54 protein-coding genes (1 of these 54 running past the window's edge) are annotated in these 55,814 nt (G+C 59.6%); 16 read left to right on the top strand and 38 right to left on the bottom strand.

Going from position 1 to position 55,814, the window contains the following annotated elements; translation table 11 throughout:
* Window positions 1-565, bottom strand: the 5' portion of a protein-coding gene (gene efeU, locus AC07VR_RS27560) for an iron uptake transporter permease EfeU (protein WP_495013129.1). Its footprint begins 281 nt before the window's first position; the window shows 565 of its 846 coding nt (coding positions 1-565); its start codon is at window positions 563-565; the stop codon falls past the left edge of the window.
* Window positions 566-766: 201 nt separating this feature from the next.
* Between efeU and AC07VR_RS27555 the strand changes: the two genes are divergently transcribed.
* From AC07VR_RS27555 to AC07VR_RS27530, 6 genes are all read left to right on the top strand, one after another.
* Window positions 767-1,783, top strand: coding sequence for an AraC family transcriptional regulator (locus tag AC07VR_RS27555; RefSeq protein ID WP_494991358.1), 1,017 nt, complete (start codon window positions 767-769; stop codon window positions 1,781-1,783).
* Window positions 1,784-2,125: 342 nt separating this feature from the next.
* Window positions 2,126-3,784 (top strand): AMP-binding protein, encoded by a 1,659-nt coding sequence (locus AC07VR_RS27550; protein ID WP_494991359.1) that lies wholly within the window; start codon window positions 2,126-2,128, stop codon window positions 3,782-3,784.
* Between the two features lie 16 nt (window positions 3,785-3,800).
* Window positions 3,801-4,568, top strand: coding sequence for an SDR family NAD(P)-dependent oxidoreductase (locus AC07VR_RS27545; RefSeq protein WP_494991360.1), 768 nt, complete (start codon window positions 3,801-3,803; stop codon window positions 4,566-4,568).
* A 12-nt stretch (window positions 4,569-4,580) separates the two neighbouring features.
* Window positions 4,581-5,774, top strand: a complete 1,194-nt coding sequence (locus tag AC07VR_RS27540; protein WP_494991361.1) for an acetyl-CoA C-acyltransferase — start codon at window positions 4,581-4,583, stop codon at window positions 5,772-5,774.
* A 9-nt stretch (window positions 5,775-5,783) separates the two neighbouring features.
* On the top strand, window positions 5,784-6,911 hold the full coding sequence (locus tag AC07VR_RS27535; RefSeq protein ID WP_495013128.1) for an acyl-CoA dehydrogenase: 1,128 nt from the start codon (window positions 5,784-5,786) through the stop codon (window positions 6,909-6,911).
* Between the two features lie 38 nt (window positions 6,912-6,949).
* The gene (locus tag AC07VR_RS27530; RefSeq protein WP_494991363.1) at window positions 6,950-7,723 is read left to right on the top strand and encodes an enoyl-CoA hydratase; all 774 of its coding nucleotides are present in this window, start codon (window positions 6,950-6,952) and stop codon (window positions 7,721-7,723) included.
* Window positions 7,724-7,786: 63 nt separating this feature from the next.
* On the opposite strand, the gene AC07VR_RS27525 is transcribed toward AC07VR_RS27530, so the two are convergent.
* Window positions 7,787-8,938, bottom strand: coding sequence for an acyl-CoA dehydrogenase family protein (locus AC07VR_RS27525; protein WP_494991364.1), 1,152 nt, complete (start codon window positions 8,936-8,938; stop codon window positions 7,787-7,789).
* 3 nt (window positions 8,939-8,941) lie between these two features.
* Window positions 8,942-10,048, bottom strand: a complete 1,107-nt coding sequence (locus tag AC07VR_RS27520) for an enoyl-CoA hydratase/isomerase family protein (protein ID WP_495013127.1) — start codon at window positions 10,046-10,048, stop codon at window positions 8,942-8,944.
* A gap of 458 nt (window positions 10,049-10,506) precedes the next feature.
* Between AC07VR_RS27520 and AC07VR_RS27515 the strand changes: the two genes are divergently transcribed.
* From AC07VR_RS27515 to astA, 7 genes are all read left to right on the top strand, one after another.
* Entirely contained in the window at window positions 10,507-11,286 is a 780-nt protein-coding gene (locus tag AC07VR_RS27515) for a transporter substrate-binding domain-containing protein (RefSeq protein ID WP_494991366.1), read from the top strand.
* 108 nt (window positions 11,287-11,394) lie between these two features.
* On the top strand, window positions 11,395-12,087 hold the full coding sequence (locus AC07VR_RS27510) for an ABC transporter permease (protein WP_494991721.1): 693 nt from the start codon (window positions 11,395-11,397) through the stop codon (window positions 12,085-12,087).
* Complete coding sequence (locus AC07VR_RS27505; protein WP_494991367.1) at window positions 12,084-12,794, top strand: ABC transporter permease; 711 nt, start codon at window positions 12,084-12,086, stop codon at window positions 12,792-12,794. The genes AC07VR_RS27510 and AC07VR_RS27505 overlap by 4 nt, the downstream gene beginning before the upstream one ends.
* Window positions 12,795-12,872: 78 nt before the next feature.
* Complete coding sequence (locus AC07VR_RS27500; RefSeq protein WP_494991368.1) at window positions 12,873-13,634, top strand: ABC transporter ATP-binding protein; 762 nt, start codon at window positions 12,873-12,875, stop codon at window positions 13,632-13,634.
* A gap of 12 nt (window positions 13,635-13,646) precedes the next feature.
* Window positions 13,647-14,126 (top strand): Lrp/AsnC family transcriptional regulator, encoded by a 480-nt coding sequence (locus tag AC07VR_RS27495; protein ID WP_090322115.1) that lies wholly within the window; start codon window positions 13,647-13,649, stop codon window positions 14,124-14,126.
* A 468-nt stretch (window positions 14,127-14,594) separates the two neighbouring features.
* Complete coding sequence (gene ctlX, locus AC07VR_RS27490; RefSeq protein ID WP_494991369.1) at window positions 14,595-15,557, top strand: citrulline utilization hydrolase CtlX; 963 nt, start codon at window positions 14,595-14,597, stop codon at window positions 15,555-15,557.
* Window positions 15,554-16,588: an arginine N-succinyltransferase gene (gene astA / locus AC07VR_RS27485; protein WP_494991370.1), complete on the top strand. Its 1,035-nt coding sequence runs from the start codon at window positions 15,554-15,556 to the stop codon at window positions 16,586-16,588. Before ctlX ends, astA begins: the two co-directional genes overlap by 4 nt.
* Before the next feature lie 48 nt (window positions 16,589-16,636).
* Here the strand turns inward: astA and AC07VR_RS27480 are convergent, their stop codons facing one another.
* The 9 genes from AC07VR_RS27480 to argH form a co-directional block, all read right to left on the bottom strand.
* A complete protein-coding gene (locus tag AC07VR_RS27480) occupies window positions 16,637-17,344 on the bottom strand; it encodes an HPP family protein (RefSeq protein WP_495013126.1) in 708 nt (235 codons plus the stop codon).
* Window positions 17,345-17,492: 148 nt separating this feature from the next.
* Window positions 17,493-18,665, bottom strand: a complete 1,173-nt coding sequence (locus AC07VR_RS27475; RefSeq protein ID WP_495013156.1) for an MFS transporter — start codon at window positions 18,663-18,665, stop codon at window positions 17,493-17,495.
* Between the two features lie 272 nt (window positions 18,666-18,937).
* A complete protein-coding gene (locus AC07VR_RS27470) occupies window positions 18,938-20,305 on the bottom strand; it encodes an MmgE/PrpD family protein (RefSeq protein WP_495013125.1) in 1,368 nt (455 codons plus the stop codon).
* Window positions 20,302-21,189 carry a polysaccharide deacetylase family protein gene (locus AC07VR_RS27465; protein ID WP_495013124.1) on the bottom strand — a complete coding sequence of 296 codons (888 nt, stop codon included), beginning with the start codon at window positions 21,187-21,189 and terminating at the stop codon, window positions 20,302-20,304. The genes AC07VR_RS27470 and AC07VR_RS27465 overlap by 4 nt, the downstream gene beginning before the upstream one ends.
* A complete protein-coding gene (locus AC07VR_RS27460) occupies window positions 21,182-22,030 on the bottom strand; it encodes a polysaccharide deacetylase family protein (RefSeq protein ID WP_495013123.1) in 849 nt (282 codons plus the stop codon). Before AC07VR_RS27460 ends, AC07VR_RS27465 begins: the two co-directional genes overlap by 8 nt.
* A gap of 206 nt (window positions 22,031-22,236) precedes the next feature.
* Window positions 22,237-23,061, bottom strand: a complete 825-nt coding sequence (locus AC07VR_RS27455) for an ABC transporter substrate-binding protein (protein ID WP_494991375.1) — start codon at window positions 23,059-23,061, stop codon at window positions 22,237-22,239.
* 42 nt (window positions 23,062-23,103) lie between these two features.
* Window positions 23,104-23,868: an amino acid ABC transporter ATP-binding protein gene (locus AC07VR_RS27450; protein WP_494991376.1), complete on the bottom strand. Its 765-nt coding sequence runs from the start codon at window positions 23,866-23,868 to the stop codon at window positions 23,104-23,106.
* Window positions 23,869-23,888: 20 nt separating this feature from the next.
* Window positions 23,889-24,767 carry an amino acid ABC transporter permease gene (locus tag AC07VR_RS27445; RefSeq protein WP_494991377.1) on the bottom strand — a complete coding sequence of 293 codons (879 nt, stop codon included), beginning with the start codon at window positions 24,765-24,767 and terminating at the stop codon, window positions 23,889-23,891.
* A 198-nt stretch (window positions 24,768-24,965) separates the two neighbouring features.
* Window positions 24,966-26,393, bottom strand: a complete 1,428-nt coding sequence (gene argH, locus AC07VR_RS27440; protein WP_495013122.1) for an argininosuccinate lyase — start codon at window positions 26,391-26,393, stop codon at window positions 24,966-24,968.
* 303 nt (window positions 26,394-26,696) lie between these two features.
* Here argH and AC07VR_RS27435 point away from each other — a divergent pair, with 303 nt between their 5' ends.
* Window positions 26,697-27,662, top strand: a complete 966-nt coding sequence (locus tag AC07VR_RS27435) for a LysR family transcriptional regulator (RefSeq protein WP_494991379.1) — start codon at window positions 26,697-26,699, stop codon at window positions 27,660-27,662.
* A 312-nt stretch (window positions 27,663-27,974) separates the two neighbouring features.
* On the opposite strand, the gene AC07VR_RS27430 is transcribed toward AC07VR_RS27435, so the two are convergent.
* Genes AC07VR_RS27430 through arnB form a run of 9 tightly spaced genes read right to left on the bottom strand, consistent with a single transcriptional unit; the run spans window position 27,975 to window position 38,394 of the window.
* Window positions 27,975-29,582, bottom strand: coding sequence for an ArnT family glycosyltransferase (locus tag AC07VR_RS27430; RefSeq protein WP_494991380.1), 1,608 nt, complete (start codon window positions 29,580-29,582; stop codon window positions 27,975-27,977).
* An 8-nt stretch (window positions 29,583-29,590) separates the two neighbouring features.
* Entirely contained in the window at window positions 29,591-30,970 is a 1,380-nt protein-coding gene (locus AC07VR_RS27425) for a UDP-glucose dehydrogenase family protein (RefSeq protein ID WP_494991381.1), read from the bottom strand.
* A complete protein-coding gene (arnF, locus tag AC07VR_RS27420) occupies window positions 30,967-31,374 on the bottom strand; it encodes a 4-amino-4-deoxy-L-arabinose-phosphoundecaprenol flippase subunit ArnF (protein ID WP_494991382.1) in 408 nt (135 codons plus the stop codon). The genes AC07VR_RS27425 and arnF overlap by 4 nt, the downstream gene beginning before the upstream one ends.
* Window positions 31,371-31,715, bottom strand: a complete 345-nt coding sequence (arnE, locus tag AC07VR_RS27415; RefSeq protein ID WP_494991383.1) for a 4-amino-4-deoxy-L-arabinose-phosphoundecaprenol flippase subunit ArnE — start codon at window positions 31,713-31,715, stop codon at window positions 31,371-31,373. Before arnE ends, arnF begins: the two co-directional genes overlap by 4 nt.
* A complete protein-coding gene (gene arnT / locus AC07VR_RS27410; protein ID WP_494991384.1) occupies window positions 31,712-33,361 on the bottom strand; it encodes a lipid IV(A) 4-amino-4-deoxy-L-arabinosyltransferase in 1,650 nt (549 codons plus the stop codon). The genes arnE and arnT overlap by 4 nt, the downstream gene beginning before the upstream one ends.
* Window positions 33,358-34,242, bottom strand: coding sequence for a 4-deoxy-4-formamido-L-arabinose-phosphoundecaprenol deformylase (arnD, locus tag AC07VR_RS27405; protein ID WP_494991385.1), 885 nt, complete (start codon window positions 34,240-34,242; stop codon window positions 33,358-33,360). Before arnD ends, arnT begins: the two co-directional genes overlap by 4 nt.
* Window positions 34,242-36,233 carry a bifunctional UDP-4-amino-4-deoxy-L-arabinose formyltransferase/UDP-glucuronic acid oxidase ArnA gene (gene arnA, locus AC07VR_RS27400; RefSeq protein ID WP_495013121.1) on the bottom strand — a complete coding sequence of 664 codons (1,992 nt, stop codon included), beginning with the start codon at window positions 36,231-36,233 and terminating at the stop codon, window positions 34,242-34,244. The genes arnD and arnA overlap by 1 nt, the downstream gene beginning before the upstream one ends.
* Window positions 36,230-37,249, bottom strand: a complete 1,020-nt coding sequence (gene arnC, locus AC07VR_RS27395; protein WP_494991387.1) for an undecaprenyl-phosphate 4-deoxy-4-formamido-L-arabinose transferase — start codon at window positions 37,247-37,249, stop codon at window positions 36,230-36,232. The genes arnA and arnC overlap by 4 nt, the downstream gene beginning before the upstream one ends.
* Before the next feature lie 5 nt (window positions 37,250-37,254).
* The gene (gene arnB / locus AC07VR_RS27390; protein WP_494991388.1) at window positions 37,255-38,394 is read right to left on the bottom strand and encodes a UDP-4-amino-4-deoxy-L-arabinose aminotransferase; all 1,140 of its coding nucleotides are present in this window, start codon (window positions 38,392-38,394) and stop codon (window positions 37,255-37,257) included.
* A gap of 590 nt (window positions 38,395-38,984) precedes the next feature.
* On the opposite strand from arnB, the gene AC07VR_RS27385 reads away from it, so the two are divergent.
* On the top strand, window positions 38,985-39,905 hold the full coding sequence (locus AC07VR_RS27385; RefSeq protein WP_495013155.1) for a site-specific integrase: 921 nt from the start codon (window positions 38,985-38,987) through the stop codon (window positions 39,903-39,905).
* 192 nt (window positions 39,906-40,097) lie between these two features.
* Here the strand turns inward: AC07VR_RS27385 and AC07VR_RS27380 are convergent, their stop codons facing one another.
* The 10 genes from AC07VR_RS27380 to ribBA form a co-directional block, all read right to left on the bottom strand.
* Window positions 40,098-41,459: a purine-cytosine permease family protein gene (locus tag AC07VR_RS27380; RefSeq protein WP_495013120.1), complete on the bottom strand. Its 1,362-nt coding sequence runs from the start codon at window positions 41,457-41,459 to the stop codon at window positions 40,098-40,100.
* A complete protein-coding gene (locus AC07VR_RS27375) occupies window positions 41,456-42,139 on the bottom strand; it encodes a cysteine hydrolase family protein (RefSeq protein WP_495013119.1) in 684 nt (227 codons plus the stop codon). Before AC07VR_RS27375 ends, AC07VR_RS27380 begins: the two co-directional genes overlap by 4 nt.
* A gap of 130 nt (window positions 42,140-42,269) precedes the next feature.
* The gene (locus AC07VR_RS27370) at window positions 42,270-42,428 is read right to left on the bottom strand and encodes a hypothetical protein (RefSeq protein WP_494991392.1); all 159 of its coding nucleotides are present in this window, start codon (window positions 42,426-42,428) and stop codon (window positions 42,270-42,272) included.
* Between the two features lie 78 nt (window positions 42,429-42,506).
* Entirely contained in the window at window positions 42,507-43,550 is a 1,044-nt protein-coding gene (locus tag AC07VR_RS27365; protein WP_494991393.1) for an LLM class flavin-dependent oxidoreductase, read from the bottom strand.
* A 58-nt stretch (window positions 43,551-43,608) separates the two neighbouring features.
* The gene (locus tag AC07VR_RS27360; protein ID WP_489074574.1) at window positions 43,609-44,094 is read right to left on the bottom strand and encodes a flavin reductase family protein; all 486 of its coding nucleotides are present in this window, start codon (window positions 44,092-44,094) and stop codon (window positions 43,609-43,611) included.
* A gap of 268 nt (window positions 44,095-44,362) precedes the next feature.
* A complete protein-coding gene (locus AC07VR_RS27355) occupies window positions 44,363-45,517 on the bottom strand; it encodes an ABC transporter ATP-binding protein (protein WP_495013118.1) in 1,155 nt (384 codons plus the stop codon).
* Window positions 45,518-45,534: 17 nt separating this feature from the next.
* Window positions 45,535-46,344: an ABC transporter permease gene (locus AC07VR_RS27350; RefSeq protein ID WP_494991395.1), complete on the bottom strand. Its 810-nt coding sequence runs from the start codon at window positions 46,342-46,344 to the stop codon at window positions 45,535-45,537.
* Between the two features lie 6 nt (window positions 46,345-46,350).
* Window positions 46,351-47,295: an ABC transporter permease gene (locus AC07VR_RS27345; protein ID WP_495013154.1), complete on the bottom strand. Its 945-nt coding sequence runs from the start codon at window positions 47,293-47,295 to the stop codon at window positions 46,351-46,353.
* Complete coding sequence (locus AC07VR_RS27340; protein WP_494991396.1) at window positions 47,292-48,317, bottom strand: ABC transporter substrate-binding protein; 1,026 nt, start codon at window positions 48,315-48,317, stop codon at window positions 47,292-47,294. The genes AC07VR_RS27345 and AC07VR_RS27340 overlap by 4 nt, the downstream gene beginning before the upstream one ends.
* A gap of 364 nt (window positions 48,318-48,681) precedes the next feature.
* On the bottom strand, window positions 48,682-49,791 hold the full coding sequence (gene ribBA / locus AC07VR_RS27335; protein WP_495013117.1) for a bifunctional 3,4-dihydroxy-2-butanone-4-phosphate synthase/GTP cyclohydrolase II: 1,110 nt from the start codon (window positions 49,789-49,791) through the stop codon (window positions 48,682-48,684).
* 86 nt (window positions 49,792-49,877) lie between these two features.
* On the opposite strand from ribBA, the gene AC07VR_RS27330 reads away from it, so the two are divergent.
* On the top strand, window positions 49,878-50,171 hold the full coding sequence (locus tag AC07VR_RS27330) for a DUF1330 domain-containing protein (protein WP_494991398.1): 294 nt from the start codon (window positions 49,878-49,880) through the stop codon (window positions 50,169-50,171).
* A 15-nt stretch (window positions 50,172-50,186) separates the two neighbouring features.
* Here AC07VR_RS27330 and AC07VR_RS27325 read toward each other — a convergent pair whose 3' ends face one another.
* The 7 genes from AC07VR_RS27325 to AC07VR_RS27295 form a co-directional block, all read right to left on the bottom strand.
* On the bottom strand, window positions 50,187-50,750 hold the full coding sequence (locus AC07VR_RS27325; protein ID WP_494991399.1) for an NUDIX hydrolase: 564 nt from the start codon (window positions 50,748-50,750) through the stop codon (window positions 50,187-50,189).
* A 2-nt stretch (window positions 50,751-50,752) separates the two neighbouring features.
* Entirely contained in the window at window positions 50,753-51,505 is a 753-nt protein-coding gene (locus tag AC07VR_RS27320; RefSeq protein WP_494991400.1) for a GntR family transcriptional regulator, read from the bottom strand.
* A 90-nt stretch (window positions 51,506-51,595) separates the two neighbouring features.
* Window positions 51,596-51,985 carry a carboxymuconolactone decarboxylase family protein gene (locus AC07VR_RS27315; protein ID WP_150807566.1) on the bottom strand — a complete coding sequence of 130 codons (390 nt, stop codon included), beginning with the start codon at window positions 51,983-51,985 and terminating at the stop codon, window positions 51,596-51,598.
* A gap of 129 nt (window positions 51,986-52,114) precedes the next feature.
* On the bottom strand, window positions 52,115-52,600 hold the full coding sequence (locus AC07VR_RS27310) for a flavin reductase family protein (RefSeq protein WP_494991401.1): 486 nt from the start codon (window positions 52,598-52,600) through the stop codon (window positions 52,115-52,117).
* 12 nt (window positions 52,601-52,612) lie between these two features.
* On the bottom strand, window positions 52,613-54,094 hold the full coding sequence (locus tag AC07VR_RS27305; protein WP_495013116.1) for an aldehyde dehydrogenase: 1,482 nt from the start codon (window positions 54,092-54,094) through the stop codon (window positions 52,613-52,615).
* On the bottom strand, window positions 54,091-54,924 hold the full coding sequence (locus tag AC07VR_RS27300) for an alpha/beta fold hydrolase (protein WP_494991403.1): 834 nt from the start codon (window positions 54,922-54,924) through the stop codon (window positions 54,091-54,093). The genes AC07VR_RS27305 and AC07VR_RS27300 overlap by 4 nt, the downstream gene beginning before the upstream one ends.
* 25 nt (window positions 54,925-54,949) lie before the next feature.
* Complete coding sequence (locus tag AC07VR_RS27295; RefSeq protein ID WP_494991404.1) at window positions 54,950-55,540, bottom strand: amino acid synthesis family protein; 591 nt, start codon at window positions 55,538-55,540, stop codon at window positions 54,950-54,952.
* Between the last annotated feature and the right edge of the window lie 274 nt (window positions 55,541-55,814).

Genomic DNA, 55,814 nt, shown 5'->3' with positions numbered 1-55,814 from the left:
GAATGAACAGTCCGGTCCATCGGAAGAACGCCCCGAGGTTCAGTCGCATGCTGCCGGTGTAGATCAAAAAGCCCACGACAATCGACAGGATCAAGCCGAGCAGGGCGCCGATGGGTGCGGCCGGACCTTCGCTTTGCTGGAACACCGCAAGCAGGAAAAACACCGTTTCCAGGCCTTCCCGGGCGACGGCGAAAAACACCATGACGATCAGCGCCGTGATCTGATGCCTGGAACCGGTCAGCGCCTGATCGAGGGAGGCGTGAAGGGAATGCTTGATCGAGCGTGCGACCTTACGCATCCAGAAGACCATGGAACTCAGAATGGCCACGGCCATCAGGCCGACCACGCCTTCGAAGAGTTCCTGTTGTTTTTGCGGGAATTCGGCACTGACCAGTTCCAGCCCGCCACCGACCAGAAAAGCCAGTGCTGCGGCGAGGAACACACCGATCCACATGGCGGGCATCCACTGATCACGACCGGTTTGCTTGAGGTAACTGGCGATGATGCCAACGATTAACGCCGCTTCAATGCCTTCGCGCAGCATGATCAAAAAAGGAACCAGCATTCAGCACCGTGTTGAGAATGATTAATGGGGGCTAATTTGTAACATAATGATACTCATTGCTAAATGTGGTTGATTGGTATTTACCTGAACGGATGCTGAACGAAAGAAGGTTCTGTGGTGCGCCGAAAAGATCGCAGGCTGCGCCAGCGCCTACGTTAAGATGGCCGCCCCATTCATTTGCGCAGGGCAGTGCAATCGTCAATGTCGGAAAAAGACACCATTTCCATCCAGCTCGTGCGCGAAGCGCTGCTGCAGAGTTGCGCGCCCGGTACCGCCACGCATGAGGTATTGCACAAGGTCGGGATCGATCCGATGCTGCTGGAGGTCGCTGACGCCCGCGTACCGGCCACCGCCTATGCACGGCTGTGGCGCTTGTTGGCCCGGCGCCTGGACGATGAGTTCTTTGGTATGGATCCGCGCCAGCTGAGGTCCGGTAGCCTGGCGTTTCTGTGTCGTTCCAGCATGGCGCAACCGACGCTTGCGACGAGCCTGGCGTCGGGGCTGGAGTTTCTCTCCTTGATGCTCGAACGCTTGCCGGCACAGCTTGTTCATCAGCAGAGCCTGGCGGAAATCGTCCTGCTCGAAGACGATAAGGAACCGCGGCGAGCCTTTACCTATTTCACCTACTGGATGATTGTCCACGGCGTTGCCTGCTGGCTGGCCGGGCGGCGTATTCCGATTCTCGCCATTGAGCTGCGTTGCCCGGAGCCAGACTTTTGCGACGACTATAAGGTGATGTTTTCCGAGAACCTGCGTTTTGACCGACCGCGGACCCGGATGATTTTTTCGGCAGATTGCCTCGATCTGCCAATCAAGCGCAGCAGCGACGAACTCAAGCGTTTTCTGGCCCATGCACCAGCCAATATCCTGGTCAAGTATCGCGACCCGGAAAGCCTGGCCAGCCGGATCAAGAACGATCTGCGGCACTTGCCCGCCGAACACTGGCCGGAAACCGATAGCCTGGCGCAACGTCTGTGCATGTCGGCTTCAACCTTGCGCCGCCGTCTGGCCGAAGAGGGCCAGACCTATCAAGGACTCAAGGACAGCGTGCGCAAGGAGCTGGCGATACTCTGGCTGGCCGAACCGCAGATCAGCTTCGCCGAAATCGCCACGCGGCTGGGATTTGCCGATGCCAGCTCGTTCTACAAAGCGTTTCGCAAGTGGTCAGGGTCCAATCCCGGGCATTACCGGAGTTTGATTTTGAATGAGGCGGGGTAGGACGCAGCACTTGGCCTTAGACCTTGATCGTTCCCACGCTCCCGCGTGGGAATGCAGCCCGTGACGCTCCGTGTCACTGCCAAAGCGGACGCGGAGCGTCCGGTGAGGCATTCCCACGCAGAGCGTGGGAACGATCCAAAAGCGTTTCGCAAGTGGTCAGGGTTCAATCCCGGGCATTTGATTGTTCCCACGCAGAGCGTGGGAACGATCAATCCTTCAAATCTTGGCCAAACCAGTCACGTAACTTGATAGCTTTGACCATTGCCCAGCACCCCACACAGAGCGAGTATTTCCAGGATTTTTCACGGTTCCTACTAATAAAAAGACCGAGGGATTCTGGTGATGCGCGATTACTTGTCTGCCACTGCACAATTCGATTATCAACACACTGTCGATGAAGCCCTGAAGGGCACTCTGGCGGGGCTCAATGCGTGCGTCGAATGCTGCGACCGGCATGCCTTGCCGGGACGTATTGCGTTGTTCTGGGAGGGCCGCGATAGCACCAGTGCGACCTACACCTTCAGCGAATTGCAGGACAAGGCCGCGCGCTTCGCCAACTTTCTGCTGGCCCAAGGCGTCAAGAAGGGCGACAAAGTCGCAGGCCTCTTGCCGCGTAACGTTGAGTTGCTAATTACAGTCTTCGCCACCTGGCGCATTGGCGCGGTCTACCAGCCGTTGTTTACCGCCTTCGGCCCCAAAGCCATCGAGCATCGGCTGAGCAGCTCCGGTGCAGCGCTGGTGGTGACCGACGCCGCTAACCGTTCCAAACTCACCGAAGTGACCGGCTGCCCGACCATCGTCACCGTGGGCGGGCCCAAGGGCCAGGGCATCGTGCGCGGCGACTTCAGTTTCTGGGCCGAGCAAGCCAACTATTCGGCCGACTGCGAGCCAGTCCTGCTTAGCGGCGACGATCCTTTCCTGCTGATGTTCACCTCGGGCACCACCGGTCCGTCCAAAGCGCTGGCCGTACCGCTCAAGGCGATTGTCGCGTTTCAGAGCTATACCCGTGATGCGGTGGACCTGCGCCCGGAAGACGCGTTCTGGAACGTTGCCGATCCGGGTTGGGCCTACGGCATCTATTTCGGCGTTACCGGCCCGCTGTCCATGGGCCATCCGATCACCTTCTACGATGGTCCGTTCACCCTGGAAAGCACCTGCCGGGTGATCAACAAATACGGCATTACCAACCTGACCGGTTCGCCGACGGCGTATCGCTTGCTGATCGCCGGCGGTGATGAGTTCGCCCGCTCGATCAAGGGCAAGCTGCGTATCGTCAGCAGCGCCGGTGAGCCGCTGAACCCGGAAGTGATTCGCTGGTTCGCCGATAACCTGGGGGTGGTCATCCACGACCATTACGGCCAGACCGAGCTAGGCATGGTGCTGTGCAATCACCACGGTCTGGAGCATCCGGTGCATGTCGGTTCGGCAGGTTTCGCCTCGCCTGGGCACCGAATTGTGGTGCTCGATGATCACTACCAGGAGCTGCCGGCCGGGCAGCCGGGCATTCTGGCGATTGATCGCACCCAGTCACCGATGTGCTGGTTCGCCGGCTATGAAGGTGCGCCGACCAAGGCATTTGTAGGCAACTACTACCTCAGCGGCGATACCGTGGAGCTGAACCCGGACGGCAGCATCAGCTTCGTCGGCCGCAGCGATGACGTGATCACCACTTCGGGTTATCGGGTCGGCCCGTTCGACGTGGAGAGCGCACTGATTGAACACCCGGCGGTGGTCGAGGCGGCGGTGATCGGAAAACCCGACCCGGAACGCACCGAGCTGGTGAAAGCCTTTGTCGTGCTCAGCCCGCAATACCGTGCCGCGCCGCAGCTGGCCGAAGAGCTGCGCCAGCACGTGCGCAAGCGCCTGGCGGCGCACTCGTACCCCCGTGAAATCGAATTTGTCAGCGAACTGCCGAAAACCCCAAGCGGCAAGTTGCAGCGCTTTATCTTGCGCAATCAGGAAATCGCCAAGGCTCAAGAGGCCGTGGCTCACAAGGCTTGAAACCAAGGAAACAACGATGCAGATCGAAAATAAGGTTTTTCTCGTCAGCGGTGGCGCGTCCGGTTTGGGCGCCGCTACGGCTGAGATGCTGGTGGCCGCTGGTGCCAGGGTGATGCTGGTGGATTTGAACGCCGACGCCGTGGCGGCCCAAGCGCAAAAGCTCGGTTCACAGGCGCAAAGCGTCGTGGCCGATATCTGTCAGGAAGCGGCAGCCGAGGCGGCGGTAAAGGCAACGGTCGCAGCCTTTGGCGGGTTGCACGGGCTGGTCAACTGCGCGGGCGTGGTGCGCGGCGAGAAGATTCTCGGCAAGAACGGCCCTCATGCGCTGGCCAGTTTCAGCCAGGTGATCAACGTCAACCTGATCGGCAGCTTCAACCTGCTGCGTCTGGCAGCCGCGGCCATTGCCGACGGCGAAGCCGATGCCGACGGTTCACGCGGTGTGATCATCAACACCGCCTCGGCCGCCGCCTTCGACGGCCAGATCGGTCAGGCAGCCTATGCCGCTTCCAAAGGCGCGATTGCCAGCCTGACCTTGCCCGCCGCCCGTGAACTGGCGCGCTACGGAATTCGGGTGATGACCATCGCTCCGGGGATCTTCGAAACCCCAATGATGGCCGGCATGACCCAGGAAGTGCGCGACTCTCTCGCCGCTGGCGTTCCGTTCCCGCCGCGTCTGGGCAAACCTTCGGAGTACGCTGCGCTGGTTAGGCATATTATTGAAAACAGCATGCTCAACGGTGAGGTGATCCGTCTCGACGGTGCCTTGCGCATGGCCGCCAAGTAAGGAGGATTTATCATGACTATTACCAACGATCCGATTGTTATTGTCAGTGCCGTCCGCACCCCGATGGGCGGTTTTCAGGGTGAACTGAAAAGCCTGAGCGCACCGCAACTGGGTGCCGCTGCGATCCGCGCTGCAGTCGAGCGCGCCGGTGTTGCACCTGGCGCGGTGGAAGAAGTGTTATTCGGTTGCGTGCTCTCGGCCGGTCTCGGTCAGGCGCCCGCACGGCAAGCGGCGCTGGGCGCCGGGCTCGACAAGTCGACCCGCTGCACCACGCTGAACAAAATGTGCGGTTCCGGTATGGAGGCAGCCATTCTGGCCCACGACATGCTGCTGGCCGGCAGCGCCGAGGTGGTGGTGGCCGGTGGCATGGAAAGCATGTCCAACGCACCCTATCTGCTGGACCGCGCCCGCAGTGGCTTGCGCATGGGCCATGGCCAGGTCATCGACCATATGTTTTTCGACGGTCTGGAAGACGCTTACGACAAGGGCCGCCTGATGGGCACCTTTGCCGAGGATTGCGCCGAAGCCAACGGCTTCAGCCGCGAAGTTCAGGACGAATTTGCCATTGCTTCGACGACTCGTGCCCAACAGGCGATCAAAGACGGCAGTTTCGCCGCCGAGATCGTGCCGTTGCAGGTGATGGTCGGCAAGGAGCAGAAGCTGATCAGCGACGATGAGCAACCGCCAAAGGCCAAACTGGACAAGATTACCGGGCTGAAACCGGCGTTCCGCGAAGGCGGCACGGTCACTGCTGCCAACTCCAGTTCGATTTCCGACGGCGCTGCGGCATTGGTATTGATGCGCCGCTCCGAGGCTGAAAAACGTGGCCTCAAACCGCTGGCAGTGATTCACGGCCATGCGGCGTTTGCCGATACGCCGGGCCTGTTCCCGGTGGCACCGGTGGGTGCGATCAAGAAACTGATGAACAAGACCGGCTGGTCGCTGGACGAGGTCGAACTGTTCGAAGTCAACGAAGCCTTTGCGGTGGTCAGTCTGGTGACCATGAGCAAACTGGAAATCCCCCATGAGAAGGTCAACGTACACGGTGGCGCTTGCGCCCTGGGCCATCCGATCGGTGCGTCCGGTGCGCGGATTCTGGTGACGCTGCTTTCGGCCCTGCGCCAGAAAGGCCTGCATCGCGGCGTGGCGGCCATCTGCATCGGTGGCGGCGAAGCAACGGCCATGGCTGTTGAAGTCCTGTACTAAGGAATCCTTATGCTCCCGACTGACGAACAACTACAGATCAGCGACGCGGCCCGGCAGTTTGCCCAGGAACGGCTGAAACCGTTCGCCGCCGAGTGGGATCGTGAACATCGCTTCCCCAAGGAAGCCATCGGCGAGATGGCCGGACTGGGCTTCTTCGGCATGTTGGTGCCGGAGCAGTGGGGCGGTTGCGACACTGGTTACCTGGCCTACGCCATGGCCCTGGAAGAAATCGCCGCCGGTGACGGCGCCTGCTCGACCATCATGAGTGTGCACAACTCGGTGGGTTGCGTGCCGATCCTCAAGTTCGGCAACGATCAACAGAAAGAGCAATTCCTTAAACCATTGGCCAGCGGCGCGATGCTGGGTGCCTTTGCCTTGACCGAACCCCAGGCCGGCTCCGACGCCAGCAGCCTGAAAACCCGTGCCCGGTTGAACGGTGATCACTACGTACTCAACGGCTGCAAACAGTTCATCACCTCCGGGCAAAACGCCGGCATCGTGATTGTGTTTGCAGTGACTGATCCGAGTGCCGGCAAGCGCGGTATCAGCGCGTTTATCGTCCCCACCGATTCGCCTGGCTATAAGGTCGCGCGGATCGAAGACAAGCTCGGTCAGCACGCGTCGGACACCTGCCAGATTCTTTTCGAAGACGTGAAAGTACCGGTCGCCAACCGCTTGGGTGAGGAGGGTGAAGGCTACAAAATCGCGCTGGCCAACCTCGAAGGCGGGCGTGTGGGTATTGCCTCGCAATCGGTGGGCATGGCCCGCGCAGCTTTTGAAGCCGCGCGCGATTACGCCCGCGAGCGGGAAAGTTTCGGCAAGACGCTGATCGAGCATCAAGCCGTGGCTTTCCGCCTGGCGGACATGGCCACACAGATCGCTGTCGCCCGGCAGATGGTGCATTACGCGGCGGCCCTGCGTGACAGCGGCAAACCGGCGCTGGTGGAGGCGTCGATGGCCAAGCTGTTCGCTTCGGAAATGGCTGAAAAGGTCTGCTCCTCGGCGTTGCAAACCCTCGGTGGCTATGGCTACCTGAACGACTTTCCGCTGGAGCGCATTTACCGCGACGTGCGCGTCTGCCAGATTTACGAAGGCACCAGCGATATTCAGCGCATGGTCATTTCACGCAATCTTTGACTCTGTATCTCTACTCTTTCTAAGGCAGGAGCCCATCCATGAGTTATGAAACGATTTTGCTGGAAGTTCAGGGCCGGGTTGGCCTGATCACGCTCAACCGCCCGCAAGCCCTGAATGCGCTGAATGCGCAGATCGTCAGTGAGCTGAACCAGGCGCTGGACGGCCTGGAAGCCAACCCCGAGATTGGCTGCATCGTGCTCACAGGATCGAAGAAGGCCTTCGCCGCGGGTGCCGACATCAAGGAAATGGCCGAGCTGACCTATCCGCAGATCTACCTCGACGATCTGTTCAGCGACAGCGACCGAGTGGCCAACCGTCGCAAACCGATCATCGCCGCGGTGGCCGGTTTCGCCCTCGGTGGTGGCTGTGAGCTGGCGCTGATGTGCGACTTCATTCTGGCCGGCGATAACGCCAAATTCGGCCAGCCGGAAATCAACCTCGGTGTATTGCCGGGTATGGGCGGCACCCAGCGTCTGACCCGCGCCGTGGGCAAGGCCAAGGCGATGGAAATGTGCCTGAGCGGGCGCTTGATCGATGCGGTGGAAGCCGAGCGCGCCGGAATCGTGGCGCGCATCGTACCGGTGGATGAGTTGCTGGATGAAGCGCTGAAAGTTGCAGCGGTGATTGCTGGCAAATCCCTGCCGATTGCGATGATGGTCAAGGAAAGCGTGAACCGCGCCTTTGAAGTCAGCCTGTCCGAAGGCGTGCGTTTCGAACGCCGGGTGTTCCATGCGGCGTTCGCCATTGAAGATCGCAGAGAAGGGATGGCCGCGTTTATCGCCAAGCGCGAGGCGCAGTTCAAGGGTAAGTGATGTAGCGTCGAAGATCGTTCCCACGCTCCAGCGTGGGAACGATCAGGTTCCCGGTTTCAGCCGTCAGATCTGATAGTTCTTCAACTCTCGCGCAATCACCATTCGCTGAATCTCGCTCGATCCTTCATAGATCTGCGTAATCCGCGCATCGCGGTAGAAGCGTTCTACCGGGTAATCCTCCAGATAGCCGTAACCACCGTGGATCTGAATGGCCGAAGAACAGACCTTTTCGGCCATCTCCGAGGCAAACAGCTTGGCCTGTGACGCTTCGGACAGACAGGGTTTGCCGGCACTGCGCAGACGCGCCGCGTGCAGGATCAGCAAGCGGGCGGCATTCAAACGGGTGTGCATGTCCGCCAGCAGGTTGGCGATGCTCTGGTGCTCGATAATCGGCTTGTCGAACTGCACCCGATCGCGCGAATAAGCCAGCGCCGCTTCGAATGCCGCACGGGCGATGCCCAAGGCCTGGGCGGCGATGCCGATACGACCGCCTTCAAGGTTGGACAGTGCAATCGCCAGCCCCTTGCCGCGCTCACCCAGCAGGTTCGCTTCAGGAATGGTGCATTGGTTGAGGGTCACGGCGCAGGTGTCGGAGGCACGGATGCCCATCTTGTGTTCAGTTCGGTCGACGATAAAGCCCGGGGTGTCGGTGGGCACCAGAAACGCCGACAGGCCTTTCTTGCCCAGATGCGCATCGGTGACTGCGAAGACGATAGCCAGTTTGGCCCGTTTGCCGTTGCTGACAAATTGCTTGGCGCCATTGATCACCCACTGGCCGTCGCGCAGCTCGGCGCGGGTGCGCAGGTTATGGGCCTCGGAGCCGGCCTGGGGTTCGGTCAGGGCGAAGCAGCCGATGGCTTGTCCGCTGGCCAGGTCCGCCAGCCAGGTCTGTTTCTGCTCCTCAGTGCCGTAGTTGAGGACCGGCCCGCAGCCCACCGAGTTGTGGATGCTCATCAAGGCACCCGTCGCGCCGTCGCCAGCAGAGATTTCTTCCACCGCAAGGGCGTAGGCGACGTAGTCGACATAGGTGCCGCCCCATTCCTCGGGGACCACCATGCCGAGCAAACCGAGCTCGCCCATCTTCGCCACCAGCGCATCATCGATCCAGCCAGCCTTTTCCCACGCCTGGGCATGGGGCGCGATTTCACGGCGGGCAAAGTCCCGGGCCATGTCGCGGATCATGACTTGCTCTTCACTCAATTCAAGGTCGTGCATGGCTCAGCTCCCACTCATGTCGAAACCGCTGAAGAAACTCGCGACATGCTCGCCATCGAGGGCTTGCAGGGTCGGCGGGTTCCAGCGCGGGTTCTTGTCTTTATCGATCAGCAAGGCGCGCACGCCTTCGATCAGGTCACCACGTTCGAACCACTGACGGTCCAGATGCAGTTCCAGGGCAAAGCACTCTTCCAGGCTCAGCTGGCGACCGCGCCGCAGCATCTCCAAGGTTACGCCCATCGCCAGCGGAGAGCGGCTTTCCAGCAGAGTGGCGGTGGCAAGGGCCCACTCGTGGCTGTCGGCGACCGTGACTTCGCGTAATTGCTCGACGATGCTCGGCACATCGGGCAGGGCGAAGAAGTGGTCGATGGCCCCACGCAAGGCGTGCAACGGTGCGTTGGGTAGTTGCTGCACGGCAAGTGCAGCCAGTAGACCTTGCAGGTCCTTGAGCGGTGTTTCGTGCCACTCCAGGTGATCGAGGCGCTGGTCCAGCAGGCTCAGCCTGTCGCTTTCCAGGTACCAATCGGCCAATCCACAGTAGAGCGCGTCGGCAGCGCGGATCTGCACGCCACTGACGCCCAGGTAGATCCCCAGCTCGCCCGCAACGCGTGGCAGGAAGTAGCTGCCGCCGACATCCGGGAAATAACCGATGGCCACTTCCGGCATCGCCAGACGGCTGCGTTCGGTGACTACCCGCAGATCCGCGCCTTGCACCAGACCCATGCCACCGCCGAGGACGAAACCGTCCATCAGCGCCAGCACCGGTTTGCGGTACTGATGGATGGCCAGGTCGAGGGCGTATTCCTCGACGAAGAAGTCCTGGTGCAGGGTTTGCCCGCTTTTGAAGCTGTCATACAGCGTGCGGATATCGCCACCGGCACAAAAGGCTTTTTCACCGGCACCGCGCAGCACCACCGCATGTACCTGCGGGTCATGGGCCCAGGCATCGAGTTGCTGGTGCAGGCTGCGGACCATGTCCAGAGTGAGGGCGTTGAGGCCGGCGGGGCGGTTGAGGGTCAGGTGGCCGATATGGTTACGGACCTCGGCCAGCACTTCGTTTTGCGTGGCATCCACGGACCGTATCGCCTGGGATGAAACCTGAGCAGTCATCACTAACTCCCTGCTTTTATTGTTCTTTATAGAAGTGTTCGCGCGCGAACGATGCCGGATCGTAACAGTGCAAATTTGCCATGTACAACCCGGATAACTGCAGGTCTGGTGTGCATTTTTGCAGGATAACCCTGTTCATTCGCCCCTTCGAAGGGTGTTATCGCCGGGTAAGTGCCGGAAACGACCGATTCGGCTGTGGAATACCGCTTATCAGCATAGCCGGGCTGTCTGCGCGGGCCGTTACGACACCTGCCCCAAGCATTCTGTTGGCATTCTGGTGTTCCATTTGAAGCCGTCTGCGACAAGGGTTTCAGGGTGGGGGTGTGGCGACGCACCGGTTTAAAACAATAAGAACGCTGTTGCGGTGGATGCCGCATCGACTCTCTGCTCCTGCCCATAAATGTGGCTCGGTCGTGTGCCTGGCCGCGATAAATCCAAATAAATCGGGACTTACGAAGATGAACAAAAAATGGCTGGCCTTACCGGTACTCGCGTTGTTGTTCTGCTCGGCAGGCGCTAGCGCCAAAGAGTGGAAAGAGCTGCGATTTGGCGTCAACCCAAGCTATCCACCGTTCGAATCGACCACCGCCGATGGTGGCGTGCAAGGCTTTGGTGTGGATCTGGGCAATGCAATCTGCGCCGAGCTGAAGCTCAAGTGCGTGTGGGTCAGTAACGACTTCGACGGGCTGATTCCTGCGCTCAAGGCCGGCAAGTTCGATGCGATCGAGTCGTCGATGACGGTAACTGAGGCGCGCAAAAAGCAGATCGATTTCTCCGACCGCCTGTATGCCGGCCCGACCGCCATCGTCACCCGCAAGGATTCCGGTCTTGAACCCACCGCCGAATCCCTCAAAGGCAAGGTCATCGGTTACATGCAGGGCACGATTCAAGAGACCTATGCCAAAGCCAGACTGGCCCCCGGTGGCGTGAAACTGCGGGCCTACCAGAGTCAGGATCAGGTCTACGCGGATCTGGTTTACGGCCGTCTCGATGCGTCGATTCAGGACAAGCTGCAAGCGCAGATGAGTTTCCTGACTTCGCCGCAAGGTGCCGACTTCCAGAACAGTCAGGGCATCAGCGACCCGCTGGTACCGTCGGAAATCGCCATCGGCATCCGCCAGGACAACGACGAGCTCAAAGGCATGATCAACACCGCCATCAAGGCCCTGCATGAAAAGGGCATCTACGCGCAGATCCAGAAGAAGCACTTCGGCGATCTTGATCTCTACAACAACTGATCCTCGCACCGACAGCGCTGTATCGTCCTGTGCGATGCAGCGCCAGGCTGTGGCAATTCAAGACTGGTGACTTGCGTGAATACCTTCCTTCATTTTTTGGGGCTCGATATGTCGGCCCTGCAAGGCTATGGCCCTCTGTTGCTGCACGGCACCTGGGTGACCCTCAAACTGTCTGCACTGTCGCTATTGGTGAGCATGCTGATGGGCCTGGTCGGCGCGGCAGCCAAGCTTTCACCGCTGCGCCTCTTCAACCTGCCGGCGACGTTCTACACGACACTGATCCGCGGGGTTCCCGATCTGGTGCTGATGCTGTTGATTTTCTACAGCCTGCAAGGCTGGCTGAGCAGCCTGACCGAGGCCCTGGGCTGGCCCTACATGGAGATCGACCCGTTCGTGGCAGGCATCATCACCCTGGGGTTTATCTACGGCGCCTATTTCACTGAAACCTTTCGCGGCGCGATTCTCAGCGTTCCGCGCGGTCAGCAGGAAGCCGGTGCGTCATTTGGCTTGAACCGCTGGCAACGTTTTCGCTTCGTGGTATTCCCGCAAATGATGCGTTTCGCCTTGCCCAGCCTTGGCAATAACTGGCTGGTGCTGCTCAAGGCCACGGCGCTGGTGTCGATCATTGGCTTGTCGGACCTGGTCAAGGTCGCTCAGGAGGCCGGCAAAAGCACCTTTAATATGCTGGATTTCCTGCTGCTGGCGGCGGCGCTGTATTTACTGATCACCAGTGCGTCGAACTATGTGCTGCGCGGGCTTGAGCGTCGTTACAACCAAGGCGTACGGGGGATGACGCGATGATCGAGTTGATTTCGGAATACTGGAAACCCTTTCTCTTCAGTGACGGCTACAACTTCACCGGGTTAGCGATAACCTTGTGGTTGCTCTGCGTGAGCATCGTGCTGGGGTTTTTCCTTTCGCTGCCGCTGGCGATCATGCGGACCTCGCGCTGGGGCCTGCTGCGCTGGCCGGTTCAGCTATTCACCTATGTGTTTCGTGGCACGCCGCTGTATATCCAGCTACTGATTTGCTACAGCGGGATCTACGGCATTGCGGTGGTCCGTTCTCAGCCACTGCTGGAAGCCTTCTTTCGCGATGCGATGAATTGCACCTTGCTGGCGTTCACTCTCAATACCTGTGCCTACACCGTAGAAATTTTCGCCGGGGCGATTCGCAGTATTCCCTATGGTGAAATCGAGGCGGCCCACGCTTATGGCTTGAGTGGCTGGCGTTTGTACTTACGGCTGATCCTGCCTTCGGCGTTGCGCCGGGCACTGCCGTATTACAGCAACGAAGTGATCCTGATGTTGCATGCGACTTCGGTGGCTTTCACCGCGACTATTCCGGACATCCTCAAGGTGGCCCGCGACGCTAACGCCGCGACCTTCATGACTTTCCAGGCGTTCGGCATTGCCGGGTTGCTTTACCTGGCGCTGTCTTTCGGGCTGGTGGGTGCATTCCGCCTGGCAGAGAAGCGCTGGCTGAGTTTTCTCGGTCCGGCTCACTGAGTCATTGCGTGCGGTTGTTCATCTCCATTCTTTCTGTCCAGAGCTGTGCCGATAGCGGTGTGGCTCCAGGAGTGTTTCATGTACAAGCTGACGGTTGAAAATCTGTATAAACGATTTGGTGACAATGAGGTGCTCAAGGGCGTCTCGTTGAAAGCCCGTGCAGGCGATGTGGTGAGCATGATCGGTGCCAGCGGTTCCGGGAAAAGCACCATGCTGCGGTGTATCAACTTTCTTGAACGGGCTGACGAGGGCTCCATCGAGCTGGATGGCGAAGTCATCGCGACGCGGCCGGCAGCCGGTGGCATGCGCGTTGCCAGTCCCGCGCAGTTGCAGCGCCTGCGCACGCGTCTGGCCATGGTGTTTCAGCATTTCAACCTGTGGAGCCACCTGACTGTTCTGGAAAACATTATGCTGGCGCCATGCCGTGTGCTGGGCGTCAGTCGCAAGGACGCTGAGCAAAGCGCTCGTGCTTATCTGGACAAAGTCGGTTTGCCGCAGCGAGTGGCCGAACAGTACCCGGCGTTTCTTTCCGGCGGCCAGCAACAACGGGTGGCGATTGCCCGGGCCCTGGCGGTGGAACCGCAGATTCTGCTGTTCGACGAGCCGACCTCGGCGCTCGATCCGGAGCTGGTGGGTGAAGTACTCAAGGTGATTCAGGCCCTGGCAGAAGAGGGGCGTACCATGCTGATGGTGACCCACGAAATGGGCTTTGCCCGCAAGGTGTCCAGTCAGGTGTTGTTTCTGCATCAAGGCCGGGTTGAGGAGCAGGGAACTGCAGAGATTCTCGACCAGCCACAGAGCGAGCGTTTGCAGCAATTTTTATCGGGTCGTTTGAAGTGAGGCAAGACGTACATGGCGGATATCCGCGATCTGTCGATCGTGCTTGATCGTATCGATCAGGCAATCATTGAGGTGCTGCGCCATGAAGGGCGCATCACCTATCAGAAGCTTTCCGAGCGGGTGCACCTGACTCCCAGGCCGTGCCTGGAACGGGTGCGCAAGCTCGAACAGCTCGGGGTTATCCGCGGTTATGGGGCGATTCTCGACGAAAAGAAACTGACGCCGGGGTTGTCGTTACTGGTGCTGGTGGCGCTTTCGAACCAGAGCGGGCGGGCGGCGCAGAAGGCGTTTGAAGCCAAGGTGCGTGCCTGTCCGCAGGTGCTGGAGTGCCGCCTGATCAGCGGCGCGTTCGACTACAGCCTGCGTATGCGTTGCCGGGACATGGAGCATTACCGGGTGCTGACCGAAGTCTGGTTCGACGACCCGGACTTGCACATCGACAAACTGGTCAGCCATCCCGAGCTTGCGATGGTCAAGACCTCGATGGAGTAAGCCCTACGAAATCGTTCCCACGCTCCGCGTGGGAATGCAGCCCGTGACGCTCTGCGTCACAAAAGCGGACGCAGAGCGTCCGATGAGGCGTTACCACGCAGAGCATGGGAACGATCGATCCAGCGCACATCCTTTCCCCGCCGAATCGGCTGCTCACCCCCTCGCTTTCAGCCATTTCCATCACACCCACCCGCGTTATCGGCCGGGTTTGCAGATCGTTCCCACGCTCCGCGTGGGAATGCAGCCCGTGACGCTCTGCGTCACAAAAGCGGACGCAGAGCGTCCGATGAGGCGTTACCACGCAGAGCGTGGGAACGATCGATCCAGCGCACATCTTTCCCCGCCGAATCGGCTGCTCACCCCCTCGCTTTCAGCCATTTCCATCACACCCACCCACGTTATCAGCCGGGTTTTCTGCCCGCCAAACCAGACAATGAGTACCTCTTAACCCTCATTGATTCTGTGCCCATGCAAACCACCAATACCGTTTTGATGATTCGCCCGACACGTTTCTCTTTCAATCAGGACACGGCCGCCAACAACCGTTTCCAGCGCCAGGCCGCGCTCGCCGAAGACGTGCAGCTCAAGGCTCTGCGAGAGTTCGATGGCTACGTCGCCGCATTGCGCGAGCAGGGTGTCACCGTCATGGTGCACAACGACAGCGAAGCGCCGCATACCCCTGACTCGATCTTCCCCAACAACTGGTGGAGCAGCCATCCTGACGGCACTTTGGTGCTGTACCCGATGCAGGGCCACAACCGTCGGCTGGAACGGGACAAAGGCGTACTGGAGTGGTTGCGCGACGAGTACCGGGTCGAGCAGATGCTGGACCTCTCGGGCCTGGAACAGCAGGAAGTGTTCCTTGAGGGCACCGGCAGCATGGTTCTCGATCGTCAGCAGCGAATTTGTTACGCCGGTTATTCCACTCGCACCCATGCCCAGGCCTTGAATCAGGTGGTCGACCACCTGGGTTATGAGCTCTGCGCGTTCAACGCGGTGGACCGTCAGGGCGTCGCCATCTACCACACCAACGTGATGATGAGCGTGGGCAGCAGCCTCGCCGTGGTGTGTCTGGAGTCCGTCAGCGATCTGAACGAGCGCTCGGCGTTGCAGTCTCGGCTGGAGGACAGCGGCAAACAGGTCATGGCCCTGAGCTGGGAGCAACTGGAGTCGTTCGCCGGCAACATGCTCGAAGTCCATAACGCGGCGGGCGACCCCTTGCTGGTGATGTCGCGTACAGCCTGGCAATCGCTGGACTTGACGCAACGCCGATTGATCGAGCGTCACGCCACACCGCTGCCGGTGAATATCGACACCATCGAACGCATCGGCGGCGGCAGTGCGCGCTGCATGCTGGCGGAAGTTTTTCTACCTGAGCGTCTGCCTGAACATCAGTCCAACCATCTGGCCTCCAAGGAGCAATCGCGATGATCGTCCGTCCTGCCACAATGGCTGACCTGCCTGCATTATTGACCCTGGCCCACAGTGCGGGCACCGGTTTGACCACCTTGCCGGCCGATGCCGTGCGTTTGCGCCACCGCCTGGAGTGGGCGGAGAAAACCTTCGCCGGCGAGGCCGAACGAGCGGATGCCGATTACCTGTTTGTGCTGGAAACCGAGAGCGGCGAAGCCGTCGGCATTTGTGCGCTGGCCGGTGCCGTGGGCATGCGCGAGCCCTGGTACAACTACCGCCTCGGGTTGTTTGTTGCTGCGTCGAAGAATCTGGGGATCAATCAACAGCTGCCGACGTTGTTTCTGGGTAATGACATGACCGGGCAATCGGAGCTGTGTTCGTTGTTCCTGCATGCCGGACACCGCAAAGGGCTCAATGGCCGGTTGTTGTCCAAGGCGCGGTTTCTGTTTCTGGCCGAGTTTCGTGAGAAGTTCGGCGAGAAGGTGATTGCCGAAATGCGCGGTTACTCGGATGAAGAGGGTGTTTCGCCGTTTTGGGAAGGCCTGGGGCGGCATTTCTTCAAGATGGATTTTGCCGATGCCGACTACCTGACCGGCCTGGGTAACAAGACCTTTATCGCTGAGTTGATGCCCAAGTTTCCATTGCCAACCTGTTTGCTGCCTGAAGCGGCGCGCTCGGTGATCGGTCGGGTTCACCCCAATACCGAACCGGCGTTGGGCATGCTCAAGGCCGAAGGTTTCGACCATAAGGACTACATCGATATCTTTGACGGCGGGCCGCTGATCGAGTGCGCCACCGGTGACATTCGTGCGGTGCGTGATAGTCAGGTGTTGCAGCTGAGTATCGGCACACCCGGTGAGCTCGCAGTGCCCTATCTGATTCACAACCGTCAGTTCGCCAATTGCCGAATCACCGCTGCGCCGGCGCGAGTTGCAGCAGGTACGTTAATTGTCGATGCGCAAACAGCGAAAAGCCTGGGCTTGAGTGCCGGTGCTTCAGTGCGGGCGGTTAGCCTGGCGGTACCGGCGCAACAACGGTCGGCGGCCTAGGGAATGCAACAATGGAGCCCGGAGCGGGGCTCCATTGATTATCTGTGCTCAGACCCTGCTGACCAGCACTTGGCCGATACTGCGGCGTCTGGCGTGCAGCTCGCTGGCGTGGATCAGTTGCTCAAGGTCTTCCGGGGTTACGTCGAAGAACTCTTGCATGTCTTCCAGCGCACGCCTCAGGTCTTCGGCGGTGATGCCCGCAGTGTCTGTGGGCGGGTGATCGGCCACAATCACCGCGACAGGCTCGTTATGGCTCTTTGGGTAGCGAATCCGCGTCAGGTTGTTATAGGCCAGGGCACTGAGCAGCATGCAAAGCGCGCCAAGCATGACCGGGCCCAGCGCCAGCCAGTCCATGGCGATGGTCGCGGGATCCGCCAGTACCAGCAGCAAGGCCAGCGCCCCGGCCGGTGGATGCAGGCAACGTAACCAGCACATCAGAATCAGCGCCATGCCGGCAGCCAGGCAGGCACTGCCCAGCGTTCGGCCAAGCACGTGGGCCACCAGCAGGGACACCACCGCGGCGGTCAAGTAGCCGCCGAGAATCGACCACGGCTGAGCCAGTGCGCCGGACGACACAGCAAACAGCAGTACCGCCGAAGCCCCCAGTGGGCCGATCAGGTGCAGCGCCACGTCCATCCCGAACACATGCCCGCAGAACCACACACTGAACAAGGTGCCGAGGGACATGCCGATGGCGGCGCGACTCCATTCCGTGGGGCGGGTATTGACGGCGGCAGGTAACCAGCGAGCAAGCATGATGAAGACGATCCAATTGCAGATGGAGGGCAAAAAGAAGGGCTGCCGAGGCAACCCTTTGAAAGTTCCAACATTTGGGGGAGGAACCGGCACAGTGTGCCGATCAATGGAATCGCTGACAAATTCATAATGATGCTGTTTAAGTGCATTATTTTTGAAGTGTCGAGACTCTGCGTCCGCTCAAGAAGCACAGCGAACCGCCCATGGCCGTCAGGGCGCTCAAGGCATAGAACATCGTGCCTGGCGCGGAGTGGGTCAGCAAGTAACCGCAGATCACCGGACTCAAGGCGCCGCCCAGGGCTGCGAGGTTTTGCGCGCCGTAATAGCTGCCGCGCAACTCCTCGGGGGCAAGAGTATCGATGAAGAGAAACTCCGCCGGGTAGATGATCATCTCGCCGAGGGTGAAGACAAACATCGCCAGGCACCACGAGGTCAGGTTGTCGGCGTAGCTGAAGCCGATCAGCCCGAGAATGAACAGGCTGCTGCCCACGGCGATCCAGTAGCGCAGTTGCTCACGCTTCAGGAAACGGCCGATCTGATACTGCAACAGGATCACGCTGATGGCGTTGCAGGCGAGGATCGCCGCCATGGTTTCAAGGGCTCTGTGGGAGTTCTGGGTCACCAACAGGTATTGCGAAAGGTACAGGGTGTAACGCCCATGGACGACGGTACTGAGCAGGCAGCCGCAGGTGAACATGATCAGCGTGCGGTCGTTTTTCAGTGTCACCAGGGTGTTGAGAAAACTTTGCGGTTTGTTGGGGGCGGTGCTGGCGTCTGAGGGAATTCCGCGCATCAGGAAGGTGCTGAAAAACGCGATGCCGCCAGCGATCAGGAACGGGGCCAACGGCTGTACACCAGCGATCACCACCCCGAGCATGGGGCCGGTGGCGTAGCCGATATTGGTCAGGGTGTAGCGCAGCGAGAAAACCCTGGCCCGTTGGCCCATGGGCAGGTTTTCGCTGATGATCGCTTTGGAACCGATCAGAAACAGCGCGGACGCGGTTTCGGTAATCACCAGGGTCAGGGTTGTCAGGTACAGGTTTTCGGCGAAGGTCAGCAGGACGAAACCGATAGCGCTGGATAGCATCGCGAGGATCAGCAACCGGCGCTTTTCCAGGCGATCGATGATGTAACCGCCATAAAGGGCGAGCAGGGTGGCAATGAACACCGCGATGCCCAGCAACAGGCCGACGTCCTGCTGGTTCAGGCCGAGTTTGTTACTCAGGAACAATGTGAGCAAAGGGCTGGTGATGGCGCGGCTGACGACAATGGTCAGCGAGCAGATCATCAAACGGCGGATTACAAGCGAGTAAGTGGCCACGGTGGTGCAGATTTCCTTGTCGTTGATCGTTCCCACGCTCTGCGTGGGAATGCCTCACTGGACGCTCTGCGTCCGCTCTTGAATGTGACGCGCAGCGTCACGGGCTGCATTCCCACGCGGGAGCGTGGGAACGATCAAACCCTATGTAGCAGCTGCCGCCAGGCTGCGTTCGAGCGCGTAGCGGTCGTAAAATGCCATACCGCGATACTGAGCAAATATTGAGTCGCCCGGATTGCGACCGCTTCGCGCTCGAACGCAGGCTTCGCCAGCTGCTACAGGATGCGCGTTTGCCCCGTTAACCCTTTATCCAGCACCCCAACAGATTCCAGTTCCTCAAGCCGCCACAATTGCTCCAGCAACTCTGTGGCCTGTTCCTTGGGCATCACCTGCATCGCCAAACTGTGAAACTTCTTTTGCAGCGCCCCATCGCTCAACGGATTGCCCGGCGCGCCCAGCGGCACTTCGACGCAGAGGCTGGCCTGGCGTCCATCCACACAACGCAGCGTGACCACCGGTTCGCCATCCTCTGACAGCTGCGGATCCACATCAAGCTGGATGCGTTGCAGCCAATGCCGGATCTGCGGGGCGCGACGCTGCTCATCATCGTAGGCATCAAGCCGTGCATGGCCATAGACCAGTCGAACAGCGAGGGCGTAGGGCAGGCTCATTTGCGCGGCAGCCAGGGTGCTGATGTCGCGGCCGCCGCACATAGCCTTCAAGAAGCCGCACAGGGACACCTGAATGTCTTCCACCTGATCTGCGCTGACCTGCAACTGCTCAAGCAGCAGGCCCAGGGCGTCTATGGCCGAGTGAGTGCCACGGCACGAGGCATAGGGTTTGATCGAGCAACGGGCGAGTTTCCAGACCTGGCCGAGGGCCTCATCCAGTGCCTGGGGCACAGCGCTGTCACCGGCCAGGGTCTTGAGAAAACCACCCCAGACCTCATCGAACAGCTTCGATGGGCCGCTGATGCCTTGCCGGGCAAAACGCGCCGCCAGCAAACCACCTTCGGCGGCACGGCCGCTGTGGAGTTTTTTACTTTGCGAGCCGTCGTGGATAAAGCACCAGAGCCCGCCGCTGAAGCTGCCGGCGATGCCCAGGGCCGACAGCATTTGCGTTTGATCCAGGCCAAGGATGCGCGCACTGGCCGCCGCCGCGCCGAACACCCCACAGGTGGCGGTCGAGTGCCAACCTGCGCCGTTATGGGCCGAATAGCCGCCGCAGGCTTCGAGAACCCGGCGACCCACTTCATAGCCGATAACCACCGCGGTGATCAGCTCCTGGCCGCTCAATGGTGTCGACCTCAAGCTCGCAGCGGCCATGGCCGCGGGTAGCACCACCGCGCCAGAGTGGTCGCAACCACCGGTATCATCCAGTTCCAGCGCGTGAGCGGCGATGCCATTGAGCATCGCGGCCTGAGTGGCGCCAGTGCGCTGGTGAGTACCCCAGACCAACGCGTTGCCCGGCTCTTGTCCCAGGGTCTGGCATGCGGCACCGACAATCTCGCTTCTGGTCCCGGCCAGTGTCGCGCCGAAGGTGTCGAGGATGTGCCGTTTGGCTTTCTCCACCAGTTCGGGGGGCAGGTCTTCAAAACGGGTCTGGACACAGAAACGCGCCAGCCGCTGCATCCGCTCGCTCATGGCAAGTACGCCCGATAGTGCTGCTCATATACCGCCGCCGGATGGTCCTCGGTCATTGGTGCTGCCGACTCGCTCCACCATTGTGCGACATCCGCCGCAGTGGCGATCCACACGTCATCGTGTTGCTGGATGCCCTTGAGCAGTTCGCGCAGCACCCCGATACGGCCTGGAGTGGCGATAATCTCCGGGTGCAGACGCAGCACGTAGCACAGGCCGAAACGATGAAACCCGGCAAAGTCCATCTGCAGGTTGCCCAGGGTGTGGCTGTAGGAGGCGATCCGCGATTGCGCCGGCGGCACCGCCGGACTGAGGTTGAAGGCAAAGTAGGGCTCGTCCTCGAGTTCATAGTGCAACGGCAACTCGATCACTTGCGGTGCCGTGGGGTGGGCGAACGGCAGATCATCCCCGCGCCAGGACGACGACCAGCGAATGCCTTGCGCGCGCAGCGCCTCGACAAATCCGGGCGCCCAGTTGCCGGCCGGGATGCGAAATCCCTGTGGTGGCTTGCCAGTGATATCGGTCAGCGCCTGGCAACCACGAGCCAGTGCAGTGACTTGCTCGGCGAGACTGAGAGTGTCGTAGTTTTCATGGCGGTAACCGGCGCAGGCAATCTCGTGCCCGGCGGCCTGGATCGCGCGAATGTGCCCGGGATTTTCTTGCGCAACGACGCCGGGAATACACCAGCTGCCGGGTACACCCAACTCCTCGAACAAACCCAGCAAGCGATCGACACCGCGCTGGGTGCCGTAGCGCCAGACCGACAGCGTCTTGTCACGCCCGGCGACTTCCGGGGCCTGGGTCAGAATGCCGTGGATGTCGTTGTAGTCCACGGTCAGCACCACGGCGCAACGATAACCTTGTGGCCAAACACTGGACTCAGCCATGGTGATGCTCCTTGAGCCACCAGTGGGCGACATCGCGGCAGGTGGCGAACCACACGTCATCGCGCTGACGCATGTGTTCGAAAAGGCGTTCGAGCAGCAGAATGCGGCCCGGTTTGCCGGTGATTTTCGGGTGGAACAAGGTGGTCAGGCACAGCCCTTCATCGGCGGCGCCATCGAATTCGCGGCACCAGTTGTCCAGCGTCAACTCGTAGCTGGCGGTGCGGTCCAGACCTGAGGGAAAGTCCGGTGCGCGGGTGTAAGCCAGTGAGGCGTAGTCGTCCATTTCCCAGCGCCCGGGAATTTCCACCAATGGCTGTGCATGACCGGGAACCTGCACCAGGTACGGCCGATCGTCACCGCGCATGCTGCTGGAATAGATCACGCCGGCTTCTACCAGCATGGCCGGAGTTTCGGCACGCCAGTCGCCGGATGGGGTACGAAAACCTTCAGCACGGATGTTCAGATGCTGCCAGAACACCTCGCGGCATTTGTTCATGACGTCCTGCTGCTGCGCCAGGGTCAGGGCATAGAAGGACTCGTGTTTGTAGCCGTGATACGCCACTTCATGGCCGCGCTCGACAATCGCCTGGCATTGCCTGGGCCAGTTCTCCACGACCCAGGCCGGGACGAAGAAGGTCGTCGGAATCCGGAACTCGTCGAGCAGGTCGAGAATCCGCGGCAAGGCCCGATACGGGCCATACCCGCCGAAGCCGAAATACTCGGGCTTGTGCCAGATCGAGCCATTGAGCATGGCATCGCCGGTGGGACCGTCGAGGTCGAACGCCAGGGCCAGACAGGCTTTGTGGGTGCCGGGCCAGGTCGGTTGCGGCGAGGAGGGCATGGGTGGTGCTCCATTAATTTATTGGTGCCAATGTAGGAGCGAGCTTGCTCCGGGCGGCGTTCCGACGATGGACTCAAGGGCGGCGCGTTTATTCAGAAAGCCCGCGTTATCGTTAACGTCCATCGCGAGCAAGCTTGCTCCTACAAGGGGCGGACTTCGAATCAGTCGTCAATCTCGACCTTTGCGAAACCCACCCAACCGAAAACCTACTTACCGTTATTGATAGCCACCGTCTCGATCGCTCCCTGGCTCAGGTCCCATTTCTTCAGGATGCTCTGGTAGCTGCCGTCGGCAACCATGCTTTGCAGGGCAACTTTGATGGCTTCGGCCAGCTGCGGGTTGCTCTTGCTGACGCCAAGCCCCGAGAACTGCACGGAGATCGGTGTGCCGAGGGTTTTGAAGGTGTTGGCTTCCTGAGTCTTGAGGTACGACAAGGTTTCGCTGCCTTGCATCGCCGCATCCAGTCGACCTTGGCGCAGTTGTGCGCGGGCATCAGCCGAGCCTTCGGAACCCACCACTTTTATCGCCGGTTTGCCGGCCGCTTCGCAGTTGGCTTTGCTCCACTCGGCGATTTCTGCCGGGAAAGTAGTCCGGCGGCTGGTGCCGACGGTTTTGCCGCACAAGTCGATGCTGTCATTGATCGCGGTGTTTTTCTGCAAGGTGTAGAACTGCGGACCGCTGGTGAAATAGTCGACAAAGGTCACGGTTTGCTGCCGCTCGGCGGTGTCGGTCATGCCCGAGAGCACGATGTCCACACGCTTGGTGCTCAGCGCGTTGATCATTTGCTCGAAGCCGGTTTCCTGCCATTTGATCTTCACCCCCAGACGTTCAGCCAGGGCGTTGCCCAGGTCGTAGTCGAGGCCGGTGAGGGTGTTGCTGGCCGGGTCCTTGAAATCCATCGGCGGGTAGTTGGGCATGATTGCCGCAACGATTTCGCCCTTGCTCTTGATACTGGCGGGCAACTCGGTGGCCCAGACTGCGGATGAAGCCAATAGACCGGTGATGACTGCTGGAATGACAAATTTCTTCATGGTCGTTCTCTTTTTGAGTTGTTGTGAGATCCGAAACCGGACCTAGGTGCGAACGGCAGAAATGAAGCTTTGGGTGCGAGGGTTTTGTGGACTTATTAGAATTTCTTCGGGGCTTCCAGCCTCCACGATCTGCCCGCCATCCATAAACACCATGCGGTTGGAGACTTCGCGAGCGAAGCCCAATTCATGGGTGACGACGATCATGGTCATGCCGGTCTGCGCCAGATCGCGCATCACCGACAGCACCTCACCGACCAGTTCCGGGTCGAGTGCCGAAGTGGGTTCATCGAACAGCATCAGTTTCGGGCGCATGGCCAGGGCACGGGCAATGGCTACCCGTTGCTGCTGGCCGCCGGAGAGTTCGATCGGGTAGCTATTGCGTTTGTCGGCCAGGCCGACCCGCGCGAGCAACTCCAGGGCATCCTCCTGGGCTTCCTTGGGCGAGCGCTTGAGCACCTGGCAAGGGCCTTCGATGATGTTTTGCAGCACCGTCATGTGCGGGAACAGGTTGAAACGCTGGAACACCATGCCGGTGGCCAGGCGCTGGCGGGCAATCTGCGCTTCGTTGAGTTCGTGCAGCTTGTTGCCGACGATCCGGTAGCCCACCAGTTCGCCGTCGACCCAGAGACCGCCCTTGTCGATTTTTTCCAGCTGGTTGACGCAACGCAGCAGGGTGCTCTTGCCGGAGCCGGAGGGGCCGATCACGCACAGCACTTCACCTTGCTCGACTTCCAGGCTGACATCTTTGAGCGCGTGGTAGTTGTCGTAGTACTTGTTGAGGCTGACAGCCTTGACGATGCTTCTCATGTTCAATTCTCCAGCGCGGCTTAAGAGCGCTTACCAGCGCCACGGGCGAAGCGACGCTCCAGGCGGCTTTGACCGAAGGACAAGACGGTAACGGCGGCCAGGTACCAGATGCCGGCGACGATCAGCAATTCCATCACCCGGGCGTTGGCGTAGTAGATGTTCTGGGCGTTGTAGAGCAGTTCCGAGTACTGGATCACGCTGGCCAGGCTGGTCATCTTGACCATGCCAATGAACTCGTTGCCCACCGGCGGGATGATGATGCGCATGGCCTGAGGCAGGATGATCCGGCGCAGCGCCTGCAAGCGCGGCATGCCGATTGACTTGGCGGCTTCGTACTGGCCGGTGTCCACCGAGAGCAATCCTGCGCGTACCACTTCGGCGGTGTAGGCACCCTGGTTGATGCTTAACCCGAGGAGGGCGGCGATGAAGGGCGTCATCAGGCTGACGGTGTCCAGTTCGAACAGACCGGGTATGCCGATGGTGGGGAAGATCAGCGCCAGGTTGAACCACAACAGCAGTTGCAGGATCAGTGGCGTGCCGCGAAACAGCCAGGTGTAGGTGACGGCCACGTAGCGCAGGATCGGGTTCTGCGACATGCGCATGATCGCCGTGATGACCCCGAATACCACGCCCAGGGCCATGGCCAGAATCGCCATGACGATGGTGTTGAACAGGCCGAACAGGATCGCTTTGGAGGTCAGGAACTGGCCGATGTACGACCACTCGATCTGGCCTTCGGCAAACGCGCGCACCAGCCCCAGCAAGGCGACGACGATCAGGGTAGCGAAGATGATTCGCCCGTAGTAACGCCGGGGTACGTGTTCGTACTGGGTAATGTCGAACTGATTCTCGGCTTGTTTGCGCTCGGCAAGGAGGCGCTGTGCCTGGGTCTGGCTCATGTTGTTTCTCCGAACGCAGGCTGACGGCACCTGCGGTCTATCGGTCATTCAAAAAAGGCAACGGCGAACACAGTAGGAGCGAGCTTGCTCCGGGCGGCGTTCCGACGATGGACGTTAACGATAACGCATGCTTTCTGAATAAAAGCGCCGTCCTTGAGTCCATCGCGAGCGAGCTCGCTCCTACAGGTGTTCAGGGTTTCAGAGACGAAAGCCGTTGTAGTCCTCGGCCCATTGGTGCTGTGCGGCCAGGGCGGTTTTCAGCCGGCCGAGCTGCTCGCGCACCTGTTGCGGCGCGGTGCCACCCCAACCACTGCGAGCAGCGATCGCCGCTTCCAGGGTCAGGCTTTCGCGCACCTGCGGTGTCAACCGTGCATCGACCTCGGCGAGCAACGCCGGTGAGGCTTCCCAGAGTTCGATGCCGTGCTTTTCACAGGCCTGGACCAGGGCGCCGGTAACTTCGTGGGCTTCTTTGAACGGCACGCCGCGAACCGCGAGCCAGTCAGCAACTTCGGTGGCAAGGGTGAAGCCCAGCGGTGCCTGACGACGCAACTCTTCGACGTTGACCTTCATGGTCGCGACCATTCCGGCCATGGCCGGCAGCACCAGCAGCAAGGTATCGACGGTATCGAGTACGCCGTTCTTGTCTTCGCTCAGGTCGCGGTTGTAGGACAGCGGCAAGGATTTGAGGGTGCAGAGCAGGCCGGTGAGGTTACCGATCAGCCGGCCAGCCTTGCCGCGTGCCAGTTCGGCGATGTCCGGGTTTTTCTTCTGCGGCATGATCGAGCTGCCGGTGGCATAGGCATCGTCCAGTGCGACCCAGCGGAACTGCCGGGATGACCACAGGCAAAACTCCTCGGCCAGGCGCGAAATGTTGATGCCGAGCATGCTGGCGACGAACAGGAATTCAGCGACGTGATCGCGGCTGGCCACGGCGTCGATGGAGTTTTCGCAGACACCGTTGTAGCCCATTTCCCTGGCCGACTGCTGGGGCATTCGAGCGATGGCGGAGCCGGCCATGGCCGCAGCGCCCAAGGGTGACAGGGCGGTGCGCGCGTCCCAGTCCACCAGACGCTGCACGTCGCGCAACATGGATTGGGCGTGGGCCAGCAAGTGGTGGGCGAAGACGATCGGTTGGGCCTGCTGCAGGTGGGTAAAGCCCGGGCAGATGCTCTCGATGTGCTGCTCGGCCTGATCCACCAGCGCTTGCTGCAGAGCCAATACTTCGACCGTCAGGGTGCGGGCGTGGTCACGCAGGAACAACCGCAGGTCGTTGGCGGTCTGGTCGTTGCGTGAACGGCCGGCCCGCAGCTTGCCGCCCAGAGCGCCGAGACGCTCGGTCAGCAGACGCTCGATGAAGGTATGGACATCCTCGTCATCCTGGGTCGGGCTGATGCGAGCGTCGCGGAAATCAACGCCGATTTGCTCGAGGGCTGCGAGCATTTTCAGGGTTTCCTGCTCATCCAGCAGGCCTGCACGCTGCAATTCACGGGCATGGGCCTTGGAGCCAGCGAGGTCATACGGGGTCAAGCGGAAGTAGCGTTCGGGGCAACGCGACAGTGCTGCCAGGGCCTCGGAAGGGCCACTTTTGAAGCGCGCTCCCCACAGACGATCGGTAGGTTGAGTCATTTTTATTTTCCTCGTCGGTAACTCGAACTGAAGGCGGTACGCATGTCCGTAACAGGTGACCGGGGCTTAATCGAATAAGTCGGACCGTGTTGAGGTCATGCAGTTTTCAAGAGGGCAGTTGCAAGTGGCGAGAGCTGATCGAAGTGTCAACTTTAAATCGTTCGACATCAGCAGGTTGAGGCTGATTGATGGATTTATTTGTAGTTGCCAAGCCTTGTTTTCTGTGTTCATTATTATTGGTCGGCTATGTTTTTGTTGTTGAGCACAGCCTGTTGAATAGGGCGCGTGAGGTAAATAAGCATTATGGAAACCCCACTTTCCAATTCTGGAAACCCACCACCGAAAACCGTGCATAGAGCACCTTTGGCGCTCAGTGGTCTGGATTTCAAACTGCTCAAGGTGTTCAAGGCTGTGGTCGAGGCCGGAGGCTTCAGTGCCGCCCAGAATGAGCTGAATGTGGGTCTTGCGGCCATCAGCAAACAGATCTCGGATCTGGAAATTCGCATTGGCATGCGCCTGTGTACCCGTGGTCGCGAAGGTTTTTGCCTGACCGAAGAAGGCACTCTGGTATATCAGGCATCGATCGAGTTATTTGCCTCGGTTGATAACTTTCGGGATCGCCTTAGTTGCGCGCAGAATGAATTGATTGGCGACCTTAGTGTCGGCGTTATTGATAATACTATTTCAGATGAGCAGTCGCCGTTAGTGGCAGCGTTAAGGCGGATTCATGATGAGTCGCCCAAGGTCAGGTTTCGACTGCATGCGGCTCAGTTAGATGAAGTGGAACGGGGCGTGGTGGAAGGGCGTTTAGTCGCCGGAATAGTACCCGTGTATCAAAAAAGAGAAGAGTTTGATTATTTTAATCTCTACGAAGAAAGATCAGAGGCTTACTGCGCTGTCGGGCATGCGTTGTTCAACGCGGCGGACAGTGACATGAGTGTCGATGTACTCAAGGACCATCAGTTCATCAATCACCGTTATGCCATTCATCGGGATAAAGCCAACTTCGCTGTCTACGACAGTGACTCCGCGTCGGCTTCTCAGGTTGAAGCCGTCGCCATGTTGATCAAAACCGGACGATTTGTCGGTTTTCTTCCGCAGCACTATGCAGCGGCTCTGGTGGCGCGAGGGGAGTTAAGGGCGCTGCGGCCGGATCTGATTAACTTCAGCACGCCATTCAATCTGATCTTGCGGCATAACATCGTTCGCAGCCCGCTGGTAAAAGCGTTCGCGAATGCCTTGGGAGTCGACCTGAAGGCCGTTTCCTGATGGGCCAGTTGTCTTTGGAAATCCAGGGGCCGGGAGGCGCCTATGGTGTTTAAACGAGGAACTCAGAAGTAACGTTTCTGGGTCGCGTCTATGAAGGGTTGTTGAGTGGCTGAAGAACTTTAATCCGAGTCGCTGCTACGGGTTGATTATGATCCGCTAGAGGGACGCTCATAGGTGGCGGTTACCTATATCGCTGTCGGATTTTGCTGCGAAAAATTCATGCATGAGGGAATAGGAGGGGCCGTCAGAAATACTTCTGACGGCTGTATTGGAGGGCGTTAAGCGTTACCTGTCGCTTTGGCGGGAGGCCGGTCAGGGCTGTGCTTGCGGCAAGTGCAGCAGCACGTAGTCATTCTTGTCGAAACGCCCGGTCAGCAGAGGCTGTAATGCAGCGAATCGGGTGCCTTGCAGGGCGAGGTAGTCGGTTTTATCCATCACCAGCCACGCGGGTCCTTGTACTCGCTCAAGGTCTTGCGGCGCGTCAGTGAAGGTTGGTTGCAGGTCCTGCTCGAGATTGACCATGAACTTGATGGCCTTGGCGTCTTTCCCCATGGCGTGCAGGACGACGGTCGCCGGATCGTGCTGGATCATATCGTGAGCGGCGAGGGTGAAGGCGCGCGTGTCATACAACTCACGCTCGGCAGGCTCGACGACCAGGATGAAACTGGACCACACGGCCAGCACGGCGCAATACGCCAGCCCCACTGCACGCCAGCGGGATTTGAACAGCAGCGCCAGTGCCGCCAGTTGTAGCACTGCCAGGAGTATCAGCATCGAAGTGATCGAGGGCAGTTGCTCAGGAAACCGTCGTTGAGCGAACAACAACCCGGCGATCAGCAAGCCAGGCAGCAACAACCAGATCCCTTGCATCAAGCCTCGAAGCCAGAGGAACACCCGGCCTTGTGCGACCTGGAACGGATAAGCTGCAACGATTGCGGCCATGGGCACCATCGGCAACAGGTAGCGGGCTTTTTTGGCCTGTGGTATGGACAAACCGATCATCACGATCAGCCCGGCGGCAGCGCAAAAAAACAGCAAACGTAATGCCGGCCGTTGATGCTGACGACCAGCCGCTATCACCGATGCCAAAACCAACAGCGCCAGCGGGTAGGCCAGCGCAAAGTTGCCAAGCGAACTGCTGAAGTAAAAAAACAGGCCGCTGGAGCCTTCTCTGCCGTCCATGCGCCCCATGAACTGCATGCGGATCACGTCCTGGACGAAAGCCGAACCACCGCTGACGTTCGCCAGCCACAGCAGCAGACCGATACCCGCCGCCAGCAGCAGCCCGGCCAGCAAGCCGACGCTGATCATCCGGCGCCACTGGCCGTTGAGCAGGTAATAGCTGCACAGCACGCCAGTGGGTACCACCAGCCCGATGGGCCCGCGAATGGCAAAACCGAGTACCAGCAGCGCGAGTATCCAGACCAGCCGCCGTGGTGCGGCGAAATGGTCGGCGGCATAGCCCAGGTAGAACACGGTAAAGGTCACGGCCGCGACCATCTGGTCGAGGGACACGGCACGGGTTTCGGTGATGAAGGTATTGGTCAGCAACAGCAGGGCGATGCTCAGCAGCGCCCAGGTTCTGGAGTAGGGCGCCACCAGGCGATACATCAGCGTGACGATCAGCGCCGAGGCAATGGCGCTGGGCAACCAGGCCGTCAAGGCGTTTACCTGGCCGAATGGCAGCGACAGCAGCCAGGTAAACAGGGTCGAGGTGGCCCAGTAGTCAGCGTAAGGCTGGCCATAGGTGGTCGGGAAGAATCCCGGCCCATGGCGCAGCATTTCCTGAGCGAACAGTACGAACCGCGTGTCGAAGCCTATCGCCGTTTGCTGGTAGACCCCGGCGCAGAACAGCAACAGCGCCAAAAGTCCCAGCCCTAACGACTGCTGACGGATCCTTGTCAATGGATAAGCGTGCACGCGGCCTCCTAGGCTACGACTGGGGCGGATGGCCACTGCTGATCAGGGATTGGCAGGTTGCGCGACTCGCCACGGCCCATCGGGAAGTACTTGAAGCCTTTGCGTGCCAGACGATCGGCGTCATACAGGTTGCGCCCGTCGAAGATCACCGGGGCTTTGAGCCGCTGCTCGATCAACTTGAAATCCGGCGCCTTGAACTGTTGCCATTCGGTGCAGACGATCAAGGCATCTGCGCCCACCAGTGCGGACTCTGGCGTACCCATCAACGACAGGTTTTGTTGATTCGGGTACAGCCGTTGGGTCTCTTGCATGGCTTCAGGGTCGAAGGCCCGTACCTGTGCGCCGGCAGCCCATAAGGCTTCCATCAGCACCCGGCTTGGCGCATCGCGCATGTCGTCGGTGTTGGGTTTGAATGCCAGGCCCCAGAGGGCGAAGGTCTTGCCCTTCAGCTCACCCTTGTAGAACGCGTTGATGCGCTCGAAAAGCTTGTGTTTCTGCCGCTCATTGATGGCCTCGACCGCCTGCAGCAGGTCGCTGGAGCAGTTCGCTTCCTGGGCACTGTGGATCAGGGCGCGCATATCCTTGGGGAAACACGAACCGCCATAGCCGCAGCCAGGGTAGATGAAGTGGTAGCCGATGCGCTGGTCCGCACCGATGCCCATGCGTACGGCTTCGATATCCGCACCCAGGTGTTCGGCCAGTTCTGCGATCTGGTTGATAAAGCTGATTTTGGTCGCGAGCATGCAGTTGGCTGCATACTTGGTCAGTTCGGCACTGCGCAGGTCCATGAAGATGATGCGGTCATGGTTGCGGTTGAAGGGCGCGTAAAGTTCGCGCATCACTTCACGGACTTCTTCACGTTCGCAACCGATGACGATGCGGTCAGGGCGACGGCAGTCGCTGACGGCCGAACCTTCCTTGAGGAATTCCGGGTTGGAAACGATATCGAACTCCAGGGTACGCCCGTCCTTGTTCAGGACTTCTTCGATGTGCGCCCGCAGGGTGTCGCCTGTGCCGACCGGAACAGTAGATTTTTCCACGAGAATCAGCGGTTCGACCCGATGGCGTGCGACCGCGTCACCCACGGACAAGACATATTTCAGGTCGGCCGAGCCGTCCTCGTCCGATGGCGTGCCGACAGCGATGAACAACACTTGCCCGTGTTCGATCGCCAGCTTTTCGTCGCTGGTGAAATGCAGGCGCCCGCTCTCCAGGTTCTCCTTGACCATGGTCTCCAGCCCTGGTTCAAAGATAGTGACGTGGCCTTTCTGCAGCAATTTGATTTTGTTCTGATCGACGTCCATGCAGATGACATCATGACCGACTTCAGCCAGGACAGTTGCCTGCACCAGACCTACATAACCGCTACCAATTACGCTGATTTTCATACGGAGTCCCTAGGACGGGGTATACGTGAAGAGTTAATGGTGATAACACCGAGCATGACCAAGGCCACCCCCAGTGTTTTGGACATACTGAAGTGTTCATTGAAGAACGGCAAACTGGCGGCAAGCAGATACACCAGGGCGTAGCTGATGCTCAGCAAGGAATAGGCCCTGCCCAGTGGCAGGTCACGCAATGCGGCGAGCCAGCAGAGCATGGACAGGGCATATGCCAGGATAGAGCTGAACACTATTCCCAGTGCCAGCAGATCGACACTGCCGCCGGTCAGGGCTTCGAGCCACTGCGCCGGTGCTGGCAAACGGGTCATGCTCCAGCGCATACCCAGTTGCGCACCGCTGACCAGCAGCACGCTGCCCATGGCGAAGATAATTCCGCGGCGCAGATTCATGCGTGTACTCCCAGCAACACGACACCGGCAATGACCAGGGCGACTCCCAGCCAATGACGACTGTCGACATGCTCATGGAACACGAAGCGCGCGACCAGGGTGATGAGTACGAAATTCAGGCTCAGCATCGGATAAGCGATACCGACTTCCAGTCGCTGCAATACCAATAGCCAAACCAGCAAACCGAAACCAAGGCAGGCGAGGGCGAGCCACAGCCATGGGGAGAGCAGCTTGGCGATCCAGTCATGATCTGTCCCGCGCCAGCTTTCCACGGCGTATTTCTGGGCGATCTGCCCCATACAGGTCAGCAGGCAAGCGGTCAGTAGTAACAGCAGGGTCATGGCGCACTCTGGGAGAAGATCAGAATCACGATATTGCCTTGCTCATAGCGCTTGGCATCTTTGGGAAGCAACTCGATTTCATGCAGTTCGTCGTCGCTTTTGACCCGCATCACCACGCCGACCGAGCCGGTCTTGCGGGCGTCGCTCATCCATTGCTGAATCTGCTCGAGATTGACCTGGCGCTGGGCGGAGTCGGGATAAGCCAGGCCATATTTCACCTCGCCTACGGTGTTGTACAGCGCCACATCCGGGCGTTGCAGACGCCAGGCCAGGGCCGAGGCAGCACCCAGGTCATTGCTCAGCAGTTTCCCGGTCTGGCCAAGTTCCTGAGCATGGTCGATGATGAATTGGTCGGGCATCTTGTTGTAGACCAGCGAGTTGGGCAGCGCAGCAGGTGCCAATGCCACCAGCAGCCAGCTGCCGAGCGCCGGAGCGGCCCATAGCCGCAGCGGCCTGAACGCTTGCACAAGATTGCAGATGATCCAGCCGAACAGCACGATGAACACCAGCACCAGATTCTGGAGTTCATCTACGTACACCGGTTCCTTCAGCTGGAAGTAGACCAGTGCCAGCAGAGCGAGCAGGCCCAGTACCGCGTTGAGGAGCCCGTTCAGGCCGATAGCCCGGCCGCGCGCTGCAGCTACTCGATCCATCAGCGCATTGCCCATCAGCAAGGCCAGCGGCAACAGGCAGGGCATGATATAGGTCGGGAGCTTGCCTTTGCTCAGGCTGAAAAACGCCAGTGGCAGCAACAGCCAGAGCAGCAGGAACCCGATGCTGGCTTGACGTTTGGTTTGCCAGGCCTGTTTGAATGTCGAGGGCAGCAACCCGGCCCATGGCAGGCTGAAAGCCACCAGCATCGGCAGGTAGAACCACCAGGGTTGAGAGTGCTGGGCATCGTCCCCGGCGAAGCGCCGAATGTGCTCATGCCAGAAGAAGAACCGCCAGTAGTCCGGTTCTTGAGCGTGGACGGCCAGGACCCACGGCAAGCTCACCGCAATTGCCACCACGACCGCTACGCAACCGTAGGTCAGCAACTCACGCAAACGCTTTTGCCAGAGCATGTAGGGCAGGGCGATCAACACCGGCAACAACCAGGCCAGGAATCCTTTGGTCATGAATCCCATGCCGCAGGCCAAACCCAATGCTGCCCACGCAGCGAGGCGGGCGCGTTGATTCACGCTATCGAGCGCAAACCACAACGCCACCAGGCTCAAATTGACCCAGAAGGTGAATTGCGGATCGAGATTGGCATACCCGGCCTGGCCGGCGATCACCGCGAAGCTCGTATAGAGCAGGGCGCTGGTGAAACTCTTGCGAGGATCATTCCATAGACGGCGAGCGATCAGGTAGGCCAGGACTACACTCAATCCGATGCTCAGCGCCGAGGCGATCCGTACACCGAATAGATTGTCGCCGAACACGGCCTGACCGATAGCGATCATCCAGTAACCGGCGACAGGTTTTTCGAAATAGCGAATGCCCATGAAGTGCGGGGAAATCCAGTCACCGCTCAGGAGCATTTCCTGACTGATTTGGGCGTAGCGGGTTTCGTCTGGAATCCACAGCCCGTGAGAGGCCAGAGGCAGCAGATAAAACAAACCGAATGCCAGCAACAGCAAAGGCAGCGCCCAACGGTTGGTCATGCGCCTTGCACTCCCAGCCAACCCTCGCGACCCTCCAGGGCACCGCGTATCACCCGGCCTGCAGGCAAGCTGCCAGGCTCGGCGGGCAGCAAATTGCCCAAGGGTTGAAACTGGATGTCACGTTGACTGGCCGTAGCCAACAGCTGACGAAAATCGTTAGCCATCAGAATCCCTTCTACTTCCGCATGAATCGTGTAGACGTTCAGCTTTTCAGGGCTGAAACGATCAAGAATGAATGAGTTGAAATCATTGGCGGCAACCACCGGCCCGACGACTTCGTCGAAAGTCGGCAAGTCGACCGGAATCTGTGGCGCGCCCAGGCTGCCGTCAGCCAGCCGCGGCTGGAACAGACTCTGACCGCGACAATCGCTGTTGTAACGGAAGCCAAAACGTTGCTTGGCCTCGATGACGCGTTCATCGGCACGCCAACCGGCAGAGGCCGAACAATCGACAGCCTGGCCGATAATATCGCTCAGACTGTCGACGCCACGACGAATTTGCTCGATCAGATCCGCTTCACTCCAGCGCCCGGCGTTGGCTTGCCAGCCATGGTGATCCCAGGCGTGCAAACCAACCTCATGCCCGGCCGCAAGCGTCTGACGCATGAGATGCCCGAGATCACGACCGATGGGTTTGCCTGGCCAGGCAGTGCCGGCCAGCAAAATATCCCAGCCGTACAAACCGGCCGCATTGGAGCGCAGCATCTTCCAGAGAAATTGCGGACGGATGAGGCGCCATAAATGGCGCCCCATGTTGTCCGGACCAACGCTGAAGAAAAACGTCGCCTTGACCTGTGCTTCATCGAGCATCTCCAACAACCGGGGTACCCCCTCACGGGTACCTCGGTAGGTGTCGACATCGATCCGAAGACCTGCCTGCATCAGCGCTTGTCCGCGATTTCGAGCATGGCTTCACGCAGGAAGAAGTCCAGTGTGTTGCCGATGGTTTCGCTCATCTCCACGGTTGGCTCCCAGTTCAGCAGGCGCTTGGCGTTTTCGATGCTTGGCTTGCGGTGTGCCACGTCCTGGTAACCGGTGCCGTAGAACGCCTTGCTCTCTACGTCGCGGAAACCGGCGAACGGAGGGAAGTTGGCGCGCAGCGGGTGAGCTTCGAACTGACGCAGCAGTTCTTCGCCCAGCTGACGGATGCTGGCTTCGTTTTCCGGGTTACCGATGTTGATGACCTGACCGTTGCAGGCATCGTTGTCGTTGTCGATGATGCGTGCCAGGGCTTCGATGCCGTCGGCGATGTCGGTGAAGCAGCGCTTCTGCTCGCCACCGTCGAACAGGCGGATTGGCGTACCTTCCACCAGGTTGAGGATCAGCTGGGTGATGGCGCGGGAGCTGCCGATACGGGCCGAGTCCAGACGGTCCAGGCGCGGGCCCATCCAGTTGAACGGACGGAACAGGGTGAAGTTCAGGCCCTTGGCACCGTAGGCCCAGATCACGCGGTCCAGCAGTTGCTTGGAAACCGAGTAGATCCAGCGCTGCTTGTTGATCGGACCGACCACCAGGTTGGAGGTGTCTTCGTCGAAGTACTGGTCCTGGCACATGCCATAGACTTCGGAGGTCGACGGGAAGATCACGCGCTTGTTGTACTTGACGCAGTAGCGAACCAGTTTCAGGTTCTCTTCGAAGTCCAGTTCGAATACGCGCAGCGGGTTGCGGGTGTATTCGATCGGCGTGGCGATGGCCACCAGCGGCAGGACCACGTCGCACTTCTTGATGTGGTACTCGATCCACTCGGAGTGAATGCTGATGTCGCCTTCCACGTAGTGGAAATTCGGGTGGCTGCGCAGGCGCTCGATGGCGTCGGAGCCGATGTCCAGGCCGTAGACTTCGTAGCGGTCGTCACGCAGCAGGCGCTCGGACAAATGGTTACCGATAAAGCCGTTCACACCGAGGATCAGTACGCGGGTACGGCGTGGCTTGCGGCCGGATTCGGCACCGCGCAGCACGGAGCCGTCCACCAGGCCCAGCTCGTTAGCCAGGGAAGGACCGGCCAGGTACAGGCCATTGTCATTGCGCTGACCAAAAGTGATTACCAGCGAGTCTTCACCGCAGGCGATGCGCAGCGGGTTGACGCTGATCACACGACCTGGTGCCAGACCTTCGTTGCCCTTGGCGACTTCAGCGCTCCAGACAATCAGTTTGTGCTCGCCCACGTCGCAGAAAGCGCCCGGGTAAGGCTGGGTCACGGCGCGAACCAGGTTGAACAGCTCTTCGGCAGGTTTGTTCCAGACAAGCTTGCCGTCCGCTGGGGTACGACGACCGAAAGAAGTGGCCTTGGATTCGTCCTGGGCGGTTTCGGTGACTTTGCCCTGAACAAGCAGCGGCAGGGTGTCGCGCAGCAGGTTGGAAGCGGCTTCACGCAGCTTGCCGTGCAGGCTCAGGGCGGTATCGGCACGGTCGATTGCAACGCGTTGCTGGGCGACGATTGCGCCAGCGTCGGCACGCTTGACCATGCGGTGCAGGGTCACGCCGGTTTCGGTTTCGCCGTTGACCAGTACCCAGTTTGCTGGAGCGCGGCCACGGTAGGTTGGCAGCAGCGAGCCGTGCAGGTTGAACGCACCTTTGCTGGCGGTAGCCAACAGTTGCTCGCCCAGCAGGTTGCGGTAGTAGAACGAGAACAGGTAGTCCGGGTTCAGTTTGGCGATGCGCTCGATCCACAGCGGGTGGTTGGCATCTTCCGGTGCGTGCACGGGAATGCCTTTACGGGCGCACAATTGGGCTACTGAGCCGTAGAAGGTGTTTTCCTTCGGATCATCGGCGTGGGTAAACACGGCAGCAATCTCGAAACCTGCGTTGAGCAGTGCTTCGATACCTGCACAGCCGATGTCGTGGTAGGCGAAAACAACAGCTTTTGGATTCATGGCGAAACCTGATCAGTAGTGGTGGAAGGCAGACCGTCGACAGTGACAACGGGAGCAGGAGTAGCGGGTTTGTTACGTAGGATTTTTTCGATAAAGAAGCGCGGCCGGGCGCGGACATCGCTGTACATGCGGCCCAGGTATTCACCCAGAAGGCCCATGCCGATGAACTGGCCGCCGGTGAACACAAAGAGCACTGCGAACAGTACGAAGGTGCCGTCACCCGCCCAGCTGGCGCCGAATATCAGGCGCAGGAAGATCAGCAGGAAGGCAAACAGCGCTCCCAGTGCCGCGAGGCTGAACCCAATGATGCTCAGCAGTCGCAACGGGGTAGTGGTCATGCAGGTCAGCAGATCGAACATCAGGCTGATCAGGCGCATCGGGCTGTATTTCGACTCGCCATGCTCGCGCTCGGCGTGCTGCACCAGGATTTCGGTGGTGTGACGGGCGAAGCTGTTGGCCAGAATCGGGATGAAGGTGCTGCGTTCCCGGCAGGCCAGCATGGCGTCGACGATGGTGCGGCGGTAGGCGCGCAGCATGCAGCCGTAGTCGCTCATGGCGACACCGGTAGAGCGTTGCACTGCCAGGTTGATCAGTTTCGACGGCCAGCGGCGCAGGGCCGAGTCCTGACGATTGTTGCGCACGGTGGCAACGACGTCGTAGCCCAGTTCGGCTTGTTCCACCAGACGGGGGATTTCTTCCGGCGGGTTCTGCAGGTCGGCGTCAAGGGTAATGACCACATCGCCTTTGCAGTGCTCGAAACCGGCCATGATTGCTGCGTGCTGGCCGTAGTTGCGATTGAGAATGACCGCGACCACTGAACTGCCTTCACGCTGGGCGGCTTCTTCTAGAAGCTGTGCCGAGTTGTCGCGGCTACCATCATCGACCAGGACGATTTCATACTCGTGCTTGAGCTGCTGACAGGCCGCTTCGGTACGGCGCAGCAATTCAGGCAAGCTTTCTTCTTCGTTGTAGACCGGGATAACGATCGACACACACTTAATCGGATAAGGTCTCAAAGGCTTCAGTCCAGAATGTTTTCAATGGCGCTCGCGACACGCTCGACATCGTCGAGGGTCATGTCGGGGAACAACGGGATCGAACACAGGCGTGCCGAGTTCCACTCCGTATTGGGTAAATGGATGTTCGGGAAACGCTGGCGGTAGTAAGTATGCAGATGGGTAGCGACAAAGTGAATGCCGCTGCCGATGTTTTGTTCCTGTAATGCTTTCATGAAGGCATCACGATCGCGCCCACAACGCTCGGCGTCAATGCGCAGAATGAACAGATGCCATGTATGTTGTTGCGGGTAGCCCGGCATTTTCAGCGGTTCTACCGGCAATGCACTCAGGCGCTTCAAATAGGCTTGCGCCAGTTCTTCGCGTTTGGCATTGATTTCATCCAGGCGCTGCAGTTGCACCAGTGCGATCGCCGCATTGACGTCGGCCAGGTTGTACTTGAAGCCGGGCTCGATCACCTGTGCCTGCGGCTTGCGGCCATGGGTCAGGCGATCGTAGGCATCAACCCCCAAGCCATGAAACTTGAGCATGCGTACCCGGTTGGCGAGCGCCTCATCGTCGCTGACAAACATCCCGCCTTCGGCGCAGGTCATGTTTTTGATCGCGTGGAACGAGAAGATTGCCGTGCCTTGGGCGCCGACTGCGCGGCCGCGATACTGCGTACCGACGGCATGGGCGGCGTCCTCGATCACGGGGATGCCATGCCGGGCCGCCAGCGCATAAAGTGGATCCAGGTCAAAGGCAGCGCCGGCGTAATGCACCGGGATGATTGCCTTGGTCCGAGGGGTGATTGCCGCCTCAATGGCATGGACGTCGGTCATCAGTGTGTCGCGGTCGATGTCGACGAAAACCGGTGTTGCCCCCAACAGGCAGATCATATTGGCGGTGGAGACCCAGGTTTGCGAAGGCGTGATCACTTCGTCGCCTGGACCGATCCCCAATGCCAGCAAGGTGATGTGCATCGCGCCAGTGGCCGAAGACAGCGCCACGGCATGCCGACAGCCCACACGCTCTGCGAATTGTTCTTCGAGCTGCTGGTTTTTCGGGCCGGTAGTAATCCAGCCAGAGCGAAGTACCTGCTCAACGGCGGCAATCTCTTCATCGCCAATGCTGGGACGTGAGAAGGGGAGAAACGGCTGGTTCATCAAGACCTCGGGTAAAACGGGTAGGGGGCGCAGGCAATAAAACGGGTTAAAACCAGGATGTCATTCAGTGAAATTGTTCAAGCCGGGCATTCGACAGTGTCCATTCCAGAGGTCGGATGCGGGCGATCCATGCGCACCGTGAGTAAAGACCAATAGGCTGAAAAGTAAATAAGGATCAATACTTTATCGTCATCGCCCGGAATTGTCACCCGTTGCTGCAGTGGGGCTGTAGTGTCTGCACCATCAACGTGATGGCACCCTATTCTCCGGGGCGAGGTTAAGCGTAAAAATGTGAAACTAATATGAAAAATAGGGCAACAGACTGTTTATCTCGGGGCCAGACAGCTAATGTTCAGAGTTTTTCAGGTTTTTTGGCCCGGCGGCTTTCTCTGGAAAAATATCTGTCGGTCCTTTTGGACGCGTCAGGGAAGGGCATCACTCAGTCGGTGGCATTCGCAGTGGCTGTTGTTCTGTATTAAATTTTCTCGCCCGAATGGATGTTTGGTTGAGCTATTTTCATTTAAGGGCTGTTCAGTTTGATTGATCTACCCACTAACGATTCACCGCATACCCCCGGCAGCCGATTGAACGTGCCTGAGGGGAAGGGTAACGACAATCCACTGACCCTCTATCTGGCTCGATTGGCGCCTTCAAGCCGGCTGACCATGCGTTATGTGCTGCAAGACGCTGCGGATCGGCTGGGTTTTGAAGATATGAATATCGAGGAAATCCCCTGGCATGAACTGCAGCCCGGCGACGTTATCGCGCTGGTGGCGACATTACGCGCCGATGGTTATGCGCCTAATACATCCTCGTTATACGTCAATGCCGTGCGCGGCGTGATGAACGAGGCGTGGCGTCTGAGCCTGATCACTCAGGATCATCTGTTGAAAATGCGCTCGGTCAAAGCCATCGCGGGAACACGCCTGTCCCAGGGGCGAAACCTCAAGCGCTCATTGATCCAGGAGCTGATGGCCGTCTGTGCGGCCGATCCAAGACCGCAAGGGCTGCGGGACGCTGCGGTGATAGCAATCCTGTATGGTTCAGGCATGCGTAAATCCGAATCGGTGAATCTTGAGCTCAACCAGATTGATTTTCGTGAGCGCAGCCTGCGAGTCATGGCAAAAGGAAACAAGGAGCTGATCAAGTACGCACCGACCTGGGCGTTCGCCAGGCTGGACGCATGGTTGCAGTTTCGGCGCTCACAGTTGGTCGAAGGGCAGGATGACGATCCGTTTCTGTTCAACAGAATTCGTCGTGGCAGTCACATCACCCGTGAACGGATCACCAAACACGCGATTTATTACATTGCACGACAACGCGGTGCCCAGGTTGGCGTGAAAATCATGCCTCATGATTTTCGTCGCTCGTTCATTACGCGTGTGATCGAGGAGCACGACTTGTCGATTGCGCAAAAGCTCGCGCATCACACGAACATCCAGACAACCGCCAATTACGACGTTCGAGATGAAAACGAACGACGTCGGGCGATTGATCGCTTTGACCTTTAAAGGGTGCACTATTGCCTGGGAGGGCCCGCTGGGCGGGCTCTTCTGCTCGACGTCGAGTTCCATTGCCGAGAGCCAATGGGTACCAAAGCTGGCGCGAACTCACACACACACACACATACACACCGGCCTTCGCCTTGGCTCAGGCGGGTGTGTGATGGGCGAAAACCTGCGATCAGGCGCTGCGCAGGGTCTTTATGACAGTTCAGCGACCCTTGGAACCTGCTTGCCGAGTCGCATCAGCCAGTAGTAGCTGATGGCTGGCACCACCAATCCGACTACCCAGGCCAGGTCGATACCATCGAGCAGCGTGGCCAGCGGACCGACGTAAAGGGTGGTGTTCATGAAGGGGATCTCCACCACAATGGCCACGATGAAGCTCGCGCAGGCGATCCAGTTGACCCGGCCGTAGATGCCATTCATGTCGAAGATATCGTCAATCCGGTATTCACCTTTCCTCAACCAGTAGAAGTCGACCAGATTGATCGCCGTCCAGGGAATCAGGAAATAGCTCATGAAAAAGATGAAATTGAGGAAAAAGGCGATGAAGTCAGCCTGATTGATGGTGCATAAGGCCGTGGCGACGAGGCTGATGATCAACATGAACACGCCCCTGACCCGTGGTGTGACGCGCAGGCGAGAGAAGGGTTCGATCACGGTGATGGTCGACATGAACGCGCCATACAGGTTGAAAACGTTGATCGACACCTGGCCGTAGACGATAAACGCGAACAACAGCAGCGCCGCCGGGCCGAACAGTCCGGCGACATGGCCGCCTACATTGGCGGCGAAGTCGGGAATGGCCACGCTCAGGATCGCACCAAGGATCATCATCCACGCACCGCCGCTGACCGTCCCGGCGTAGCTGTACCAGAACACCTGGGGCATCGGCGTTTTGCTCGGCAAGTAGCGTGAGTAGTCCGCTACATATGGGGCGTAGGACAGTTGCCAGGTCACTGCAATGCTCACTGCCATCAAAAATTTCGCCAGTGAGAAGTCCGTCGCAGCCCATTGCCCCGCCGGGATCGGCAGGCTCAACGCGAGCAACGTGGCGGCGATGAACACCAACAGCGACAGGATCGACAGCAGCTTTTGCAGCCGATGGATCAGCCGGTAGCCATACAGCGCCACCACGAAACACAACGCACCGATCAGTACAATGTTTGCATTGCCGCCCAGCGGGCTGACGGACTCCAGGGCCTGGGCCGCCAGCAAGGTGTTGCTGACGAAGAAGCCGAGGTAGATCAGCATGACGAACAGCAACGGCAGGATCGCACCGATCACCCCGAACTGCGCGCGGCTCTGGATCATCTGCGGGATCCCCAATTTGGGTCCCTGGGCCGAGTGCGAAGCCATGAAGATCGCGCCCAGCAGCGAGCCCAGAACGATCGCCAGCGCGCTCCAGAACAGATTCAACCCGATCACCACCGGCAACACCCCGGAGGCGATGGTGGTGATGTTCATGTTGGCGCCGAACCAGATGAAGAACAGCGAACCGGGCTTACCGTAGCGTTCGGACTCTGGAATGAAATCGATGCTTCTTTTTTCGATGCTCATGACAGGCACTCCTGGCGCTGAAGGCTGGATTGGAAGCGGGCAATGGTGTTCGTCAACTCCTCGGGCTGGTGGGCGAACAGGTCCGGCTGCCCGGGGGCGCAGCAGACAAAATGCTCACCGCGCAGCGAAAGCAGGAATTGTTCGCAGGTGAACAGCTCGATTGAGTACACCCAGTTGGCCATGATCAGCAGCGCAGAGTAGTGCGCCGCCCAGGTGCTGGTTGAGCAGGCGTCGGTGATCAGCTGGATGCGATAACCCAGCGAAAAGGCGTCGAAAACCGTCGTTAATACACAAACATCGGTCAGCACGCCGCTGATGATCAGGGTGTCGATGCCCAGCTGTTTGAGTCGCGCGTCGAGGTCGGTCTGATGAAAGCCGCTGTAGCGATGTTTGTCGATGACCTGCTCGTCCGGCCGGGGTGCCAGTGCAGCGATGATTTCTACTTGAGCGGTACCGGCCCGGTAACTGCTGGGGCCGCCGTCGTCGGCCCTGGGCTCGCCCGGAGCTAGACCACGGCCGTCGGCCTGATTGATATGCCGGGTGTAGAACACCGGGATAGAGCTGCGGCGGGCCGCCGTGAGCAATGCAAGGTTATGGGCGATGACCCCCTCGAAGTTTTCCAGGGGGAAGCCATCTTCCTGTTGCATGTCGATGATCAAGAGCGCGTTTTTATTATTCATGAGCAAACCTGATGAAGAACGGGGCGCAAACGGCCGCCCCGCAGACTCGATCGAGTCGAAGCAGAGTACACAAACGACAAGACTCGCCAGGCGAAGTCCGGTCGCAGTGTGGTTCTAACTCAGGGTTTGCTCAGGTGATTATCAGCCAGAAGCCGTTCTGCTTGGCCGAAACGCAGGCGCGCAAGCGCTTGAGATGGATGTGCGAAGAGGTCGAATCGCCACGCAAGTACGCCAGTTCAGCGCCTGGAGCAGGGGAGCTTGCACGTGGGTAGAATCGACTGTTTATCATGAAAATCGACCATGACAGGCAATGCTGATCGGGTACTGCCGCAACCCTGCAGGTGCGGCAGTATACGTAACCGCAGGCTTACTGGAACGCAGGCACGACGTGCTTGATGAACAGCTCCAGGGATTTCTTTTTCTCGGCGTGGGGCAGACTGTTGTCACACCAGAAGCTGAATTCGTCGACGCCCAATTCCTGATAGTACTTGATCCGTGCGATGACTTCTTCAGGCGTGCCGATCATGGTGTTCTTGTGGATGTTTTCCAGTTCGAACTCAGGACGGCCTTCGAATTTTTCTTCCGGGCTAGGTGCCAGGAACCCGTTGACCGGTACTTGCTTGTTGCCAAACCAGGCATCGAAGGTGCGATAGAAGCGCGAAATGGCCTTGGCGCCGACTTTCCAGCCTTCGGGGTCGTCAGCGCTGTGGATATGGGTATGGCGCAACACCATCAGTTGCGGGCGCGGGACGTCAGGATTATTGGCCAGAGCGGCTTCGAACTTGTTCTTCAAGTCGAGCACTTCTTCGTCGCCTTTCATCAGCGGCGTGACCATGACGTTGCAGCCGTTGGCCACTGCGAAGTTGTGCGAGTCCGGGTCGCGGGCGGCGATCCACATCGGCGGGTTTGGCTGCTGGATCGGCTTGGGCACGCTGGTGGACGTCGGGAACTTCCAGATCTCGCCATCGTGGGCGTAGTCGCCTTGCCACAGCGCGCGCACCACCGGAACCATTTCCCGCAGGGCCTGGCCGCCGGAGGAGGCAAGCATGCCGCCGGCCATACGGTCGAACTCAACCTGGTAAGCGCCTCGGGCCAGGCCGACTTCCATGCGGCCGTTACTGATCACATCCAGCAGCGCGCATTCACCGGCGACCCGCAGCGGGTGCCAGAACGGCGCGATGATGGTGCCGGCGCCCAGGTGAATGGTGGTGGTGCGTGCCGCGAGGTAGGCCAGCAGCGGCATCGGGCTTGGGGAAATGGTGTATTCCATGGCGTGGTGTTCGCCAATCCAGACGGTGCGGAAACCACCGGCCTCGGCCAGCAGGGTCAGCTCGGTCAGGTCTTCGAACAATTGGCGATGGCTGACTTGCTCATCCCAGCGCTCCATATGCACGAATAACGAAAATTTCATGACGCATACCTCGGATCTTTTTTGTTGTTGCCTGTCAGCTACAGGCACGGGGGTGGGATCAGGCAAAGGCTGGCAGGGCGCCCATCTTGCCGCGGCAATACACCAGCGGGCGGCTCTGCTGCTGCGGCACGATCAGGTTTTTCACCGCGCCGACCATGATCGCGTGATCGCCGCCTTCGTACTCACGCCATAGCTCGCATTCGATAATGGCGGTGGCATTGCTCAGCAGCGGATTACCCAGCTCGCTGAGGGTCCATTGGATGCCTTGCGCCTTGTCCTTGCCTTTGCGGGCGAAGGCATAGGCTTCGTTCTGTTGTTCACCGGAAAGCAAGTGAATGGCAAAGCGCTTGTTCTTGATCAGCACCGGGTAGGAGTCGGAGCTGTAATTGGGGCAGAACAGCACCAGGGCCGGGTCCATCGACAGTGAACTGAAAGCGCTGGCCGTCAGACCGACGATTTGACCCTCATCATCCAGTGTGGTGATGACTGTCACACCGGAAGGGAAGGAGCCCATGACTAATTTGTAGACGTTCGCGTCGATCATCGGATGTTCCTCGGCCAGACGGTAGCGCTGTGCGCCTTTTTAGTGGTTTTGTATGTCTGATGGTATACCGTAATATCATCTTTGCAAGTGGTTTTTCTCCTGTCTAGACGAATGTCCGTTCTCGGCTGAGAGGTCATGAATCGGAGGAATTTTATGGCCGATACAACAATCCCTTCGTAGCAGGCTTGCCCGAAACGACAATCTGTCACCCACAAAAAAGCCAACGCCCTGGTTAAAGGGTGTTGGCCTGGTTTGGCAGGGAAGCAGATCAGTGCGCGCCAGCCGCCTTGTTCAAATCACTCTCCGCCCACTGGGTATAGACGCAGGCATCGGCAGTGGCCCAGCGCACCCGCACCGGATCGCCGGTTTTAAGCGGCATACCCGCAGCAGACAGCGCTTTGACGGTCATCGCTGTGCCGCCAGAGGTGACCACGCTACAGGTCTGGCTTTCGCCAAGAAACAACACTTCCGTAACGCTCGCTGACACTTCGTTCCAGCCTGGGGCGAGGGGATCGCTGGCGGCCTGTTCGACGCTCAGGGCCAGGGCTTTTTCCGGGCGAACCATGAGCAGCACTTCCTGACCGGTTTGCAACCCTGAGGTCAGACGGATCGACAGCGGTTGGCCTTCAAAGGTCGCCACGGCATTGCCCTGGGCGTTGAGTTTGAGGAAGTTCGAGTTGCCCAGGAACGAGGCGACAAAGGCATTCGGCGGGTTCTGATACAGGTCGAAGCCGCTGCCCAGGCCGACAATCTTGCCATGACTGAAGATCGCGATGCGTTGTGACAGGCGCATGGCTTCCTCCTGATCGTGGGTCACGTAGACAATGGTGATACCCAGGCGCCGATGGAGCTGGCGCAGTTCATCCTGCAGGTCTTCACGGAGTTTTTTATCCAGCGCGCCGAGTGGTTCGTCCATCAGCAGAATGCGTGGCTCGTAGACCAGCGCCCGGGCAATCGCCACGCGCTGCTGCTGGCCGCCGGACAGTTGCGAAGGGCGGCGATGGGCAAACTGATCCAGTTGCACCAGTTTGAGCATGGCTTCGACCCGACGCTCACGTTCAGCTTTGCCGAGTTTGCGAATATCCAGCGGGAAGCCGATGTTGTCGCGCACCGAGAGGTGCGGAAACAGCGAATAGCGCTGGAACACCATGCCGATGTCGCGTTTGTGCGGTGGCACATTGACCAGCGATTTGCCGTTGACCTGGATCTCCCCGGAACTGGGGGTTTCGAAGCCGGCCAGCATTGACAGGGTGGTACTTTTCCCGGAGCCGCTGGAGCCGAGAAAAGTGAGGAATTCACCGTCCTGGATATCCAGCGAGATGTCGTCCACGGCGGCGAAGTCGCCGTAGTGCTTGTTCAGGTTGCGCAGGCTGACCAGGGTCTTGTTGTCCTGCTGCGCAGGGTCTTTGATCACAGCACTCATTTTTTTCTCCCAGGCGCTCAGGCGCTGACTTCGTTGCGCCGGCGCACAGCGGCGGCGATCACCATGACCAGTACCGACAGCGCGATCAGCAGCGTCGAGGCGACGGCGATCACTGGGGTCAGGTCCTGACGCAAGGTGGTCCACATTTTTACGGGCAAGGTTTGCAGGGTCGGGCTGGCCATCATCACGCTGAGGACCACCTCATCCCACGACACCAGAAAGGCGAACAACGCACCGGCGACCATGCCCGGGCGGATTGCCGGAAAGGTCACCTTGAACACCGCTTGCAGTCGCGAAGCACCACAAATCACCGCAGCGTCCTCGATCGACTGATCGAACAGTTTCAGCGAGTTGATGATCGAGATAATGGTGAACGGCAACGCGACGATCACATGGCTGACCACAAAGGCGAACATCGTCCCGGTGTAGCCGAGCTTGAGAAACAGCGCATACACCGCCACGGCGATGATCACCAGCGGCACGATCATCGGCAGGGTGAACAGGCCATACAGCATCTCCCGGCCGCGAAAGCGCCCACGCACCAGGGCGAAGGCGGTCGGTAAACCCAGGGCCACGGCAAAGATCGTGGTCAGGACCGCGACCTTGAGGCTGGCAAAGGCTGCATCCATCCAGTCGGCATTGGAAAAGAATTGCATGTACCACTTCAGCGTCCAGCCCGGTGGCGGGAACACCAGCCACTGAGAAGAGCCGAACGACAGCAGCACGATGAACACAATGGGCAGCAGCAGAAACAACGCGATGACCCCGGTGGTGAGGTAAAGGCTCAAACGCATGCGCCGGCTCATGGCATTGGCGGTCAATAACATGATGGCTTACCTCGAGTTGCTGGAGCCGACCGGGGATTCCGGTTGCAGCTTCAGGTAGCAGTAGAACAGCACCAGGGTGATCAGGATCAGCAAGGCTGCGCCAGCGCTGGCCAGGCCCCAGTTGAGGAACGACTGCACCTGCTGGATGATGAATTCCGGCAGCATCATGTTCTGCGCGCCACCGAGCAGTGCCGGGGTGACGTAGTAGCCCAGGGACATGACGAACACCATCAAGCCGCCGGAGAACAGCCCCGGCCGACACAGCGGCAGGAACACCCGAAAGAAATTGCTCCACGGGCTGGCACCGCAAATGGACCCGGCCTGCAGGACCATCGGATCGATGGCTTGCATGGTCGCCTGCAGCGGCAGGACGATGAACGGAATCATGATGTAGCTCATGCCGATCACCACGCCAGTGAGGTTATGCACCATCTCCAGCGGTTGATCGATGATGCCCATGGCCATCAAGGCCTTGTTGATCACCCCTGAAGCCTGGAGCAGCACCAGCCAGGAATAGGTCCGTGCCAACAGGCTGGTCCACATCGACAGCAAGACGATATTGAGCACCCAGCGGCCCCAGCCACGCGGGACCAGGGTGATTGCCCAAGCCAGCGGGAAACCCAACAGCAAGCTGAATACGGTGACCAGGCCTGCCACCGCGAAGGTGTTGAACAGCACGCGGGCGTAAGCCGAGTTGGCGAACAGCTCGGTATAGTTGCCCAGCCCTGGAACAGGTTCGAGGACCCCACGCAGCAGCAGGCTGATCAGCGGCGCGAAGAAGAACAGGCCAAGGAACAGCAGTGCCGGGGCCAGGTTGCTGGCACCGCGCCAACGTTGGGTCAGTGGAGTGGAAGGCTTCATGGCCGCCGCCTTGCCTGGAGCCGGACCGGCGACGCCAGAGGCGCCCCCGACCGGATTGGATTGACGGGACGCAGTGGCCGTCATCTTCATTTGAGCAGCCATTCGTTCCACCGTGTCGCGATGCTCTGACCATTCTTGGCCCAATACGCGAAGTCGAGAGTGATCTGATCCTTAGCGTAGGCAGTCGGCAGATTGGGTGCCAGTACTGAGTCCAGGCGTTGCACGCTATCGGTGTTGATCGGTGCATAGGCGGTCAGGTTGGAGAAGTCGGCCTGGCCTTTGGCGGAGCTGGAGTTGGCCAGGAAACGCATGGCCGCGTCCTTGTTTTTCGAGCCTTTGGGGATGACCAGGAAATCGGCCATGACCAGGTTTTGTTTCCAGCTCACACCGACCGGTGCGCCATCTTCTTGCAGGGCGTGGATCCGGCCGTTCCAGAACTGACCGAGACTGGCTTCACCGGAGGCCAGCAGTTGTTGGGATTGCGCGCCACCGCCCCACCAGACGATGTCTTTTTTGATGGTGTCGAGCTTCTTGAAGGCGCGATCCAGATCCAGCGGGTAGAGCTTGTCGGCGGGAACACCGTCGGCCAGAAGGGCCAGTTCCAGTACGCCAGGGCTCGGCCATTTGTACAGCGCACGTTTGCCCGGGAAGGTTTTGGTGTCGAACAGTGCGTTCCAGTTTTCCGGGGCCGTAGCGCCGAGCTTGCTCTGGTTGTAACCGAGGACAAAGGAGAAGAAGAACGAGCCGACGCCGTGATCGGAGACGAAACGCGGGTCGAGCTTGTCGCGCTGGATTACCTTGAAGTCCAGCGGTTCGAGCAAACCTTCAGCCGCTGCGCGCAGGGCGAAATCCGCCTCGACATCGACCACGTCCCATTGCACGTTGCCGCTTTCAACCATGGCCTTGAGTTTGCCGTAGTCGGTCGGGCCGTCCTGGACCACTTTGATCCCGCTGGACTTGCTGAAAGGGTCGGCCCAGGCCTGCTTTTGCGCATCCTGGGTAGAGCCACCCCAGCTGACGAAACTCATGCTGTCAGCCGCACTGGCTGCCGTGCAGGTGATTGCCAGAAAGCCTGCAGCGAGTAACGCGGTTGCACGTTTATTCAACACCATTTTTACGCCCTCATTTGTTGTGTTTTTGAGCGGGCTGTTGACGCCCGCCTATCGGGAGCAGTAGGTCCATCGGGGCCTTGAACATCGACCGTGTCAGGGGCTGTTGTTGTGTGTCCTCCCTGGCGGGTGCACCTGACGAATTGTTCGGTCTATGGAATATCATATTATGGTATTCCAAACTTTCTGCAAGGGCTTCGCCTTACCGATTGTCAGCAGATGGCGATATTTTGTGCATCAGGTGTACACAAAACCCCTGTAGGAGCGAGCTTGCTCGCGATGGACTCAAGGGCGGCGTGTTATTCAGAAAGCACGCGTTATCGTTAACGTCCATCGCGAGCAAGCTCGCTCCTACAAGGGCAGGGCGTCAGCCGGTAAACGGAATGCTTTCCACGACTTCCAGGTTGTACCCGGTCAAGCCTGCATATTTGAGCGGTGGCCCGAGGTGGCGTAGTTTGCCGACGCCGATGTCTTGCAGAATCTGTGCCCCGGTGCCGACTTCGGAATAGATTCGCGATTGTGAGCGGGTGTATTGCCGAGGCGGTTGGGTCAACTGGGGAATCCGCTCAAGCAGCGCCTGCGAGGACTCGTGATTGGCCAGTACTACCACCACACCACGGCCTTCTTCGGCGACTTTTTGCAGTGCCGCCCACAGCGTCCAGTTCGACGGCCCGGTGTACTCGGCGCCAACCAGGTCGCGCAGCGGATCAATCACATGCACGCGGACCAGTGTCGGGTCTTCGCGACGGATATCGCCCATGACCATGGCCATGTGCACGCCGCCTTCGATCCGGTCCTCATAGGTGACCAGTCGGAACGTACCGTGAACGGTTGGCAGTTCGCGCTCGCCGATGCGGGTCACTGTATGTTCGGTGCTGAGCCGGTAATGGATCAGGTCGGCGATGGTGCCGATCTTGATGCCGTGTTTGGCCGCAAAGATCTCCAGGTCCGGTCGCCGGGCCATGGTGCCGTCATCGTTCATCACTTCAACGATCACCGAGGCCGGGGTAAAACCGGCCAGGCGCGCCAGATCGCAACCGGCCTCGGTATGCCCGGCGCGGGTCAGCACGCCACCTTCCTTGGCCCGTAACGGGAAAATATGCCCCGGTTGTACCAGGTCTTGCGCGGTAGCAGTCGCCGCCACGGCGGCCTCGACGGTGCGGGCGCGGTCGGCGGCCGAGATTCCGGTCGTGACCCCGGTGGCGGCTTCGATGGACACGGTGAAGGCGGTGCTGAATACACTGCCATTGCTCGGCACCATCTGCTCCAGACCCAACCGCTGACAGTGCTCGTCGGTCAGCGTGAGGCAAATCAGGCCCCGTGCTTCGCGGGCCATGAAGCTGATCGCCCGGGCGTTGCAGCGTTCGGCGGCGAGCAGCAGGTCGCCTTCGTTTTCTCTGTCTTCATCGTCGACCAACAGGACCATCTTGCCTTGACGGTAATCTTCGATAAGTTCTTCGATGCTGTTGAAGGCCATGCTCGGGTTCTCTGTGTCGCGAATGGTTGAAGGTTCGTGTTTATGGTATACCATAATACAAAATAAACCGAAATAACGAGGTTGCTATGAAGGCTTACTGGATTGCCCACGTCGACGTCACCGACCCGGATCAATACGTTCAATACACCCAGCGCGCGCCAGCAGCCTTCGCCCTGTTTGGCGGCAAGCTGCTGGCCCGTGGCGGGCGTTGCGAGGCAATGGAGGGCAGGGCGACGCCGCAACGCAGCGTGGTGATCGAGTTCGAGTCTTACGAACAGGCGCAGGCGTGCTATCGCTCGCCGGAATATCAGCAGGCGTGCCAGTACCGCCAGGGCGCAGCCAGGGCTGAAGTGATCATTGTCGAAGGGTATGAAGCCTGAGTTTCGGCGGTTCGGTCAGCGGATGAAGTGGACTGTGCCGCTGTCATCGTTGCCCATATAGATGCCGTAGACACCCGCCTGGCGTTCCTCGATATAGCGTTCGAGGATCTGCCGGATGGCCGGGTAGTAGATGCTGTCCCAGGGAATGTCCTGGGGCGCGAAAAAGCGACAGTCGAGGGTCTCCGGGCCGTATTGTCCAGTGTCTTCCACGGCGATGGCGCGGAAGATGATGTAGACCTCGCTGATCTGCGGCACGCTGAAGATCGAGTAGGGCGAGACGATTTCCGCGCGCACCCCGGTTTCTTCCCAGACTTCGCGCAGGGCTCCCTGCTCGGTGGTTTCGCCACTTTCCATGAAGCCTGCGGGCAGGGTCCAGGTGCCGGGGCGCGGCGGGATCGCACGCTGACACAGCAGGTATTTGCCATCCTGCTCGATGATGCAGCCGGCAATGATCTTTGGATTGACGTAGTGGATGTAACCGCAACCGCGGCACATCAAGCGCTCATGGGTATCGCCTTGCGGCTGCTGGTGACCGAGGTCACTGCTACCGCATTGCGGGCAGAAGCGCGGGATGGGCATGTTCAGTGACCTATGCGCGGTTCTTTGAGAACGATGGGCGAGACGATTTCACGCACCTTGTCAGTCTCGTTCTGCTTGAGCTTGAGGTAGTCCAGCGCGACTTTCGCGGCGGCGCGGACGTGATCGACCGATGCCTGATGCGCAGCCAGTGGGTCGCCGCTCTTGATCGCCTCGACGATGCGTTCCATTTCCTGGTTGCTGACGCTGCGGCGGTTCTCCTGGGACACCGAAGTGGCGCGCAGATAGCTGATGCGTGCCTGCAACTGGCGCAACTGGGTGGCCGCGACGTGGTTGCCCGAGCCTTCCAGCAAAACGTCGTAGAAGCCTTGTACCGAATCGAGTACTTGCTGCAATTCGCCGTCCTTGAGGGCCTTGCGGTTCTCCTCGAGGGCTTTTTCCAGGGCGCGAACATCCTTGGCCTTGGCGCGCAGTGTGAACAACTGGACGATCAGGCCTTCGAGCACGCAACGCAGCTCGTAGATATCACAGGCATCTTCCAGGGTAATGATGGCAACGCTCGGGCCCTTGGCATCGGCGAATTCCACCAGGCCTTCGGATTCCAGGTGGCGCAGGGCTTCACGAACGGAGGTGCGGCTGACACCCAGACGGTCGCACAGATCCCGCTCGACCAGACGGTCTCCCGGCAGAAGCTGGAAGTTCATGATGGCGCTTCGCAATTTATCCAGCACGATTTCGCGCAGGGTAACGGGGTTGCGATTGACCTTGAAGCTGTCGTCAAGTGGCAGGCGTTTCATCGGGTCCGCTCTGAATGTGGCTGTCCATGCAAAAAGAGCACTTCGATCGCTTCGATCATCAGTGCTCCGGTCAGATTGAACAGCCAGTGGTTAACTGGATGCCTCGGCGTCGGCTTCGGCGAATGCTTCACGGGCGAGACGGAAACTGTCTACGGCTGCGGGGACACCGCAGTAGATGCCTACCTGAAGCAGGATCTCCCGTATTTGTTCACGACTCAGACCGTTACGCAAGGCGCCGCGTACATGCAGCTTGAGTTCGTGTGGCCGGTTGAGTGCCGAAATCATGGCCAAGTTTATCATGCTGCGTTCTTTAAGCGATAAGCCCTCGCGGCCCCAGACGTGACCCCAGCAGTACTCGGTGACCATTTCCTGCAGCGGCCGGGTGAAGTCGTCGGCGTTCTCGATCGATTTGTTCACATAGTCCTGGCCCAGCACTTGAGTGCGGATTGCCAGACCCTTTTGGTATTTCTCGTTGTTCATGTCAGATCGCTCCCGGCGGATCAAAGCCCACCCATCAGGGTGTATTTGAGTTCAAGGTAGTCGTCGATGCCGTATTTCTAACCTTCGCGGTGATGATGGGTGGTGGCGTGCGACCCTGAAGAAAAGTGCTCAGGCGAGGGTGGGCAGCGGACCCAGCTTGCCTCGGTGATAGATCATTGGCGTGACGGGTTGCTCAGGCAGGATCAGGTTCTTCACCGCGCCAACGATGATTGCGTGGTCGCCGCCATCGTATTCGCGCCACAGTTCGCACTCGATGATCGCCGTGGCCTCGTTGAGCAGCGGGTTGCCCAGTTCGCTCAGGTGCCATTCGATGCCTTTGGCCTTGTCCTTGCCTTTACCGGCAAAGGCGTAGGCCACGGCCTGCTGATCCGCCGAGAGCAAATGGATCGCGAAGCGTTTGCTGTCGCGCAGGATCGGGTAGGTGTCTGAGGCGTAGTTGGGGCAGAACAGCACCAGCGCCGGGTCGATCGACAGCGCACTGAAGGCGCTGGCGGTGATGCCGACGATGCCGCCCTCGGGGTCGAGGGTGGTGACCACCGTGACCCCGGAGGGGAAGGAGGCCATCACGTCTTTATAAATGCCAGGTTCGATCATTTCGGGCCATCCTCAACGCATGACAAAGGGGTCGGGCATGGGAGCCGACGAGAGGTTGATCCATACCGTTTTCAGCTCGGTATAGGCCAGCACCGAATCGATGCCGCTCTCGCGACCGTAGCCGCTGTTCTTGAAGCCGCCGATCGGCGCCATGGCCGAGACTGCACGGTAGGTGTTGACCCAGATAATCCCGGAGCGTACATCCCGCGCCAGGCGGTGGGCGCGGCCCAGGTCGCGGGTCCAGATGCCTGCCGCCAGGCCGAACTGCGAGTCGTTGGCGATGGCCAGCGCCTCGGCCTCGTCCTTGAAGCGAATCACCGACGCGACCGGGCCGAAGACTTCTTCCTGCATGATCTTCATCGAATTGCGGTCGCATTCGAACAGGGTCGGCTCGTAGAACCAGCCGTCGCTGTCCATTGGCGGGCGCTTGCCACCCAGGCGCAGGCGGGCGCCTTCGGCGATGGCGTCGGCCACCAGACCTTCGACCACGGCCAGTTGCTGGGCAGTGGCCATCGGGCCCATTTCGCTGGAGTCGTCCTGCGGGTTGCCGATGCGGATGCGCTTGGCGCGTTCTACCAGACGCTCGACGAACTCATCGTAGATCTCGTCCTGCACCAACAGCCGCGAACCGGACACACAGCTCTGCCCGGAAGCGGCATAGATGCCGGCGATGGCACCGTTGATCGCGCTGTCGAGGTCGGCGTCGGCGAAGATGATGTTTGGAGATTTGCCGCCCAGTTCCAGCGACAACTTGGCAAAATTCTCGGCACTGCTGCGCACTACGTGGCGAGCCGTTGCCGCGCCGCCGGTGAAGGCGATCTTGCGCACCAGCGGGTGGCGGGTCAGGGCCGCGCCGGTGCTGGGTCCGTAGCCGGTGACGACGTTGACCACGCCCGCTGGAATGCCGGCTTCGAGGGCCAGGCGGGCCAGTTCGAGGATGGTTGCCGAGGCGTGTTCGGACGGCTTGATCACGATGGTATTGCCCGCTGCGAGAGCCGGCGCCAGTTTGATCGCGGTCAGGTACAGCGGGCTGTTCCAGGGAATGATCGCAGCGACCACCCCCATCGGTTCATGCACGGTGTAGGCAAACAGGTCGGGTTTGTCCAACGGCAGGGTGCCGCCTTCAAGTTTGTCGGCAAGGCCTGCGGTGTAATGGAAGAACTCGGGCAAGTAGCTGACCTGACCGCGGGTCTCGCGGATCAGCTTGCCGTTGTCGCGGCTCTCCAGTTGCGCCAGTTGCTCTTTGTTCTCGGCGATCAGATCACCGAGACGGCGCAGCAATTTGCCACGGGCGGTGGCGGTCAAACCGCGCCAGGCCGGGCTTTCGAAAGCTTTTTGCGCGGCCTGTACGGCGCGCTCGACATCGGCTTCGTCAGCATCCGGCAGTTCGGCCCAGGCCTGGGCAAGCGCGGGATTGAGGCTTTCGAAGGTCTTGCCGGAGAGGGCATCGACCCATTGTCCGTCGATGCACATCTGGAAGCGTGCGAGTGTCATGCAACGATCCCCTTTATTTGATTTTGTCGGGTTTGCGCCGTGTTGAGGAAGTCCAGCAGCACCTGATTGACCAGGCGCGGCGACTCTACCGGCATCATATGCCGTTGCTCGTGGAGCACGGCAACTTGCGCGCCGGGTATCCGTTCGGCCAATTGCTGGGCCATTTGCGGCGTGGAACCGGGGTCCAGCTCGCCGGTGGCGATCAGGGTCGGCACCTGGATAGTGCCCAGGTCTTCGGCGCGGTACATGTCCTGGGTGGCGAACAACTCATAGGTGGTCAGATAACCTTGTGGGTCATTGCCGGCCAGGGTCTGGCGGATCGCCGCGATCTGTGCCGGATTGGCCGCCTGATATTCGCGGCTGAACCAGCGCGATAGAGCCGCCTCGGCATTCGCATCCGGGCCGTGCTCGGCGGCCTGGGCGGTCCTCTCGATGACCCCGGCGCGCTGCTCAAGGCTTCGGTTGAACACGCTGTTGAGCACCACCAGCCCGAGCAAATGCTGCGGGTAATGCAGGGCGAATGCCCGTGCCACCAGCCCGCCCATGGAGAAGCCGATGACCGTGGCTTGTGGCAGCTGTAAATGTTCGAGCAGTTCCAGTAACTGGTCGGCATAACCGAGCAGCCCGGTACCGGATGCCGGGCGCGGGCTGGCACCATGCCCAAGCATGTCATAGGCAATGACCCGGTAATGCGGAGCGAGACCAACGATCTGGCCGCCCCACATTTCTTTATTCAGACCCACGCCGTGGATCAATACCACGGGTTGGCCTTGGCCGGTCGCCAGATAACTGGTGCCGGCCGGGGTGAGTTCAGCGCTGAGCCGAATCATGGATCGCTCCTGCAAATCTTATGAGTTACTGGGCTTTCTCTGCGGCCAGTTCTTCCAGATCGATGTAACGGTTGCCGATGCGTGGGTGCAGGCGACCGCCGTTGGCGCAACCGAGAACGACGACAATCTCATCCGAGCGTGGCGCGTCTTCGATCTGCATTTCCAGGGTGATGTAGTGCGAACGCAGACCTTCGTCATCCTTGTGCATCATCGGAATCTGGATCGAGGTGCCCGGGCCGCCGCGTTTGTTGGTGAAGCTCAAATAGCTCTTGGCTTTCACCGCTTCGCGGTAGTGATTGCCGAAACGCAGGGTGTGGATCACAGCGGAAGCGTGCTCGATCTCGCCGTCGGCGCCGACTACGGCAGCCTTGCCATAAGCCTCGATCTTGTCTGCACCGCCGATCGTCGCCACCAGGCGCTCGACCATCAGAGCCCCCAGATCGGAGCAGTTGGCACGAATTTCCGGCTTCAGGTCTTCGACAAAACCACGACCCAGCCATGGGTTCTTGATGACAACGGCCAGGCCGACCATGGTCACGGGCGTGTCAGCGGCCTTGCCGCCTTCGATAAAGGTTTCTTCCACGTAGCTGACGATCTTGCGAATTTCGAAACTCATGAGCGACTCCGTATGAGAGAGGGAATGTGTTTGTCGTATGATGGTATACCATAATATTGTGTATGCAAGCGTCAGCTGCAAGTTCATCGAAAGGGAAGGCGACGGAAGGTAGAGCGGGCAGGGGAAAGTGGGGAATGCTGCGGGTGCGATTCCACGGGTTGGAAGTCGATGTGGGCATGGCGACAGTTTTGAAGCCTGGCCCAATCTAATGTGGGAGCGGGCTTGCTCGCGATGCAGACACCTCGGTGTATCTGAAACACCGCGGTGATGCTAT

The organism is Pseudomonas sp. GW821-FHT02H09, assembly GCF_059421425.1.
Note: the sequence above shows the minus strand (reverse complement) of the source record. Positions and strands in the feature narration are given on the sequence as shown.

What these genes read in the sequence shown, in the direction of transcription:
- arnB (WP_494991388.1), bottom strand. Translation starts at nt 38,394, where the DNA reads ATGAACCAGCCGTTTCTCCCCTTCTCACGTCCCAGCATTGGCGATGAA.
- arnF (WP_494991382.1), bottom strand. Translation starts at nt 31,374, where the DNA reads ATGAATCTGCGCCGCGGAATTATCTTCGCCATGGGCAGCGTGCTGCTG.
- AC07VR_RS27310 (WP_494991401.1), bottom strand. Translation starts at nt 52,600, where the DNA reads ATGATCGAACCTGGCATTTATAAAGACGTGATGGCCTCCTTCCCCTCC.
- AC07VR_RS27315 (WP_150807566.1), bottom strand. Translation starts at nt 51,985, where the DNA reads ATGAACAACGAGAAATACCAAAAGGGTCTGGCAATCCGCACTCAAGTG.
- ribBA (WP_495013117.1), bottom strand. Translation starts at nt 49,791, where the DNA reads ATGGCCTTCAACAGCATCGAAGAACTTATCGAAGATTACCGTCAAGGC.
- AC07VR_RS27345 (WP_495013154.1), bottom strand. Translation starts at nt 47,295, where the DNA reads ATGAAGATGACGGCCACTGCGTCCCGTCAATCCAATCCGGTCGGGGGC.
- arnA (WP_495013121.1), bottom strand. Translation starts at nt 36,233, where the DNA reads ATGAATCCAAAAGCTGTTGTTTTCGCCTACCACGACATCGGCTGTGCA.
- AC07VR_RS27320 (WP_494991400.1), bottom strand. Translation starts at nt 51,505, where the DNA reads ATGAAACGCCTGCCACTTGACGACAGCTTCAAGGTCAATCGCAACCCC.
- AC07VR_RS27380 (WP_495013120.1), bottom strand. Translation starts at nt 41,459, where the DNA reads ATGAGCATCGAAAAAAGAAGCATCGATTTCATTCCAGAGTCCGAACGC.
- AC07VR_RS27540 (WP_494991361.1), top strand. Translation starts at nt 4,581, where the DNA reads ATGACTATTACCAACGATCCGATTGTTATTGTCAGTGCCGTCCGCACC.
- AC07VR_RS27530 (WP_494991363.1), top strand. Translation starts at nt 6,950, where the DNA reads ATGAGTTATGAAACGATTTTGCTGGAAGTTCAGGGCCGGGTTGGCCTG.
- astA (WP_494991370.1), top strand. Translation starts at nt 15,554, where the DNA reads ATGATCGTCCGTCCTGCCACAATGGCTGACCTGCCTGCATTATTGACC.
- AC07VR_RS27510 (WP_494991721.1), top strand. Translation starts at nt 11,395, where the DNA reads ATGTCGGCCCTGCAAGGCTATGGCCCTCTGTTGCTGCACGGCACCTGG.
- AC07VR_RS27495 (WP_090322115.1), top strand. Translation starts at nt 13,647, where the DNA reads ATGGCGGATATCCGCGATCTGTCGATCGTGCTTGATCGTATCGATCAG.
- AC07VR_RS27325 (WP_494991399.1), bottom strand. Translation starts at nt 50,750, where the DNA reads ATGCCCATCCCGCGCTTCTGCCCGCAATGCGGTAGCAGTGACCTCGGT.
- AC07VR_RS27480 (WP_495013126.1), bottom strand. Translation starts at nt 17,344, where the DNA reads ATGCTTGCTCGCTGGTTACCTGCCGCCGTCAATACCCGCCCCACGGAA.
- AC07VR_RS27350 (WP_494991395.1), bottom strand. Translation starts at nt 46,344, where the DNA reads ATGTTATTGACCGCCAATGCCATGAGCCGGCGCATGCGTTTGAGCCTT.
- AC07VR_RS27295 (WP_494991404.1), bottom strand. Translation starts at nt 55,540, where the DNA reads ATGAGTTTCGAAATTCGCAAGATCGTCAGCTACGTGGAAGAAACCTTT.
- AC07VR_RS27450 (WP_494991376.1), bottom strand. Translation starts at nt 23,868, where the DNA reads ATGAGAAGCATCGTCAAGGCTGTCAGCCTCAACAAGTACTACGACAAC.
- AC07VR_RS27470 (WP_495013125.1), bottom strand. Translation starts at nt 20,305, where the DNA reads ATGAGCGAGCGGATGCAGCGGCTGGCGCGTTTCTGTGTCCAGACCCGT.
- AC07VR_RS27375 (WP_495013119.1), bottom strand. Translation starts at nt 42,139, where the DNA reads ATGAATAATAAAAACGCGCTCTTGATCATCGACATGCAACAGGAAGAT.
- AC07VR_RS27545 (WP_494991360.1), top strand. Translation starts at nt 3,801, where the DNA reads ATGCAGATCGAAAATAAGGTTTTTCTCGTCAGCGGTGGCGCGTCCGGT.
- arnT (WP_494991384.1), bottom strand. Translation starts at nt 33,361, where the DNA reads ATGACCAACCGTTGGGCGCTGCCTTTGCTGTTGCTGGCATTCGGTTTG.
- AC07VR_RS27305 (WP_495013116.1), bottom strand. Translation starts at nt 54,094, where the DNA reads ATGACACTCGCACGCTTCCAGATGTGCATCGACGGACAATGGGTCGAT.
- AC07VR_RS27515 (WP_494991366.1), top strand. Translation starts at nt 10,507, where the DNA reads ATGAACAAAAAATGGCTGGCCTTACCGGTACTCGCGTTGTTGTTCTGC.
- AC07VR_RS27435 (WP_494991379.1), top strand. Translation starts at nt 26,697, where the DNA reads ATGGAAACCCCACTTTCCAATTCTGGAAACCCACCACCGAAAACCGTG.
- AC07VR_RS27425 (WP_494991381.1), bottom strand. Translation starts at nt 30,970, where the DNA reads ATGAAAATCAGCGTAATTGGTAGCGGTTATGTAGGTCTGGTGCAGGCA.
- AC07VR_RS27445 (WP_494991377.1), bottom strand. Translation starts at nt 24,767, where the DNA reads ATGAGCCAGACCCAGGCACAGCGCCTCCTTGCCGAGCGCAAACAAGCC.
- arnD (WP_494991385.1), bottom strand. Translation starts at nt 34,242, where the DNA reads ATGCAGGCAGGTCTTCGGATCGATGTCGACACCTACCGAGGTACCCGT.
- AC07VR_RS27330 (WP_494991398.1), top strand. Translation starts at nt 49,878, where the DNA reads ATGAAGGCTTACTGGATTGCCCACGTCGACGTCACCGACCCGGATCAA.
- AC07VR_RS27365 (WP_494991393.1), bottom strand. Translation starts at nt 43,550, where the DNA reads ATGAAATTTTCGTTATTCGTGCATATGGAGCGCTGGGATGAGCAAGTC.
- AC07VR_RS27370 (WP_494991392.1), bottom strand. Translation starts at nt 42,428, where the DNA reads ATGATAAACAGTCGATTCTACCCACGTGCAAGCTCCCCTGCTCCAGGC.
- AC07VR_RS27525 (WP_494991364.1), bottom strand. Translation starts at nt 8,938, where the DNA reads ATGCACGACCTTGAATTGAGTGAAGAGCAAGTCATGATCCGCGACATG.
- AC07VR_RS27465 (WP_495013124.1), bottom strand. Translation starts at nt 21,189, where the DNA reads ATGGCTGAGTCCAGTGTTTGGCCACAAGGTTATCGTTGCGCCGTGGTG.
- AC07VR_RS27360 (WP_489074574.1), bottom strand. Translation starts at nt 44,094, where the DNA reads ATGATCGACGCGAACGTCTACAAATTAGTCATGGGCTCCTTCCCTTCC.
- AC07VR_RS27455 (WP_494991375.1), bottom strand. Translation starts at nt 23,061, where the DNA reads ATGAAGAAATTTGTCATTCCAGCAGTCATCACCGGTCTATTGGCTTCA.
- AC07VR_RS27500 (WP_494991368.1), top strand. Translation starts at nt 12,873, where the DNA reads ATGTACAAGCTGACGGTTGAAAATCTGTATAAACGATTTGGTGACAAT.
- AC07VR_RS27520 (WP_495013127.1), bottom strand. Translation starts at nt 10,048, where the DNA reads ATGACTGCTCAGGTTTCATCCCAGGCGATACGGTCCGTGGATGCCACG.
- argH (WP_495013122.1), bottom strand. Translation starts at nt 26,393, where the DNA reads ATGACTCAACCTACCGATCGTCTGTGGGGAGCGCGCTTCAAAAGTGGC.
- AC07VR_RS27550 (WP_494991359.1), top strand. Translation starts at nt 2,126, where the DNA reads ATGCGCGATTACTTGTCTGCCACTGCACAATTCGATTATCAACACACT.
- ctlX (WP_494991369.1), top strand. Translation starts at nt 14,595, where the DNA reads ATGCAAACCACCAATACCGTTTTGATGATTCGCCCGACACGTTTCTCT.
- AC07VR_RS27300 (WP_494991403.1), bottom strand. Translation starts at nt 54,924, where the DNA reads ATGATTCGGCTCAGCGCTGAACTCACCCCGGCCGGCACCAGTTATCTG.
- AC07VR_RS27505 (WP_494991367.1), top strand. Translation starts at nt 12,084, where the DNA reads ATGATCGAGTTGATTTCGGAATACTGGAAACCCTTTCTCTTCAGTGAC.
- AC07VR_RS27355 (WP_495013118.1), bottom strand. Translation starts at nt 45,517, where the DNA reads ATGAGTGCTGTGATCAAAGACCCTGCGCAGCAGGACAACAAGACCCTG.
- AC07VR_RS27555 (WP_494991358.1), top strand. Translation starts at nt 767, where the DNA reads ATGTCGGAAAAAGACACCATTTCCATCCAGCTCGTGCGCGAAGCGCTG.
- AC07VR_RS27340 (WP_494991396.1), bottom strand. Translation starts at nt 48,317, where the DNA reads ATGGTGTTGAATAAACGTGCAACCGCGTTACTCGCTGCAGGCTTTCTG.
- arnE (WP_494991383.1), bottom strand. Translation starts at nt 31,715, where the DNA reads ATGACCCTGCTGTTACTACTGACCGCTTGCCTGCTGACCTGTATGGGG.
- AC07VR_RS27460 (WP_495013123.1), bottom strand. Translation starts at nt 22,030, where the DNA reads ATGCCCTCCTCGCCGCAACCGACCTGGCCCGGCACCCACAAAGCCTGT.
- AC07VR_RS27535 (WP_495013128.1), top strand. Translation starts at nt 5,784, where the DNA reads ATGCTCCCGACTGACGAACAACTACAGATCAGCGACGCGGCCCGGCAG.